The following is a 56,042-nucleotide window of genomic DNA, read 5'->3' as shown; positions in this document are numbered from 1 at the left end:
GCTGGTGACCCACGAGCCGCGGGTCGCGGGCTACTCCCACCGGGAGGTCGTGGTCCGCGACGGCCGCACCCGCGACCTGGAGAGGGCACTGTGAGCGTGCGCGTCGATCACATGGGCGCGGCCGATGACGGTGCGGCTCCGAGCAGGTTCGCGGGCATGAAGGACATGTTGCTCGGCGCCCGGCTGGCGTTCGCCGGCGGCCGTGACGGCTGGACGCGCGCGGTGCTCACCGCCGTCGGCGTGGGCATCGGCGTGGCGCTGCTCCTGCTGGCCGCCGCGGTGCCCGGCGCGCTGCAGGCCCGGCACGTACGCACCGACGCCCGTGACGAACTCCGGCTCGGCAAGCCGATCCCCGCGGCGGCCGACACCATCCTGGTCGCGAGCATGGACATGCCCTTCCGCGGCGAGCCGGTGCGCGGACGGCTCCTCCGCCCCGAGGGTCCGCGGGCGCCGGCCCCGCCGGGCGTCGCGGTGCTTCCCCGGCCCGGCGAGGTGATCGTCTCACCGGCGTTGAAGGAGCTGCTCGACTCGCCCGACGGTCGCCTGTTCGCCCCCCGGCTGGGCGGCGCGCGCGTCATCGGGACGATCGCGGACGAGGGTCTCGCCGGTCCCGGTGAGCTCGCGTTCTATCTGGGCAGCGACCGCGACGTGCTTCCCGCCGACCGGGTGAGCCGGATCAACGCGTTCGGCGGCAACGGCTCGCCTGGCGAAGCGCTGGGGCCGACCCTCACTCTCTTGGTAGTGATCGCTTTCGTCGTGCTCCTGCTGCCCATCGCGGTCTTCCTCGGCGCCGCGGTGCGCTTCGGCGGTGAGCGCCGCGACCGCCGGCTGGCCGCCCTCCGGCTGATCGGCGCCGACCGGCGGATGACCCGGCGAATCGCCGCCGGCGAGGCGATGGTCGGCGCGCTGCTCGGCCTCGCCGCCGGTGGCGCGCTGTTCCTCGCCGGTCGCCAGGTGGTGCCACTGGTCACCCTCTGGGACATCAGCGTGTACGCCGGGGACGTGCGTCCCGCTCTCCCGCTCGTCATGGCGATCGTGCTGGCGGTGCCCGCGGTCGCGGTCGTGGTGAGCATGATGGCGTTGCGGGGCGTCGCCATCGAACCTCTCGGCGTGGCGCGGCGGGCGACCCCGGCCCGCCGCCGGCTCTGGTGGCGGCTGCTTCTGCCCGGAGCCGGCCTTGCCATGCTCTATCCGATGGCGGACGGGTTCAGCGCGGCGAGCGGCAGCGCCACCGACTACCAGGTCGCCGCCGGGGCCGTACTGTTGCTGGTCGGCGCGATCACGCTGCTCCCCTGGCTGATCGACCTTGCCGTACGGCGGCTGCGCGGCGGCCCGGTGGGCTGGCAACTCGCCATCCGCCGGCTGCAACTCGACAGCGCGACGTCGGCCCGCCTGGTCAACGGAATCGCGGTCGCGGTCGCGGGCACCATCGGCCTGCAGATGCTGTTCACCCCGGTGCGGGATCAATTCGTCCAGCAGACCGGGCAGGACGTCACCCGGGCACAGGCGCTGGTATGGATTTCCAGCACGCCCGATCCCGAGCGGTCAGCGGCCCGCCTGCGCGCCACCACAGGGGTGACCGGCACCACCTGGACGCTCGTGGCGCCTGTCACGACCGAATCCCCCGTCGACTCGGGCGCCGAACGGCAGCCCTCCTTCGACGAGGTGCTCATCGGCGACTGCACCTCGCTGGCCGAGTTCGCCGGCCTTGGCAAGTGCTCCGACGGCGACGTGTTCCTCGCCCGGACGAGACCGGGCGACGCGACGCCGGATGACGCCTTCCGCCCCGGCACCCGAGTGACCGTAGGGGCCGAGACTTCACCGTGGACGCTGCCATCCGGCACCCGGACCGTCGCGGCACGCACAGACCCCTCCGGTAGCCTCCGCGACACCATCTTGGCCACCCCGCGCGCCATCGACTGGGCCGCCCTGTCCGGGATCACCAGCACCGCGTTCGTCGGCCTCGACCCCGATGACCCCGACGCGCTGGAGCGGCTGCGCAACACGGTGGCGGAGATCGATCCGCTCGGGTCGGTCAGCACCTTGTCGGCCACCGAGGAGGCGAAAAGGTTCACCAACATCCGGCGTGGCCTCTACATCGGGATCGTGGTGACCCTCCTTCTGATCGCCGCGAGCATGCTGGTCGGAACCCTGGAGCAGTTGCGTGAACGACGCCGGCTGCTGGCGATGCTGGTCGCGGTCGGCACCCCGCGCAGCTCCCTGACATGGTCGGTGCTCTGGCAGACCCTCATACCGGTCGCGATAGGGCTGATCCTCGCGGCGGTCTTCGGGCTGGGCCTCGGGATGGTGCTGCAGCGCATGGTCGGCATGCCGGCCTCCATCAACTGGTCGGTGGTCGGCCTGTCGACCGGGCTCGGCGCCGCCGTGGTGCTGCTGGTCACCGGGCTGAGCCTGCCGACTCTGTGGCGGCTGACCCGGCCGGAGGGCCTGCGCACCGAGTAGGCACACCAGGCGCGACGATCAAGGCCGCGCCACCGGCTGCCCGACGCCGATCCGGCCAGGCAGGCGAATCGCAAGGACACCGGCCTGCTCTCAGCCTCGTCCCGCCCTCATACGGGCGCGCCGCGCGGAGAAGAACGCGACCGCGCCGTCACGGTCGACGCTGATCTCGTCAAGCCCGGCCGCGGCGAGCCAGGACGCCAGCTCCACGGCCGTGCCCACCGTCCCGAAGGTCCCGCTCCGCTGGAACAGCGAGATCGCCACGTCCTGCCGCAGGCCGCCCCCGCGCACGACCGCGGTTCCCTCCAGCCGCCCGCCCGGCCGCAGGACGCGAGCCATCTCGGCGAGAGCCGCCGGCGGATCGGGAAAGCAGTGCAGGCCGAAGTAGCTGAGGCACAGATCGAAGCAGCCCTCCCGATGCGGCAGCGCGATCACGTTCGCCTGCGCGAATCCGATCGTCCGCAGCCGGTGTCGCCGCGCGTTGGCCCGGGCCCGCCGCAGCATCACCGGGGACAGGTCGAGCGCCACATAGCGGTAGGAACCGTCCTTCGGCAGGCCGCGCAGGGCGATGCCTCCCCCGCAGGGGACATCGAGCACCAGACCACCGTCCACCAGAGTTCGCAGGCCGCCGACCTTACGGTAGAAGCGCCCCAGGTCCGCTCCCCACAGCAGTCTGCCGCCGATCCGGCCGAGCCGCTCACGCTCGACGCCGAAGTCGTAAACCCGAGCGGTCAGCCGGGCATGCCGCCAGTCACCCATAAGCCAACCTTCCCCCCTCCCCCGGCCGCCGCCAAGCGCTCTCCTCGAAAGGCGGTGAGGACGTGCCGCCCCTTGACCCCTTCGATGGGAGGGAAGTGGGCGGAGAGTGGAAGCTCAGATGCGGCAGGCGAAGATGGCGGTGGCCAGGACCGCCTTGGCGCCGATCTCCCAGAGTTGGTCCATCACCTGCTGGTGGCCCTTGCGGGGCACCATGGCGCGGACGGCGACCCAGCCCTCGCGGTGCAGCGGGGAGACCGTGGGCCCCTCCATGCCCGGCGTGATCGCGATGGCCTCGTCGATGCGCTCGGCGCGGATGTCGTAGTCGATCATGACGTAGTCGCGGGCGACCAGCACGCCCTGCAACCGCCTGATCAGCTGCTGGACCCCGTTGGTCTCCACGGCGCCCACCTGCTTGATCAGAGCGGCCTGGGAGTGGGCGATCGGCTCGCCGAAGACCTCCAGGCCGACGTTGCGCAGGGTGGTGCCGGTCTCGACGACGTCGGCCACGGCGTCGGCGACGCCGAGGCGGATCGCGGTCTCCACCGCGCCGTCGAGCTTGATCACCCTGGCCTCGACGCCCATCTCGGCGAGGTACTTGCCGAGCAGGCCCGCGTAGGAGGTGGCGATGCGCATGCCCTCAAGGTCCTTGACCGTGGAGAACCTGCCGGCGCCGGCGGCGAATCGGAAGGTGGAGACGCCGAACCCCAGCGGCATGATCTCCTCGGCGGGGGCACCGGAGTCGAAGAGCATGTCGAGCCCGGTGATGCCGACGTCCAGCGTGCCCTCGCCGACGTAGACGGCGATGTCGCGGGGACGCAGGAAGAACAGCTCGCAGGAGTTGTCGGGGTCGACGACCACGAGCTCCTTGGAGTCCTTGCGCGGGCGGTAGCCCGCTTCCTTGAGGATGGTCTGGGCGGCCTCTGTGAGGGCGCCCTTGTTGGGTACGGCGAGGCGGAGCATGGCTTGTAGGTATTCCTTCGGATCGGAGAGGACGAGGTCGGTCGCGCAGGCCGGAAGGACCGGCCTACAGATGCTTGTAGACCTCGTCGAGCCCGATGCCTCGGGCGATCATGAGAACCTGCACGTGGTAGAGGAGCTGGGAGATCTCCTCCGCCGCCCGGTCGGTGGACTCGTGCTCGGCCGCCATCCAGCTCTCGGCGGCCTCCTCCACGACCTTCTTGCCGATGGCATGGACGCCGGCGTCCAGGGCCGCGACGGTGCCCGACCCCGCGGGGCGGGTGCGCGCCTTGTCCGAAAGCTCGGCGAACAGCTCTTCGAAGGTCTTCATGATCTCTCTCACGTAGGTGTGCCTGCCCCGTCAAGAGTAGTCGTCCACGGGTGGAAGGCGTGCTAACCACCCGCTTCGCCCGATCAGGCCGGGCCCCTCCGGCGTGGCTCCGCCGGGCGGCGGGGCATCCAGGAGGTGCTTAATCGGTTCAGCCCTGGGAATGAGGGGCCTCGTTGACGCAGCGCAGCACCGGATAGGAGGTCAGCGCGGCGAGGTCCAGCCCCCCCGGGGCCCGTACGAGGAAGGTGGCGGAGGAGCCCGGGAGCAGGGTGATCAGCATGTCGTCCACCTCGGCGGCGGGGTCGAGCCGGTCGGGGAACAACGCCAGCTCGCGCACCAGCGTCCGCGCGGTCACGGTCACCCGCACCCCGCCGGGCATGGGCTCGGCCGCCACGTCGAACTCCGCCTCGGGAAAGGCCACCTCCGGGTCCTCGGCGAAGAACCTCAGGGCGCTCTGGTCGCCGAGCCGAGCCGTCAGCACCTCCTTGGCGGGGTCGGCGGCCGTCGTGAGCGCGCCGGGGAGGGGTACGGGCAGGGTGCCGCGCGCGGGGACGGTGACCGGGAACGTCCCCTCGGCCAGCGGCTCCCCGGTCAGGTCGCGGCGGACCACCGACAGCTCGCCCGCCCACGCCTCGGCGCCGTCGTTGACCACGACCACCGAGGAGTCCTGGATGGTCAGCAACCGGTCGGCGTAGACCCGGCGCAGCGCGTACCACAGGGGTTTGCGGCGGGCGTCGCCGTCGACCGCCGCCCACGAGACCACCGGCCAGCAGTCGTTGAGCTGCCAGACGATCGTGCCCATGCAGTACGGCGCGAGCGAGCGGAAGCGCTCGATGCCGAAGGCCATGGCGCGGGCCTGGTTGAGCTGGGTCAGGTAGTGCCAGTCGTCGAACGTCACCGGCGCCGGCAGGTGGTCGCCGAGGCCGCGCAGCAGCTTGGCGTTGCCGTCGAGGGCCTTCTGGTGGTGCAGCACGCCGGGAGAGTCCGGGGTCAGCGGGTCGTCGCCGAGGGCGCGGCGCAGCGTGGCGTAGGCGGGCGGGCCCTGGAAGCCGAACTCCGCGACGAACCGGGGACGGTACGCCCCGTAGCGCAGGTAGTCCTCACGGTTCCACACGTCCCAGATGTGGACGGTGCCACGGGCGGGGTCGTTGGGCGGCGCGTCAGGCTCGCCGGAGTACGGGCTGCCCGCCCAGTACGGCCGGGCCGGGTCCAGCTCGGCGACCAGCCGGGGCAGCAGGTCGTAGTAGAACCCGGCGCCCCACGTCCGCCCGTCGAGCCTGTCGCGCCAGCCCCAGTCGGCGAAGCCCTCGATGTTCTCGTTGTTGCCGTTCCACAGCACCAGGCTCGGGTGGGGCGAAAGGCGCACGATCGCGTCACGCGCCTCGGCCTCCACCTCCGAGGCGAAGGGCTCCTCCTCGGGGTAGGCCGCGCAGGCGAAGGGGAAGTCCTGCCAGACCAGCAGCCCGAGCCGGTCGCAGAGGTGGTAGAAGTCCGTGCTCTCGTAGAGGCCGCCGCCCCAGACCCGCAGCAGGTTCAGGTTGGCCTCGCACGCCTGCCCGAGCCGCTGGGCGAGCCTCTCGGGGGTGATCCGCGTGGGGAAGCAGTCGTCGGGGATCCAGTTGGCCCCCCTGACGAAGACCGGCGCGTCGTTGACGACGATCGTGAAGGCGTCGTCCTCCCGGTCGAGCCGGACCGACCGGAACCCGACGTCCCTGGTCCACTCGTCCAGGACCCCGCCGCCCTCGGTGGCCTCGCTCAGGCGCACGGTCAGCGGGTAGAGCGGCTGCCCGCCGTACCCCCGGGGCCACCACAGGTCCGGCTCCGGCACGGCCAGCTCCAGTACTGCCTCATGCTCCCCCGGCGCGAGCCGCGCCTCGGCGCGGGCGCCCGCCACGGACGCGGTCACGACCAGGGGGACCTCGGCCGGGCGCTCCACCGTGACGTGCGCCTCCACGCGGCCGTCGCGCCCGTCGAGCGTCACCACCGGGCGTACGGCGGACAGGCGGGCGCCGCTCCAGGCGTGCAGGCCGATCGGCCGCCAGATGCCGGAGGTGACCAGGGTCGGCCCCCAGTCCCAGCCGAAGTTGCACGCCATCTTGCGGATGAACTGGTAGGGCTCGTCGTAGGCGCCGGGCAGGTCGCCGAGCTCCGCCCGCCGCCGCGCGGCGTAGGCGTACGGCGAGCCGAACCGCACCTGGAGCGTGTTCTCGCCCTCGCGCAGCAGGTCGCGCACGGGGAAGCGGTAGAACCGGTGCATGTTGGCCGTGGCCGCCACCTCGGCGCCGTTGAGGATCACGGTCGCCACGGTGTCCAGGCCGTCGCAGACCAGGTCGACGCGGTCCGCGCCCGCCCCCGCGTGCCAGGTGAAGGACGTCTCGTAGGCCCAGGTGGTGCGGCCGATCCAGGTGAGCCGGTGCTCGTTGTCGGAAAGGTAGGGATCGTCGATGAGACCGGCCGCGAGCAGGTCGGTGTGCACGCAGCCGGGGACGGTGGCCGGGATGCCGGCGATGTCCACCTCGTCCGATACGGCGGTCAAGGTCCAGCCGTCGTGCAGCGGACGGTACATGCTCACGTGGTTCTCCTTCGAAGGTCAGCCCTTGAGGCCGGACGGCGCGATGCCGAGGTGCGTTCCTGAAATGGTGGCCGCCGCGACCGCCGGACCGTCGTTCACACTCGACCCTCCTTCGGGAAGGCGCTGAACCGGATAAGTAACGTGAAACTACGACCGGTATGTCAAGGGTGTCAACGGGGCGCTGACGTCCAGTCCGATCCTTGACGCGTTCCCATGCGTCGGTTCAGCTCCGTACGCCACCCTGCCCGGCAGCCGGCCACCGTGAGCGATTACTCCGGCGCGGCGGCATAGTAAGGTACGGACAGTCGCGCTTGGTCTAGACCGGTTCAGCGAGGGGGCCCTGTGAAGCGACCGACGATCGCTGACATCGCCAGGCGGGCGGGCGTCTCCAAGGGCGCGGTGTCGTACGCCCTGAACGGCCAGCCCGGGGTCTCCGCGTCCACGCGGGCCCGCATCCTGGCCATCGCGGACGAGATCGGCTGGCGGCCCAACAGCGCCGCCCGGGCGCTGAACGGCGCGAGGGCCAACACCGTGGGGCTCGCCCTGTGCCGCCCGGCCCGCTTCCTCGGCGTCGAGCCGTTCTTCATGGAGCTGATCAGCGGCATCGAGGGCGAGCTCTCCGCCCGCTCGTACGCCCTGATGCTCCAGGTGGTCACCGACCACGACGAGGAGATGGCGGTCTACCGCCGCTGGTGGGGCGAGGGCCGCGTCGACGGCGCGATCCTGGTCGACCTGCACTTCGCCGACCCGCGCGTGAGCGAGATGGAGTCCCTCGGCATGCCGGTGGTGGTGCTCGGCCACCCCTCGGAGTCGGGGTCGCTGGTGCCCGTCTGGTCCGACGACGGCGCGGCCGTCCGCGAGACCGTGCAGTACCTCACGGCGCTGGGCCACCGCCGCATCGCCCGGGTGGCCGGCCTGCCGAAGCTCGTGCACACCGTGCTCCGCGACCAGGCCTTCGGCGCGGTCTGCGCGGAGCTCGGCCTGTCCGAGGCGCTCACCGTGCACACCGACTACACCGGCGAGGAGGGGGCCCGCGCGACCAGGCGGCTGCTCAGCTCGGCCTCCCGGCCCACCGCCGTGGTCTACGACAACGACATCATGGCGGTGGCGGGGCTGTCGGTGGCCCAGGAGATGCGTCTGGACGTCCCGGGCGACCTGTCGATCGTCGCCTGGGACGACTCGCCGCTGTCGCAGGTGGTCAGGCCGCCGCTGACCGCGCTGACCCGCGACATCCCGGCGTACGGGGCGCACGCCGCCCAGCGGCTGCTGTCGCTGATCGAGGGCGGCCTGGTGGCGGGGTTCGAGGACAGCGCCGCCCGCCTGACCCCGCGCGGCAGCACCGCTCCCCCACCCGCCCTGCCCTGACCTATGGCCGCATGACGAAGGCCCAGGCCGGCGGGGTGCCGTCCTGGGCCTTCTCAACGATCAGCCGGTCTCAGCCGGGCAGGCCTTCCAGAAGGAAGGTCAGCGGCCGTAGCCGCGACCGCCGGAGCGGTCGGACGAGCCCGTGCCCGAGCGGCCGCCGCGGTAGCCCGAGCCGCGCGTGCCGGGCGAGCCGCGGAACTCGCCGCGGTTCTCCGGGCGACGCTCGGGACGGCCGTCACCGCGGGACTCCGTGCCGCGCGTTCCCGAGCGGTAGCCCTCGGCCGGACGCTGGCCCTGGAGGCCGCCGTCACGGCGCTCGCCGTCCTCGCGGGAACGGTCGTGGAACCGGCGCGGACGGCGGTCGCCGCCGCCGTGCCCGCCGCCCTCGCGGCGGGGGCGCTTCGCGGCCGGGGCGGCGGGCTCCCACACGGGGATCTCCACGCCGCTCGGCTGCTGGGCGCCCGCCACCTCGGCCAGGCGCGGGTGGCCCGGCGTGGCCTTCAGGCGGAACGGCTCGACGCCGGCCCTGCGGGTCATCGACTCGGTGGAGCGGCGCTCGTTCGGCAGCACGAGGGTCATGACCGTGCCGCGCTCCCCGGCGCGGGCCGTACGGCCGCCCCGGTGCAGGTAGCTCTTGTGGTCCATGGGCGGGTCCACGTGCAGGACCAGGCTGACGTCATCCACGTGGATGCCGCGGGCGGCGACGTCGGTGCAGACGAGCACGCCGATGGTGCCCTCGCGGAACTCGGCCAGGATGCGGGTGCGCTGGTTCTGCCGCTTGCCGCCGTGCAGGCCTCCGGCGCGGACGCCGACCCGGGCGAGCTGCTTCACCAGGCGGTCGACGCCGTGCTGGGTGCGCACGAACATGATCGTGCGGCCCTCGCGGTTGGCGATCTCGGCGGTGATCGCGAACTTGTCGTCGCGGGTCACCTGGAGCACGTGGTGCTCCATCGTGACGACCGACGAGGTGGCCGGCTCCAGCGAGTGCGTCACCGGGTCCTTGAGGAAGCGGCGGACGAGCTTGTCGACGTCGCCGTCCAGGGTCGCGGAGAAAAGCAGGCGCTGGCTGTCGGAAGGAGTCTGCTCCAGCAGGGCGCTGACCACGGGGAAGAAGCCGAGGTCGCACATGTGGTCGGCCTCGTCGATCACGGTCACCCGCACGTCCTCCAGCGAGCACTCGCCCTGCTGGATGAGGTCGGTGAGCCGCCCGGGAGTGGCGACGACGATCTCGACGCCGCGGCGCAGGGCCTCGATCTGCCTGCCCATGGACATGCCGCCCACGACGGTCTTCATGCGCAGGTACAGGCCCCGGCCGAGGGGCTCCAGGGCGTCGGTCACCTGCATGGCCAGCTCGCGGGTGGGGACCAGGACGACGGCGAGCGGGCGGCGCGGGGCCGCCTTGGTGCCGGCGACGAGGGCCATGGTCGGCAGGCCGAACGCCAGGGTCTTGCCCGAGCCGGTCTGGCCCCGGCCGAGCACGTGGCGGCCCGAGAGGATGTCGGGGATGGTGGCCCGCTGGATGGGGAACGGGCTGGCGATGCCCTGGCGGGCGAGGCCCGTCACCAGGGGCTTGGGGAGGCCGAGAAGGGTGAACTCCGACGGGCCGGCGGGGGTCTCACCCGTCGTCGCCTCGGCGGAGCCGGCGGGAGCCGCGGTCACGGGGCCCGTGTTGCCGGACACCGCCTGGTCCGGCAGCGCGGTCGGCGCCGCCTCATCGTGCCCGGCGCCGGTCAGGGCGTTAGCGGGCATGGCGGCGTTAATGCTGGTCACGATATGTCGTGCCTTTCGATCGAAGAGACATGGCACGTCACTTCTGCGAAAGGACGAGCCGGGGCGTACGGCGTGCGCCGTACTGGAACACATGGGCGTCCGGGGGGACGCCGAGTGGTGCGTTCATCGCGACACGCGAGCACCACTCATCATGGGCGACACGGAGTCTAACCCAACCTGGTCGGGCCGCGATCAAGCGGGTACGGCCACCGTCCGGCGGTCAAGCGCCGGACACGGCCGTACCACAGTCGAGCAAGGGCCGGGAGAGACGCCCGTTGAACGTCACGCGCAGAACCCGGCGGATGGAACGCCGTCCCGGCGGTGACCGGGACGTTAGATGATCAGACGTTGAAGCCGAGCATGCGAAGCTGCTCGCGCCCGTCATCAGTGATCTTGTCAGGCCCCCACGGGGGAAGCCAGACCCAATTGATCTTCACGTCGGAGACCATGCCCTCCAGAGCGGAATGTGCCTGCTCCTCGATGACATCGGTAAGCGGGCAGGCCGCGCTGGTCAGCGTCATGTCGAGGGTCGCGACCGGCGCCGCGCCAGAATCTCCGGCGTCAAGATTCACACCATACACCAAGCCGAGGTCAACGACGTTGATTCCCAGCTCCGGGTCGACGACGTCCTTGAGGGCTTCGAAGACCTCTTCCAGCGTCGTATCACCGTCGAACCCGGTGGGGGTCTCCACGGGCTTGCTCACGCCGCCTCCTCGCCTATCGCCACTCCGGCCGCCCGCCGGCCGCTGCTATCGACACGCTCTTCACGTGCGTTCACGCTGAGCTCCTCACCACCGCGTCCTTGTAGGCCATCCAGGCCAGCAGGGCGCACTTGACCCTGGCCGGATACTTGGCCACGCCGGCGAACGCCACGGCGTCCCCCAGCACGTCCTCATCGGCCTCCACCTGGCCCCTGCCCTGCATGAGCCGGGTGAACTCGTCGACGACCACGAGGGAGTCCTCGACGGTCGATCCCGTGGTCAGCTCGTGAAGCACCGACGCGGCGGCCTGGCTGATCGAACAACCCTGACCATCGTAGGAGACGTCCTCGACCTTACCGCCATCGCCCAGCTTGACCCGCATCGTGACCTCGTCGCCGCACGTGGGGTTCACGTGGTGGACCTCGGCGTCGTACGGCTCACGCAGGCCTCGGCCCTGCGGGTGCTTGTAGTGCTCCAGGATCAGCTCCTGGTACAGCGACTCGGCGATCATGTCTTACCCGAACACCTTCTGGACGTGGTGGAGGCCTCGGACCAGCGCGTCGATCTCGTCCGTGGTGTTGTACAAGTAGAAAGACGCCCGCGTGGTCGCCGGTATTCCGAAGCGCAGGTGCAGCGGGCGCGCGCAATGGTGCCCGACCCGCACGGCGACGCCGAACTGGTCGTCGAGGATCTGCCCCACATCATGGGGGTGTATGCCGGGGATCGTGAACGAAAGAGTGCCACCGCGCTCCTCGGCCGTCGTGGGACCGATGATGCGCAGCCCCGGGAACTCGCCCAGGGCCGACAGGCCGTAGACCGTGAGCTCGTGCTCGTGGCGCTGGATCTCGTCCATGCCGATGGCCGAGAGGTAGTCGACGGCGGCGCCGAGCCCTATCGCCTCGACGATCGGCGGCGTGCCGGCCTCGAACTTGTGCGGCACCGGGGCGAACGTCGAGTGGTCCATCCAGACCGCCTCGATCATCTCGCCCCCGCCGAGGAACGGCGGCATGGCGTCGAGCAGCTCGTGCCGCCCCCACAGGACCCCGATGCCGGACGGGCCGACCATCTTGTGCCCGGTGAACGCCACGAAGTCGACCCCGAGCGCCGCGACGTCGACGGCCCGGTGGGGCACCGACTGGGAGGCGTCCAGCATCATCAGCGCGCCGACCTCGCGGACCCGCGCCAGGACCTCGGCGACCGGGTTGACCGTGCCCAGCACGTTCGACTGGTGGACGATCGACACGATCTTCGTGCGCTCGCCGACCAGGTCGTTCAGGCCCGAGAGGTCGAGACGGCCCTCGTCGGTGACGGGGAACCAGCGCAACGTCGCGCCGGTGCGCTGCGCCAGCAGCTGCCACGGCACGATGTTGGAGTGGTGCTCCATCTCGGAGATGACGATCTCGTCGCCGGGGCCGAGCTTGAACCGCTCGTCGGTGTTGGTGGGGTTGCCGAAGGCGTACGCCACGAGGTTGAGCGCCTCGGAGGCGTTCTTGGTGAAGACGACCTCGTCGCGGGCCGGAGCGCCGATGAAGGCGGCGACCTTGTCGCGCGCGCCCTCGTAGGCCTCGGTCGACTCGCTTCCCAGCACGTGCAGGGCCCTGCCGACGTTGCTGTAGTGCTGCTCCAGATGGTCACGCATGGTGTTGATGACCAGTGCGGGCTTCTGCGAGGAGTTGCCCGAGTCAAGATAGACCAGCGGCCTTCCGCCGGGCAGCTCGCGGGAGAGGATCGGGAAGTCCTTCCTGATCCTCTCCACATCGAACATGCTGTCTGTCATGCACTCGCCTTCGTGTAGTGCTCGTAGCCCTCGGCCTCGAGCTTGTCGGCGAGCTCGGGCCCGCCCTCTTCGACGATGCGGCCGGCCGAGAAGACGTGGACGAAGTCCGGCTTCACGTAGCGCAGGATGCGGGTGTAGTGCGTGATCAGCAGCACGCCGGTGTCGCCGGCCGCGCCGAAGCGGTTGACGCCCTCGGAGACGACGCGCAGTGCGTCGACGTCGAGGCCGGAGTCGGTCTCGTCGAGAATGGCGATCTTCGGCTTGAGCAGCTCGAGCTGGAGGATCTCGTGGCGCTTCTTCTCGCCGCCGGAGAAGCCCTCGTTGAGGTTGCGCTGGGCGAAGGCGCTGTCGATGGACAGGGCGTCCATGCCGGCCTTCAGCTCCTTGGTGAACACGCGCAGCTTCGGCGCCTCACCGCGCACGGCCGTGACGGCGCTGCGCAGGAAGTTGGACACCGAGACGCCGGGCACCTCGACGGGGTACTGCATGGCGAGGAACAGGCCCGAGCGGGCGCGCTCGTCGACCTTCATGGACAGCACGTCCTCGCCGTCGAGGGTCACCGTGCCGGAGGTGATGGTGTACTTCGGGTGACCGGCGATCGCGTAGGCGAGCGTCGACTTGCCGGAGCCGTTAGGGCCCATGAGGGCATGGGTCTCCCCTGAGCGGACGGTCAGATTGACTCCGCGCAGGATCTCCTTGTCCTCCACGGCGACATGCAGGTCACGAATTTCCAGGGTGGACACTTAAGACTCCCCATTTTCGTCATTGTCAGCGCTGTCGAGCGAGACGAGCACGTCATCGCCTTCAAGCTTCACTCGGTAGACAGGGACCGGCCGCGTCGCGGGCGGGCCGGTGGGCTTGCCGGAGCGGATGTCGAAGCACGAGCCGTGCAGCCAGCACTCCAGCGTGTCGTCGTACACCTCGCCCTCGCTCAGCCTCACCTCGGCGTGCGAGCACACGTCGTGCAGGGCGAACACCTCGCCGTCCTTGCGGACGAGCGCGACGGGCTTGCCCTCCACCTCGACGCCCACGACGCCCTCATCGGGGATGTCGGTGAGGGAGCAGACCTTCACGAACGTCATCGCGCGAGCTCCGCCTCCACCGCCGCGAGCACGCGGTCGCGGATCTCCTCGACCTCGATCTTCTCGATCAGCTGGGCGAAGTACCCGCGGATGACAAGGCGGCGCGCCTCGTCGTACGGGATGCCCCGCGCCTGGAGGTAGAAGATGTGCTCGTCGTCCATGCGGCCCGACGCCGAGGCGTGGCCGGCCCCCGCGACCTCACCTGTGAGGATCTCGAGGTTGGGCACCGAGTCGGCGCGGGCGCCGTCGGTGAGGATGAGGTTGCGGTTGAGCTCGTAGGTGTCGGTGCCGGTGGCCTCGACGCGGATGATCACGTCGCCGATCCACACGGCGTGCGCCTCGTCGCCCTGGAGCGCGCCGCGGTAGTCGACGTTGCTCCGGCAGTCGGGCACGCTGTGGTCGACCAGCAGGCGGTGCTCGAGGTGCTGGCCGGCGTCCACGAAGTAGAGGCCGTTCAGCTCAGCGTCGCCGCCGCGCCCGGTGTAGGACACCGACGGCGACATGCGTACGAGGTCGCCGCCCATGGTGACGACGAAGCTCCTGAACGTCGCGTCCCTGCCGAGGTGGGCGTGGTGCTGCGAGACGTGCACGGCGTCCGGCGCCCAGTCCTGCAGGCTGACGATCTTGAGCGTCGCGCCGTCGCCGACGACGAACTCGACGTTGTCGGCGTAGACCGCGCTGCCCTGGTGGTCGAGCACGACCACGGCCTCGGCGAGCGGCTCGACGACGACCACGATGTGGCCGTACGCGGCGCCGCCGCCCTCGCCGCGAAGGCTGATCACGGTTGCCTTGGAGGTCACGGCCTCCTTCGGCACCGTGATCACGGTGGCCTTCTCGAACGAGGTGTACGCCTGGACGCTCACACGGTCGGTGGGCACGTACGCCTTGCCGATGCGGGCGTCGTCACGTCCGACGGTCTCGACCGAGACCTCCGGCGCGGCCTCCACGTGGACCACGACGTTGCCGGTGACCGGCGCCGTGCCGTCGTGCAGGCCACGCAGGCGGGAGAGCGGCGTGAACCGCCACATCTCCTCGCGGCCGGTGGGGACGGGGAAGTCCGCGAGGTCGTAGGAGGACTTCCCGTGCAGCTTGGAGAGAGGCTTGGTGTCGAGGCCCATGGTCAGCCCACCGCTCCTTCCATCTGCAGCTCGATCAGGCGGTTGAGCTCCAGGGCGTACTCCATCGGAAGCTCGCGCGCGATCGGCTCGACGAAGCCGCGGACGATCATCGCCATGGCCTCGTCCTCGTTGAGCCCGCGGCTCATGAGGTAGAACAGCTGGTCGTCGGAGACCTTCGAGACCGTGGCCTCGTGCCCCATGGAGACGTCGTCCTCGCGGACGTCGACGTAGGGGTAGGTGTCCGAGCGGCTGATCTGGTCGATGAGCAGCGCGTCGCACTTGACGGTGGACGCCGAGCCCGCCGCGCCCTCCTCGATCTGCACGAGACCGCGGTAGGAGGTGCGGCCGCCGCCCCGCGCGACCGACTTGGAGATGATCGTCGAGGAGGTCTTGGGCGCGAGGTGCACCATCTTGGCGCCCGCGTCCTGGTGCTGGCCCTCGCCGGCGAACGCGACGCTCAGCGTCTCGCCCTTGGCGTGCTCGCCCATGAGGTAGACGGCGGGGTACTTCATCGTGACCTTGGAGCCGATGTTGCCGTCGATCCACTCCATGGTCGCGCCCTCGTACGCCACGGCGCGCTTGGTGACCAGGTTGTAGACGTTGTTCGACCAGTTCTGGATGGTCGTGTAACGACAGCGGGCGTTCTTCTTCACGATGATCTCCACGACCGCGCTGTGCAGCGAGTCGGAGGAGTAGATCGGCGCCGTGCAGCCCTCGACGTAGTGGACGTAGGAGCCCTCGTCGACGATGATCAGCGTGCGCTCGAACTGGCCCATGTTCTCGGTGTTGATCCGGAAGTAGGCCTGGAGCGGGATCTCGACCTGGATGTTCGGCGGCACGTAGATGAACGAACCGCCCGACCACACCGCGCTGTTCAGCGAGGCGAACTTGTTGTCGCCCACCGGGATGACCGAGCCGAAGTACTCCTTGAAGAGCTCGGGGTGCTCCTTGAGACCGGTGTCGGTGTCGAGGAAGATCACGCCCTTCTCCTCGAGGTCCTCACGGATCTTGTGGTAGACGACCTCGGACTCGTACTGCGCGGCGACGCCGGCGATCAGGCGCTGCTTCTCCGCCTCGGGGATGCCGAGCTTGTCGTAGGTGTTCTTGATGTCCGCCGGGAGCTCGTCCCAGGTGGCCGCCTGCTTCTCGGTCGAGCGGACGAAGTACTTGATCTTGTCGAAGTCGATGCCCGAGAGGTCGGAGCCCCAGCTCGGCATGGGCTTCTTGCCGAAGAGCCGCAGGCCCTTCAGGCGGAGGTCGAGCATCCACTCCGGCTCGCTCTTCAGCGCGGAGATATTGCGGACGACGTCCTCGGACAGGCCTCGGCGCGCCGTGGCACCCGCCACGTCGGAGTCGGCCCAGCCGAACTTGTAATTCCCGAGGCCTTCAAGCTCCGGGCGGTCGGTGACAGTCACCTTCCGGTCTCCTTGCTCTCAATCGCGTTCCGCGAAGTGCTTATGGTCACGTCGGAGCCGTCTGACGTGTCTACGGTCGCGCTCCGCCGAGGGTTCATCGGTACGTTCCTCTGTGAGGCGAGGGCGCGCGGGCTCACGTGTGTCGTGCACACCCCGTCGCCGTGGGCGATCGTCGCCAGGCGCTGCACGGGTGTGCCGAGCAGTTGCCCGAACGCCTCGGTCTCGGCCTCGCACAGCTGCGGGAACTCCGCCGCCACGTGCGCGACCGGGCAGTGGTGCTGGCAGAGCTGCTCGCCGCCGGACTTGGCCTGGGTGGCCGAGGCGGCGTAGCCGTCCGCCGTCAGGGCCTCGGCCAGCATGCGCACCCGCTGGTCGGCGGGCACCTCGCGCATCACAGGCTCAAGGCGCCCGACCAGACCGCTCATCTGGGATCTGGCGAACTCGGCCACGGCCTCCTCGCCCACGCGCTCCGCCAGGAAGCGCAGCGCGCTGCCCGCCAGGCCATCGTAGGCGTGCTCGAAGGCGCTGCGCCCGGCGTCGGTGATCACGAACAGCTTGGCGGGACGCCCGCGCCCCCGCTGCCCGCGAGGCCGCGCCGTGCGAGGCTCTATCATGCCTTCGGCGAGCAGAGCGTCGAGATGACGACGCACGGCCGCCGGTGTCAGCCCGAGCCGCTCGCCCAGCGCGGCGGCGTTGATCGGGCCGTGCTCCAGGATCAGCCGAGCGACGCGTGCGCGCGTGCCGCGCTCCGCGCCTTTTTCGGCGTGCGTCATCCCAGTCACGTTTTTCACAACATCAGTGTGCCGTAATTCCTTCCCGGCACACAACTGGATGTCCGGGTTGCCCGCATGCGGTTAGTCACGCAGGTAAGGCTTACCTAACCTGCGGAAACGTCCCTGGACGGCCTCCCGGCCGCGTCCCCCTCGGAGTCCAGGGGCAGCCCGTCCCCCACCACGGCGGGAACGACCGGAGCGGCCCGGACATTCCGCGGAGCGGGGGCTGTCCTGCCGCCGAGCACCAGGAAGGCCACCAGGGCCGCCGCGGTCAGCCCGGCCATGAGCAGGGCCATGGGAAGCGCCGAACCGGATCCGCCGAGACCCACGAGCGGAGCGGCCACGGCCCCCAGCGCGAACTGCAGTACCCCGAGGAGGGCGGAGGCGCTGCCCGCGACCTGCGGAGCCTGGCCCGCCAGCGCCAGCGCGCCCGAGCCGGGCAGCGACAGGCCCACGCCGCACATCAGCACGAACAGCGACACGACCACCGCGGCCAGCCCGAGGCCGGCGGCGACTCCCGCCACCAGGCCGGCGGCGCCCGCGAGGCTCACCAGCAGGCCGGCGAGCACCAGGGCCGCCGGGGACACCCGTCCGGCGAGCCGCCCGCCCACCTGCGCCATCAGGGTGAGGCCCAGCGCGTTGAGGCCGAAGATCAGCGAGAAGCCGGTGGGCGACACCCCGTAGATCTCCTGGAGCACGAACGGCGACCCGGAGATGTAGGCGAACATGCCGGCGAAGCCGAGCCCGCCGGACAGGGCGCCCGCCATGAAGGAGCGGTCGCGGACCAGGAGGCCGAACGTCGAGACGGTGTGCCGCAGGCCGCCGCCGCTCCGCTCCCGCGCGGGGAGGGTCTCCCGCACGCCCAGCAGCACGGCGAGCAGGAGGAGCAGCCCGGCCACGCTGAGGGTGACGAACACACCCCGCCAGGAGGTCACCACCAGCAGCTGGGCGCCCGCGACCGGGGCCACGATGGGGGCGAGGCCGCTGACCAGCATCAGCGTGGCGAAGATCCGGGTGATGGCGGGACCGTCGTACAGGTCGCGGACGACCGCGCGCACGATCACCAGCGCCGCGCCGCCCGCGATGCCCTGGAGCAGGCGTAGCCCGATCAGCGCGTTCACCGAGGGCGCGAAGGCGCACAGCAGCGAGGTCAGCGCGTAGGCGGCGACGCCGGCGAGCAGCGGAACGCGCCGCCCGCGCACGTCGCTCAGCGGTCCGGCGATCACCTGCCCCACGGAGACCCCGATGAGGCACGCGGTCAGCGTGAGCTGGACCTGGGCGGCCCCGGTGAGCATCTCCCCCCGGATGGCGGGCAGCGCGGGCAGGTACATGTCGATGGACAGGGGACCGATCGCCGACAGCGCCCCGAGGATCAGCAGGAGCAGGCCCCTTCGCCGCCCCTTACCCGCCTTACCGTCACCTGAGGCCTCGACGGCCTCGTCCTGCTGGATGGTCACGGTCATGCGGTCCCCTTCAGGCGTGTGAGTGCTCGAACAGCCCACAGGGGCCAAGGGGACATGAACCAAATTAAAGACTACTTAATTCCCATATAAAGATTATTTTTCGGCATCGACGCACGCGGCGGCATGGATCAAACCGGTCGGCTAGTGGGTGGGCTTGAGGGTGATGGCGGCGAAGACGGCGCCGAGGGGGTCGGCGATGATGGCGTACCGTCCCGCCGGGAGGTCCTCGGGACGCTGGAGGATCCTGCCGCCACGGTCCTCGGCGAGGGCCGCCACGACGTCGCAGTCGGAGACGGCGAAGAACACCAGCCACCGCGCCTGGACCTCGGCGGGGAACCTGTCGCCAATCGCCGTCATGCCGGCGACCGGCCTGCCGTCCGCCAGCCATTCGGTGTACTCCACGCCCGTGGCGCCGGTGGCGCTACGGGACCCCCAGCCGAAGACCGCCGGGTAGAACGCCTTGGCCTCCACGACGTCACGGCAGTCCAGCTCGTTCCAGCAGTACGCGACCGGTTCGTCGACGAGCTGGGCGCCGTAGTGCCTGCCGGGCTGCCAGACCATGAACGTCGCCCCCGCCGGGTCCTGGAAGACCGCCATGGTGCCCTCGTCGAAGACCTGGACGGGCCCGACGGCGACGCGCCCTCCCGCCTCCTTGACCCTCTCGGCGACGGACTCGGCGTCGCCGGTGGCGATGTAGGTGTTCCACGCCGAGGGGACGTCCTCGCCGAACGTCGGCCCGATGCCCGCCACGAGCTTGCCGCCCTGCCGGAACCGGCCGTACCCGCCCGAGTCGGGGTGGGGGTCGAACTCCGCCCGCCACCCGAACAGCCCCTCGTAGAAGGCCACCGACGTGCCGAGGTCGGTGCTCGAAAGGTCCACCCAGCAGGGCACGCCGGGCTTGTAACCGGTACGCGTCGGCATGCCGGGCCTCCTTGTCGGCGGATGTCGCGTCGCTCGCCCATGCCGTCGGCGCCCGCTCGCGTCTCGCTCGGATGCCCGCCGGAGACCGCGCCCGCCGGGGCGGACGTGGTCGCGCGGCACGGGACACGGCCAGGGTCACACGGGAAGGGAGGCGCGGGAGGGGCCGGCGACGCGCCTTGGCGGGAGGCGCTCCCAACCTTTACCGCCACGCGGCACGGGGGCCGTGGTCCGCCGAAGGAACCACGCGGCGCGGTCCCTAAACTCGTCACCATGGACTCCCCAGCCGTCGCGCTCACCGACCTGGTCAAGCGATACGGCCGCACTGTCGCGATCGACGGTCTGACCATGAACGCCGAGCGTGGCGCGGTCACCGCGATCCTCGGGCCCAACGGCGCCGGGAAGACCTCCACGGTCGAGATCTGCGAGGGGTTCAGGAGGGCCGACGGCGGCACGGTGCGGGTCCTCGGCCTCGACCCGATACGCCAGGCGGCCGAGCTCAAGCCGCGCATCGGCGTGATGCTCCAGTCCGGCGGCGTGCCTCCGGCGATCCGCGCGGGCGAGTGGCTGCGGCTGGTATCCCGGTTCCACGCCCACCCCCTCGACCCCGGCGCCCTTCTCGAACGGCTCGGCCTCACCGAGCACGCCCGCACGCCGTACCGCCGCCTGTCCGGAGGGCAGCAGCAGCGGCTGTCGCTCGCCGCCGCCGTCATCGGCCGCCCTGAGCTGGTCTTCCTCGACGAGCCCACCGCCGGGCTCGACCCGCAGGCCAGGCACGCCTGCTGGGACGTCGTCGCCGAGCTGCGCGCCCGCGGGGTGTCGACGGTGCTGACCACCCACCACATGGACGAGGCCGAGAAGCTCGCCGACAAGGTCGTCATCATCGACCGCGGCACGGTGGTCTCCGAGGGAAGCCCGCAGTCGCTCACCGGCGCCGAGAGGCAGCTGCGCTTCCGCGCGCGCCCCGGGCTCGATCTCGACGAGCTGCTCACCGCGCTGCCCACGGGAAGCGCCGCCAAGGAGTCGCCGAGCGGCCACTACGTCATCGAGGGCCACGTCGGCCCCGAGCTCCTCGGCACCGTCACCGCCTGGTGCGCGGCCGAGGGCGTCACCGCCGACGACCTCAGCGTGGAGCGCCGCACCCTGGAGGACGTCTTCCTGGAACTCACCGGAAGGGAACTCCGATGACCGCCGTCCCCAGTCCTTCATGGAAGACCGCCGTCCCCGGCCGTACGGGGATGGGGAACGGAGAACCGCGGTGACCGCCGCCCTCGACTTCACGCCCTCGCCCGGGGCGGCGCCCCTGCCGCGCATGGTGCTCGCCCAGGCCGGCGCCGAGGTGCGGGCCGTGCTGCGCAACGGGGAGCAGCTCCTGCTCACGCTGATCATCCCGATCCTGGTGCTGGTCGGGTTCTCGGCCGCGCCGCTGCTTGAGGTGCCGGGCAGGCGCATCGACTTCGTGGCGCCCGGCGTGCTCGCGCTCGCGATCATGTCCACGGCCTTCACGGGGCAGGCGATCGGCACGGGGTTCGAGCGGCGGTACGGGGTGCTCAAACGCCTCGGGGCCACTCCCCTGTCGCGTTCCGGGCTGATGCTCGCCAAGACCCTCGCGGTGATCACCGTGGAGGTGCTCCAGATCGTCGTCATCGCCGCCGTGGCGCTCGCGATGGGCTGGCACCCTCAGGGCGACCCGCTGTGGGCGCTGATCCTGATCCTCGCCGGCACGGCCGCCTTCAGCGGGCTGGCGCTGCTCATGGCGGGAACGCTGCGCGCCGAGGCCACCCTGGCCGCCGCCAACCTGGTCTACCTGGTGCTGCTCGGCCTCGGCGGCGTGGTCGTCCCGGTCACCGCGTTCCCGCACGCCCTACGTGCCGTCGTGGAGCTGCTGCCGATCACCGCGCTGACCGATGGGCTGCGCTCAGTGCTCGCCCACGGCGGCGGGCTCCCGATCAGGGACCTGCTCGTGCTGCTGGTCTGGGCGGCCGTTACCCTCGGTCTGGCCTCCCGCACCTTCCGCTGGGAGTGACGTAGACCCCCGGCATCCCCCCGACCGCACCAGCGCGTGCGAGGAACGCGAGAAGAACCCCCGATGACGCTGCCGTCGATCTCCGCGTCCGCCGGGCCGTACCGCCCGGACCGCGTCCGGCCAGGAGCCTTCGTGCGGACGGCCGCCGGCGCCGTGCCCCCGTCCGGGCTGGTGGTGCTGGCGATCCTGTCGGTCCAGATCGGCGCGGGCCTGGCCAAGAACCTCTTCACGCAGCTTCCGCCGAGCGCCGTGGTGTTCCTGCGCATCGCGGCGGGGGCGGTGATCCTCGGGGTCGTGGCCCGGCCCCGGCTGCGCGGCCTGACCCGGCGTGACCTCGCCGTCGGCGTCGCGTTCGGCGTGACGCTCGGCGTGATGAACCTCGCGTTCTACGAGGGGCTCGCCCGGCTGCCGATGGGCATCTGCGTGACCATCGAGTTCCTCGGCCCGCTCGGGGTGGCGGTCGCGGCCTCGCGCCGCCGGCTGGACCTGCTGTGGGTGGTGCTGGCCGCCGCCGGCATCCTGCTGCTGGCGCCCTGGGGCGACAGCGGCGGCCTGAGCTGGGTCGGCATCGGCTTCGCGGCGCTGGCGGGCGCCTGCTGGGCCGGGTACATCCTGCTGTCGTCCGCCGCAGGCGGGCGCTTCCCCGGGACGACCGGGCTGTCCTTCGCCATGATCGTCGCGGTCGTCGTCATCGCGCCGGTCGGCGTGGTGACCGGCGGCTCCGGGCTGCTCAGCCCGGAGCTGATCCTGCTGGGCGCGGGCGTCGGCCTGCTCTCCTCGGTGATCCCCTACAGCCTGGAGCTGGAGGCCCTGCGCAAGATGCCCAAGCGCGTCTTCAGCATCCTGATGAGCCTGGAGCCGGCGGCGGCCGCCCTGGTCGGCCTCATCGTCCTCGGGGAGATCCTGAACGTCCGCGAGTGGGCGGCCATCGGCTGCGTGGTCATCGCCTCCGTGGGCGCCACCCGTATGTCCTGACCTCCCGCCGTGGGCGTCAGGCCTTGACCTCGCGGAGGCGGCCGGTCTCCACCTCGTAGACGAAGCCCCGCACGGACTCCCTGTGCGGGATGAAGGGATCGGCCTTGATGCGGCCGATCGACTGGACGACGTCCTCGTCGGGGTCGGTGAACGCCTCGGCCGACCAGTCGGGCTTGATCCCCGTCTCGGCCTCGATCGCGCTCTTGAAGCCGTCGTCGGTGAAGGTGATCATGCCGCAGTCGGTGTGGTGGATGAGGATGATCTCCCGGGTGTCGAGCAGCCGCTGGCTGATGGCGAGGCTGCGACGCTCGTCGGCGGTGACCACCCCTCCCGCGTTGCGGATCACGTGCGCGTCGCCCTCGGACAGGCCGAGGAGCCCGTACACGTTGAGGCGCGCGTCCATGCACGCCAGGACGGCCACTCCCTTGGCCGGAGGAAGCGGGAGATGACCCTTGTCGAAGGTCGCCGCGTAGCGCTCGGCGTTGGCGAGGAGTTCATCGGTGACGCTCATGTGAGCCTCCGAAGTCGTTGGACGGTTCACCCTCTGACGTACTCGACCAGGTTTCCCCTCATTACCTACCGAGTCAATGGGATTACGGGAAGTAAACCCGGTGGGCGGCCTGAGTTCGCTGAATGGACTGTGGTCGAATGGGCGCATGAAGGTTCGGATCGGGATCGCTCCCCCACCGGGCGACGGCGCCGGCCGGTTCGCGGAGACGGTCGACCGCGCCGAGGCCGCCGGCGTGGATTCACTGTGGCTGGCGGAGATCGTCTTCGGCTCGTCGGTCGAGCCCTTCGTCGGGATGGGCTACGCGCTCGCCCGCACCCGGCGGCTGAAGGTCGGCACCGGCGTCGCCATCCTGCCCGGGCGCAATCCCGTGCTCGTCGCCAAGCAACTCGCGTCGCTGGCCGCGCTCGCCCCCAAGCGGGTCCTGCCCGCCTTCGGCCTCCAGCCCGCCCGGCCGGAGGAGAAGGAGCTCTTCCCGGTGCCCGGCGGTTCCCGTGGCGCGGTGTTCGACGAGTCGATGGAGCTGCTCAGGCTCCTGCTGCGCGAGGAGGGCCCGGTCACCTTCAAGGGCCGCTTCCACAGCGTCCAGGACGCCGAGATCGGCCCGCGACCGGCCAAGCCGCTGGACATCTGGCTCGGCGGCAGCGGCCCCGTCGCCCTGCGCCGCGTCGGGCGGCTCGCGGACGGGTGGCTCGCCAGCTTCCTCACCCCCGAGGAGGCCGGAGCCGGCCGGGAGACCATCGAGGCCCACGCCGCCGAGGCCGGACGCGAGATCGAACCCGACCACTTCGGCATCAGCCTGCCCGTAGCCGCCACGGCCATCCCGGACGAGCTGACCGCCGCGCTGCTGCGCCGCCGTCCCGGCGCCGACCCCGCCACCCTCGTCCCCGTGGGTGGCGGGGTCGGCGCCCGCGACCTCATCCAGCGGTACGTCGCCGAAGGCATCACCAAGTTCGTCGTACGCCCCGCCCAGGGCCCCGTGGACATCGGCCCCTGGCTGGACGACTTCACCCGCGAGCTGATGCCGCTGCAGAACTGAGCCGCGTTCCCGCCGGCGGGTCACTCGGGGCGGTCGGCCCAGATGCCGCGGATGTGTTGGATGTGGTGGTCCATGATGGTCCTGGCGGCGTCGGCGTCGCCGCGTACCAGGGCGTCCAGGATGGCGACGTGCTCGCGGGCGGAGTCGGCGAGGGTGCCCCGTTCCGACATCTTCTTCAGGCCGTACAGCCGGGCGCGGTATCTCAGGTCGCGGGCGATCTCGACCAGGTGCGCGTTCCCGGCGAGCGCCAGCAGCTCCACGTGGAAGCGCAGGTCGGCGTTGACGTAGGCGAGCAGGTCACCGCGTTCCACCGCTGCCCGCAGGGCCTGGACTTCTTGGCCGTGCTGCTTCTTCTCTAGGTGAGTGATCTGGCTGGTCAGGGCGGCTCACCCCCACGGACATGGGGAGGACTTGTCCAGGGATGCGAACTGCTCCGGGAACACCGGCTCACCCCCACGGGCGTGGGGAGGACCCGGACCTGTGGGTGCAGGTCAGCGCGTGGGACGGCTCACCCCCACGTGGGGGTGAGCCGGTGTGGCAGCTCTTCACGGGTGACCAGGACGAGTCCTCCCCAGGCCCAGGGGGGGGAGCCGTCCACGGAACGGGAGACGTCCTCGTTGGCGCGGACTTCGGTGAGCGTGGACTCCAGATCGCCGATCACCGCGTCGTATCCGGCGCTCCCGAGCACCAGGCGGTGGGGCGGGTCGTCCCGGTTGATCGCGGCCACCACGGCCCGCGCTCCCTTGAGGGGGTCACCGGGCTGGTTGCCGTCCTGCTCGATCATGGACGCGCGGACGCTCTCCAGCATGGGCCGATAGTCCTCGTCGCTCTCCCGCACCGGCTCGCCGGCGAACCCGGCGTAGGCGCGGGTGCGGAACGCGCCCGGCTGGACGGCCAGCACCTTCACGCCCAGCGGTGCCACCTCCTGGCGCAGGACGTGGGTCATGCCCTCGACGGCGTGCTTGGCCGCGGTGTAGTGACCGAAGCCGAGGACTCCTGTCAGCCCGGCGACAGAGGAGATGTTGATGATCCAGCCGCGGCGCCGCGCGCGCTTGCCGGGCAGGACGGCACGGGTGACCGAGAGGACGGCGAAGAAGTTGAGCTCGAACAGGTGCCTGACGGCCGCGTCGTCCATGCCCTCCACTGAGCCGTACCAGCCGCGTCCCGCATTGTTGACCAGAACGTCTATGCCGCCGAAGTGCGCCTCGGCGGCGGCGACGGCCTGGTGGACCTGCTGGGTGTCGGTGACGTCGAGCCGGAGCACCAGCACTCGGTCGCCGTGAGGCTCGACCCAGTCGCGCAGTTCCTCGGGCCTGCGGGGGGTCAGGGCGACGCGGTCACCAGACTCCAGGGCCGCGTCGGCGAAGGCCACGCCGAACCCGCCGGGCGTGCCTCCGGTGATGAACCAGGTCCTGTTCATGGCTCGATGACCAGGTGCTGGATGAGGCCGCCACGCAGGGTGATTCGGAAGCGCAGGTCCACGATGCCCCCGGGAAAGTCGCCCGCCAGCTGCTGCGTGACGGTGTAGTCGCCCTCGCCGGACTGCTCGGCGGCGAGCGGCGTGATCGTGTAGGTATAGGCGCCGGCGGAACGGTTCATCCACGCGGCGATGGCGCTGTGCCCGGTATGGGTGTGCCCGTCGTCGTCCACCGTGGCGTCGGCGGCGAACAGATCGAGTTGGGCCGCGATGTCGTGGTCGCGGTGGGCGGTGAGATAGGCGGTGATGGGGCCGGGCAGCGCGTCAAAGGCGATCGCACGGTTTGCAGGCATGGCATGCCCCTCTCATATCGATGGTGGACTCGCGCGGGAACACCCGTGACTGCTAAAATGCAAGCAACTAACTTCGATATTAGCAGTAACAAGAGGAGGGTTGTCCATGCCGGTCCGGACCAGGCAAGAAGACCGCGAGTGCCCGCTGTCCGCCACCATCGAGCACATCGGCGAGTGGTGGACCCTGTTGCTCCTGCATGACGCCTTCGACGGCTACACCCGCTTCGACCAGTTCCAGGAGAACCTGCGCATCTCCTCCAGCATGCTCACCAGCCGCCTCAAGTCTCTGGTCTCCGACGGCATCCTGGAGCGCCGCCCATACCAGACGAACCCGGTGCGCCACGAGTACGTGCTGACCGAGCTGGGCCTTTCGCTGCGCCCGGTCATCGTCGCGATGGCCGCCTGGGCGAACGCCCGCTTGGCGCCCGAGGAACGAAGCATGATCCTTGTCGACGCCGCCACTGGACAGGAGGTCGAGCCCGTCGTGATCGATGCCAAGACCGGCCGCCGCCTGGACGACAGCCGCGCCTACGTCTTCACCGCCGGCCCGGCCGCGGGTCCCGCCATGCGCGCGCGCTACAGCCCGGGCGCAAACTGGATCACGGCGCCCGCCGGATGAGACGGCACTGCCGGGTCACTCGGGGCGGTTGGCCCAGATGCCGCGGATGTGGTGGATGTGGTAGTCCAGGATGGGTCCTGGCGGCTTCTTTAGGTGAGTGATCTGACAACGCCGTTCCTCGGCTCACCCCCACGGGCGTGGGGAGGACACTCGCCCAGCACCGAGAAAGCGTGCCGCACCCACCCCCACGTGGGGGTGAGCCGCACCTAATTGGAGGTTGGTGGGACCCGGTCAAGTCCTCCCACGCCCGTGGGGGTGAGCCGGTGCCGCACCATGGTCCGCAGCGCCGATCGTCGTCCTCCCCCACCCGCGGAGGGACCCGGCCAGCAGACCATGGCGGGCACCGGTGGGGGCGCGCCGCACGTAAGGGGGCGATCACACACTTGTTTTGGATCAGGGCCACAACCGGCCCCTGACGTACCGCGTCAGGTTGGAATGAGGTTGGTGAAGTCGAATTCGCCAGCACGCACTCCCGAGATGAAGGCCCCCCACTCGGTGCGGGTGTAGATGATCGCGGGTCCCTCAGGGTGCTGACTGTGCCGTACGGCGATGCGACCGGTGCCGTCCAATACAGGGCCGGCCTCGACGCAGTCTCCTCCACCGCCATCGGCGCTGAAGGTGCTGACGTGCCAGGCGACATGGAGAGGGCGAGCGTCGGAAGTAGGCATGAGGGCGGCTCCGTCCCCGGACGTCAGCCAAGCTCCTCGGCGACCGACGCGATCAGCTCGACCGACTTATCCGTTTCAAGTGCATCACGGTGGATTCCGTCGAACTTGAGCATAAGCCTCGCGGCCTTTTCCGCCTCTACGTAGATCGCGCCCGCAGGACTTGAGATGTAGGCGACCGCTGGGTACGGTTCCGGCAACTCGTAGATCTTGAACGATCCATCCGGGCTGGCATGGGCGCCACTCGATTGCGGAAGCACCCTGACCTCGATGTTCGCCTGCCGGCCGGCGTCGACAAGGCGGCCGAGTTGGCGGCGCATGACTTCCGGTCCGCCCACCGAGCGGCGCAGCACCGCTTCATCCAGTACGACGACCAGGTGCGACCGGCCAGATGGCCAGCGGTTCCGTAACCTGCCGATCCCACCCTTCGTACACACCGATCAGATCCTCGAATCAGACGAAGACCGCTGGCTGCCTGGACCCAGGTCCCTCACGCAGAGGTCCACGAAGCTCTATGCCAAGGATGGGCACCAGCGAGATCAGTCGCGATTTGCTCTAGACCAAGGCCGAGTCGGGGTCACTCGGGGCGGTCGTCGGCCCAGATGCCGCGGATGTGTTGGATGTGGTGCTCCATGATGGTTCTCGCGGCGTCGGATTCGCCGCGTACCTCAGGGCGGCGGAGGATGGCGACGTGCTCGCGGGCGGAGTCGGCGAGGGTGCCACGTTCGGACATCGTCTTCAGGCCGTACAGCCGGGCGCGGTATCTCAGGTCGCGCGCGATCTCGACCAGATGCGCGTTGCCGGCGAGCCCCAGCAGCTCCACGTGGAAGCGGAGGTCGGCGTTGACATAGGCCAGCAGGTCGCCGCGCTCCGCCGCCGAGACGATCTCCTCGGCGACCGCCGGAGCACCTCGAAGTCGTCCGCGGGGGCGTCGTCCGGCAGCGGGCCCACGCCGTAGGCCGTCGTCGATCAGAATCGTGACGAGCTAAGGGCCTTACGGGCACGGGTCGCTGTATGGGACGCCCGGAAGGTACTTCTGCCACTCGGCCTCCGTCAGCGTACGGCCGGCCCGCGCGCACACAGCCGCCGCGATACGCGACGGGTCGACGGGGATGTCCCGCAGGACGCCCTCGGCGTCGATGGTGTGGAGCACCGAGCCGCCGGAGTCGAAGGCCGCCGACCTGAGGTCGGCGTCGCCACCGCGGAACGGCGAGCCGAGCTTGCGGGGGGTGGCGACGTCCCACAGTTGCACGTTCGAGCCGGTGTCGACGGACGCCGTCACGTCGCCCTTCGGGGAGAAGAAGATGTGGCTCACCCCGTCGGAGCGCACGTTCGGCCCGCGTCTCCGCCCGGTGCGCACGTCCCAGAACGAGAGCCCTGCGACGGAATCGATGGCCACGGTGTTCCCGTCCGGGCTGAAGGCGAGCGTCACCAGCGGGTCCCGGAGGCGTTCCGGGCCGAGGGCCGGACCCGACTCCCGTCCCGTGGAAAGATCCAGCAGCCGGTTGGAGGGGCCTTCGACCTCGGCGGCCATCGTGGTGCCGGGGCGGAACACGACCGCGACATCGTTGTGAAGGTCGATCGACCCGCTCCAGCGGCCACGCCGCAGGTCCCACAGGAGGAGCCGGCCGCGCCCCTCCTGATCGTCACCGGTGGCCGTGGACGCGCCCACGGCCAGCAGAGAGCCGTCGGCGTTCATGGCGAGGGAGTGCGGATACCAGTCTCCGGTCAGCTTGATGCTCGCGACACGCGTGCCCTTCTGGGTGTCCCACACGCTCACGGCTCCCTCGTTCGAGCCGTCGACGGATGCCAGGAGCCGTCCGTCGCCGCTGAACGTGGGCTGAGGGTCCAGGCTGTCCCCGCTGCTGAGCCGTATCGGCGAGCCGAAGGTCCGGTGCCGCGCGACGTCCCAGAGCACCAGTGACCGGGAGCTTTCGCCGTGTGTCACGAGAAGGCGGCCGTCCGGGCTGAACACCGCGGTATCGGGTGCCGGGCCGGGAAGCCTTACCGGATTGACGATGTCGGAGATGTCGACGTCCACCACCATGTTGTCGGTGAGGAAGCGCAGCGTCGTGCCGTCGAAGCCGGCGTCTTCCGGCGCATCAGGGTAGGTCAGCAAGGTGTCGCCGTCCGCGACCCGGATGAGCCGCACGTTGGTCGCCCCTTCGGCCAGCATGAAGCGTCCGTCCGAGCTGAACCGGATACGACCGCCATTCGAGTCCCATCCCACGCCGGGCTGATTCGGGAGGGATCGTCCGGTACGTACGTCGACAAGGGAGATACCCGAGGTGGTGCCGCAGGCCAGGGTATGTCCGTCGGGACTGAACGCCACCGCCACCGCGTTCCTGGCGCAGGTCTCGGAGTCGTGCCACCGCCGCGCCACCGGCTCGCCCCCGGGAAGCCGCAGGAGGCGGAAATGGTTCCGCGCGTCGATGAGGGTGACGGCGACCAGGTCGCCGGCCGGGCTGAAGGCGGTGTCCGCGATCGGAGCGCCGCCGCCACTGACGATCGCGCCGGTCCGGGTGTCCCACAGCGAGGCGCCCTGCCCCTCGTGGATCGTCAGCCACCGGTCGCTCAACCCGTAGGTGACGTCGTGGAAGTTCTGCTGCGCCACCAACGTGTGTCGCGCCATGGGACGTCCGGTCGTCGTGTCCCACACCTCGACCGTGCGGCCCGCCACGATGGCGAGGTAGCGGCCGCCGGCACTCAGGGCGATCCCTCGGAACGTCTGCTCGCCGATCTTCGGGTCGTCCCATCCGCCGATCCGCCTGCCGCCCGGCAGAGCGTAGACACGCACGCCTCGGCGGGACACGCTGACGAGCCTGCGTCCGTCGAGTGTGATCTGCCGTATCGTCCCGCCGAGCGAGTCGGGGTCGGTGAACGTGGTGCGTTCACGTTGCGTCCAGGCGTTCTGCAAGGCCGCCCGGGTCTCCGGGAGGGGGGCGAGGCGCCACGCGGCGACGCTGAGGAGCATGGCGTGTGCCGGATCGGTGGCGCGCATGGTCTCGGCGTCGGCCGCGACCTTGCCGGCCATGGCGGCGTCGCGCTGGGCGGCGACCACGGTCCTCTGCTGCAGGGTCATACCGGCGAGGACGAGAGCGAGGACGAGCAGGGTGGCGAGGGCGACGGTGACCATGCGGCGCCGCCTGGTGCGATGGCGGGTTGCCGCGTTGCAGGCGTCGAGGAAGTCGCGCTCGCGTTTGCTCAGGGTGAGGTGGCGGCGCCCCGCGGCGGCCCAGTTGAGTGAGCTTTCCAGGCGGCTGCCCTGGAAGACGTCTCCTTCGCGGCGTCCGTGGTCGTGCCAGTGCCGGGCGGCCGCGTGGATCATGTCGTGGACGGGCAGGCCGTCGTACTCGTCGCGCACCCATGCCCGCAGCCGTGGCCAGGCCTGTACGACGGCCGGCCGGGCGAGGACGATGTCGTCGCCGCGGATGGTGAGCACATGGGAGAACACGTCCAGGATGCGCTGCAGCCCGGCTTCGGTCTCCGGTGTTCGCCCCTCGAAAAGCTCCTCCCGGGACAGCGCGCGCGTGGTGACCTCACCGGCGTCGCCGATCCTCAGGAGCCTGAGGAACAGGTCGGGGACGAGGTTGCGCTCGGTGGGGCCGAGGAACCCGTAGGCGTCTTCGGCCAGGGTACCGAGGGCCGGATCGGCCAGTGTGTCCCGTCCGAGGAGTCCGGCTTCCGCGCTGCCCATGCTGAGCAGCTCGGTGTGGGTGCCCTGGAACCCGGTGATCAGCCCGAGAAGAAGCTCCCGTGCCGTCGGCCGGGCGAGCGGGTCCTTGGCCAGGGCCACGGAGACCAGGGGGCGTAGTGATCGCGGGAGGGTGCTGAGGTCGGGGTCGGTGGCCAGAACGCGGTGCATGACGGCGCCGAGGCTTTCGGCTTTGAACGGGTCGTCGCCGTCGGCGGCGTAGAGGACGATGGCCCCCCAGGAGAACACGTCCGCGGGTGCGCCCGCCCGCTGGCCGGTGAAGACTTCGGGTGCCATGTAGGTGGGGGTGCCGGTGACGAGGCCGGTGGTGGTGAGCGACATCTCGAGGGTGCGCGCGACGCCGAAGTCGATCACCCGGGGCCCGTCGGGGCCCAGGAGCACGTTGTCGGGTTTCAGGTCGCGGTGGATGACGCCGGCGTCGTGAATGGCGGTCAGGGCCGTGGCGACGGCGGTGGCCAGGCGGTGCAGGTCGTCGCCCATGAAGGGGCGTCCGTCCATGACGGCGCGGCGCAGGCTGGGTCCTTCGACGTATTCGCTGACGATGTAGGGCTTGGGCGCGTCCAGATCGACCGCGAGCACGCGGGCGGTGCAGAAGGAGGCGACCCGTTGCGCGGCGGAGGCCTCCCTGCCGAACCGGGAGCGCAGATCAGGGTCGCTGGCGGCGTCGCCGTGCAGCACCTTGATGGCCACCCGGGTGCCTTCGGCGTCGTAGGCCTCATAGACCACTCCCTGGCCTCCGGCTCCCAGCCGTCCGGCCAGCCAGAAATCCCCCAACCGGGAAGGATCCCCATCAAGCAGGGCTGAAGCCAACGCCATGCGCCAACCCCCATATCTGATCACTTACGTCCTTAGACGCCGGCTACGCCCGCGAAGTTCTGCCGAACCGCATACGGCACGAAGCCGACGCGCGGCTGCGGTCGCTGGTGCAGCGGTTGGGCGAGGTCGGGCTGACCGGCGCCGAGCGCAGCCGGGTGAAGTCGATGCCGCGTCCAGAGTGAGCACCGGCCGGCGCACGGTTGGTCCGCGCCGGCGATCTGGTGCCCGCCCGTGAGGATCCCGAGGCGTCTCACACATGAAGGGCAGCGCGTGAGACGCCTCGTCACCGCCGGCGGGGATCAGTGGTGCTGTTCACCGGTTCATCCATCCGAAGCTGGACCGGTTACCCGGCCAAGGCTGCCTAAAGGGCAACTAGCAGCGGGTCCGCCAGGTGGAGGAGGTCTTGAGCCCGACGCGGGAGTAGTTTCTCCCGTTCCAGCCGTAGACGCTCGCCACGGTTCGCCAGGTGTACCACCCGAAGCTCTTGCACTTGGCCCTCGGATGAGCTGTCCCGGCCCCCCAGAGAGTTTTCGTCTGCCGGCCGTCCCAGCCCCACGCGCGCTTCTGCTGCAGTTCGATCTCGATGAAGCCCCTACCGGCGCCCAGGCCGTTGCTGCAGGTGGCACCTCCCTGGCCCACCACGTGCCACTTTCCGCCGATCTTCTGACCGTAGGGCTTGCCGATCCACATGCAGGTGCCGAGCTGCCGCACTGACTGCGATTGAGACGCCGGGCCCTGCACGCTCGTGCGGGTCTCGGGGGTCGCAGCGTTCGCCGGAGCGGTCGCCGTCGCGAGCATGCCGACGGAGGCGGTCGTGACGAGGGCCAACGCGGCCAGCGAGTAACGCGGGCGGATGGTCATGATCGTCTTCCTCTCTTGTCGTGCCTTGTGGTGCTCAGTGAGAGGAAGGTAGGTCGGCTCGTGTTGAGGAATTGTTGAGGCAGTGCTTAGACCTGTCCGTCAGACCGGCGCGCTGAGAAGGACATCGGAATCAGTTCGCGTGCCCCAGGCCCTGTACAGGGACAGGAGTCGCCGAAAGACAGCGCCCCGAACCTCCGGACACGCGGCCGCACAGGCGACCCAGGCGCCGGCGGAAGACCGACCTGGCACCAAGCGCCAGGTCGGGGTCACTCGGGGCGGTCGGCCCAGATGCCGCGGATGTGTTGGATGTGGTGGTCCATTACGGTCCTGGCGGCGTCCGCGTCGCCGCTGACCAGGGCGTCCAGGATGGCCAGGTGCTCGCGGGCGGAGTCGGCGAGGGTGCCCCGCTCGAACATCGTCTTCAGGCCGTACAGCCGGGCGCGGTATCTCAGGTCGCGCGCGATCTCGACCAGATGCGCGTTGCCGGCGAGCCCCAGCAGCTCCACGTGGAAGCGGAGGTCGGCGTTGACATAGGCCAGCAGGTCGCCGCGCTCCGCCGCCGAGACGATCTCCTCGGCGACCGGCCGGAGCACCTCGAAGTCGTCCGCGCGGGAGGCGTCGGCCAGGCGCGCCACGGTGGGCACCTCAAGGAGCCTGCGGATCTCGGTGAGCTCGTCCAGGTCGCGCTCGGACAGCTCGGTGACCCGGAACCCCTTGTTGGGCACCGCCTCGACCAGGCCCTCCTTGGCCAGGTCGAGCATCGCCTCGCGCACGGGGGTGGCGGACACGCCGAACTGCGCGGCGAGCACCGGGGCGGAGTAGACGACGCCGGGGCGCATCTCGGCGGCGACCAGGGCGTCACGCAGGGCCTGCGCCACCTGCTCACGAAGGCTCTGGCGCCCGGCCATGACCGGCAGGTCGAGCCTGCCCTCCTCGCTCACGCCGCACCCCGCGCGGACCCGCTCGCCATGCCGGCATCTCCTCCCGGGCTCATCGGCCCGCCCACGCGTCGTGGGCGGCGGCCGCCACGACCAAATCCTCCCAGGCCATGCCCACGCTCTTGAACACGCGAGGCCCCGGGCCGGGCTGGACGGCGCCGTTCACCAGGTCCGCGAGGCCGCCCGCCAGATGGTCCTCGCCGATCAGCCCCGACCGGATCGGCATGATGACATCCCCGGCCTCCGCCAGCGCTGCCGTACGGGACTCGACCACCACGGTGGCACGGGCGACGAGCTCGCCGTCGATCTCGCGGGCGTCCGGCTCGTGCGAGCCGACCGCGACGACGAGGGCGCCGTCGGCCACCAGCGCGCCGGGGAACAGCGGCTCCCGCGCACTCGTGCAGCACGCGATCACATCCGCCCCCGCCACGGCATCGGCCACCCCCACCGCCGGGACCACCTTCGCCGTCAGGCCGAGGGCGGAGCAGTGGGTGACCAGGTCATGGGCCCTGGCCGGATTCCGGGCGACGACGGTGACGTGCTCGATGGGCCGTACGGTGCGGAGCGCCTCGACGTGGGCCCATGCCTGCGGCCCGGTGCCGAAGACGGTGAGCGACCGCGCGTCCGGCCGGGCCAGGTGCCGTACGGCGAGCGCCGAGACGGCCGGAGTGCGCAGCGAGGTGAGCGCGACGCCGTCCATGGCGGCCAGCGGGGTCAGGGTTGCGCCGTCGAGCAGCAGGTAGGTGCCCTGGATCCGGGGAAGCCCCCTGCCGGGGTTCGCCGGGGCGACGCTCGCCACCTTTATCCCCGCATGGCGGCCGTACGCGGCGGGCATCAGCAGCAACTGCCCGGCGGGCACGTCCACGACCGGGCGGCGCGGGCCCTCCTCAGGGTCGAGGCCGCCGAGGAGCGCCTCGGAAAGCGCCCTCACGGCATGCTCCATCGGCACCAGGCGCCGCAGGGTGTCCCCGTCGATGTACGGCAGCACGCTCATCGCAGCGTGAACCCCGGGCCCACGGGATCGCGGGGGTCGAGGACGAACCGGTGCGAGCCGGTGCGGTACGCCATCCCGGTGATCTCCGGGATCACCGCGTCGCCGCGCACCTCGGCGACCCTTCCGGTGAACGTGGTGCCGACGATGCTGTCGTGCGTCAGCTCGCCGGTGAACCCGTCCGCGTGCAGCAGGGCGAGCCGCGCGGCCGTCCCCGAGCCGCACGGGGAACGGTCCACCTCGCCGTCCGCGAACACGGTGACGTTGCGCTGGTGGCCGGGGCCGAGCTCGTCGTAGAAGATCACTCCATAGATGCCGGAGAGCCGGTCGTCGGTGGGATGCCGGGCGGCCGGGTGGTCCCTGAGCGCCGCCTTGACGGCGCGTCCGAGGGCGATGAGGTCGGTCAGGTGACGCGGCTCCACACTCAGCCCGAAGGCCCCCGCCGGAAGTGATGCGTACATCGCCCCGCCGTAGGCGATATCGACCGCGACCTCGGCCGCTCCTCGGGTGGCTCCCGAGACGTGGATGGCTTCCGCGGCTCCGGTTCCAGCGGCTCCTGGTGCTCCGGTACGGGCGGCGGTGGGGATGATTATCGGGACGTTCCGGGCGGTGACGTGGGAGGGGACGTTCCGGAAGGTCACCGACTCGATCACCCCGCCCGAGCAGTGGACCCGTGCCGTGACCCGGCCGGACGGAACGTCCACGACCACGTCGGTGTCCCCGTCGGAATCGGCTTGGACGAGGCCGGACTCCACCGCGTGGACGCCCAGCGCGATCGTGCCGTGCCCGCAGGCCGTGGAGTAGCCGTCCTTGTGCCAGAACAGCACCCCCAGGTGGGCGCCCGCGTCGTCCGGCGGTACGAGGAAGCACCCGTACATGTCGGCGTGGCCGCGCGGCTCGTGGCAGAGCAGCCTGCGTACGCGGTCGATCTCGGGCGCGGAGGCGTTCGTCCGGCGTTCCAGCACCGTGGCGCCGGGAATCTCCGGAACCCCTGCCGTGACGATACGGAACGGCTCGCCACCGGTGTGGTAGTCGATCGTCCGGACCTCGGTCTCCCCGCCCATGCCCCAAACCCCGCCGCTCCGTGGTGCCGTACCGGTTCCCCGCGTCGTGCCTGTCCCGGCAGTCGTACCGGTTCCTCGCGTCGTACCGGTTCCTCGCGTCGTGCCGGTCCATGTCCTGCTATCCATCAGACGCCGCCCAGGTAGGCCTCGACGACGCGGGAGTCTCCGCGCAGCTCGGCCGAGGAGCCGCCGAGCACGCACTCGCCGTTCTCGATCACGTACCCCCGGTGGGCGATCTTGAGCGCCGCCTTGGCGTTCTGCTCGACGAGCAGCACCGAGACGCCCTCGGCGTTCACCTCGCGGACCAGCTCCATGACGGACGCGACCACCAGCGGCGCGAGGCCCATCGAGGGCTCGTCCAGCAGGAGCAGCCGTGGCCCGGAGACCAGGGCGCGGCCGATCGCGAGCATCTGCTGCTCGCCGCCGGACAGCGTGCCGCCCTGCTGCGAACGCCGCTCGGCCAGGCGCGGCAGCAGGGAGTACACCCGGTCGACGCGCTTGCGGATCTCGCCCTTGTCGCGGACCAGGTAGCCGCCGATCTGGAGGTTCTCGTGCACCGTCAGCGTGCTGAAGACCCGGCGCCCCTCGGGGACGTGCACCAGCCCGGCGCGGACGATGGCCTCGGGCCTGGCCCGGGTCACGTCCGCGCCGTCGAAGACGATCTTGCCGGAGGTCGGGCGTACGAGCCCGGACACGGCGGAGAGCGTGGTCGTCTTGCCGGCGCCGTTGTTGCCGAGCAGCGCGACGATCTCGCCTTCCCTGACGGTGAGCGACATCCCCCGCAGGGCGTGCACGCCGCCGTAGTGGACGTCGAGCGCCTCGACCTCAAGCGCCGCCATCGCGGCCTCCCCCCGCCTTGGTCCCCGTCTCCGTGCCCGCGTCCGTCTCCGTGCCCGGGTCCACCTCCGTCTCCGTGACGGTCTCCGCTTCCGTGCCCGTCCCGGTGCCCGCTTCGGCGCCCGGGTCCGTCTCCGCTCCCGCGCCCGTCTCGGTTTCCGTGTCCGTGCGCGTCTCTGTGTACGCGTCCGCGTCGGCGTCGGGGTGCTCGTCGTCCTTGCCCAGATAGGCCTCGATGACGGCGGGGTCGCGGCGGACGTTCTCGGGGCGGCCGTCGGCGATCTCGCGGCCGAAGTTGAGCACGATCACGCGCTCGGACACCTCCATGACCAGCCCCATGTCATGCTCGATCAGCACGGTGGCGATGCCCAGCTCGCGGATCCGGCGGATCAGGTCGAGCATCTCGGCCTTCTCACCGTGGTTGAGCCCGGCCGCCGGCTCGTCGAGCAGCAGCAGCCCCGGCCTGCGGGCCAGGGCGCGGGCGATCTCCACCCGGCGCTGCTCGCCGTACGGCAGGAAGCGCGCCTCGCCGAACCGGTCCCCGCGCAGGCCGACGAAGTCCAGCCAGTGGTGGGCCTGCTCGGTGCACTCGCGCTCGGTACGGCGGTAGCGCGGGGTGTGCAGCAGCGCGTCGATGAAGTTCTGCCTGAGCCACAGGTGGGCCCCCGCGCGGACGTTGTCGAGCACGGACATCTCACCGAACAGCCGCAGGTTCTGGAACGTCCGCGCCACGCCGAGCCCGGCGATCCTGGACGGCCGCAGGCCGGTGATCTCACGGCCCGACAGGACGACGCGCCCTGCGGTGGGCCGGTAGAACCCGGTCACGCAGTTGAAGGCGGACGTCTTCCCCGCGCCGTTCGGCCCGATCACCGAGACGATCTCGGCCTCCCCGACCGTGAAGGACAGGCCGTCGATGGCGAGCAGGCCGCCGAAGGAGAGCCTCAGGTCCTCGACCGACAGCAGGGTCACGAGCCGGCCCCTCTCGAAAGCTCCTCGACCGACAGCAGGGTCATGAGCTCGCCTCCCGGGAACGGTGCGGCCACAGTCCCTGCGGGCGGACCAGCATGACGACGATCAGCAGCACGCCGAAGGCGAAGAACCGGTAGCCGGCGAAGTCGCGCAGCAGCTCGGGGAGCAGGCTGATCACGATGGCCCCGACCACGACCCCCGGGGTCGACCCCATGCCGCCCAGCACCACGGCCATGAGCACGAGGGCGGACTGCAGGAACGTGAAGCTGCCCGGGGAGATCGCGGAGAGCTGCCCGGCGAACAGCACTCCGGCCAGCCCGCCCCAGACCGCGCCGGCGATGTAGGCCGCCAGCTTGACCTTGTAGGTGTGCACGCCCATGGCCTCGGCGGCGTCCTCGTCCTCGCGGACGAACCGCCAGGCCCGCCCGAGCCGTGATCTGCCGAGCCGGGAGGCGCCGATGACGGCGATCGAGACGATCACCACGGTCAGGTAGAAGAAGACGACCGGGCTGCCGGTGAGGCCGGGAATGCCGTAGATGCCCGACGGCCCGCCGGTGACGTCCAGGTTGTTGGCCGTGATGCGGATGATCTCGCCGAAGCCCAGCGTGACGATGGCCAGATAGTCGCTGCGCAGCCGCAGGGTGGGCGCGCCGATCACGATGCCCGCGATGACGGTGACCACGATGACGGCGGGCACGGTGGCCAGCAGCGGAAGGTCGAACCGGGTGCTCAGCACTCCGCTGGTGTACGCGCCGACGGCGAAGAAGGCGACGTACCCGAGGTCGAGCAGCCCGCAGAACCCGACCACGATGTTCAGCCCCGAGGCCAGCATCACGAAGATCGCCGCGCTGGTCATGACCGACAGCGCGTACGGCGTGGCGATCACGAACGGGGCGAGCACGGCGCCGGCCAGCCCGGCGAGCCCGGCCCACCTGCTGTCGAGGAGCCGTGAGGTCGCGCGGCCGAGCGCGGTGCCCTTCCCGGCGCGCGTCCCGCTCCGGGCCGTCACACGCGCTCCGTCACGCGCTCGCCGAGCAGGCCGGTCGGCCGTACGGACAGGAACAGGATGAGCACCCCGAAGGCGAACACGTCACGCCACTCGCCGCCGAGCCAGTAGGTGCCGAAGGACTCCAGCAGCCCGAGCAGCAGCCCGCCCAGCATGGTGCCGGGGATGTTGCCGATGCCGCCGATGACCGCCGAGGTGAACGCCTTCAGCCCGATGAGGAAGCCCATCAGGAAGTCGATCTTCCCGTAGTAGGCCCCGGCCATCACGCCGGCCGCGCCCGCGAGGGCGGAGCCGAGGAAGAAAGTGCGCGAGATCACCGCGTTCACGTTGATGCCCATGAGCGCGCTGGTGCGCGGGTCGAGGGCGATGGCCCGCATGGCCCGGCCCTCGCGGGTGCGGGTGACCAGCAGGTTCAGCCCGGCCATGAGGACGACGGCCACGACGATGAGCGCGATCTGCTGCAGCGTGATCCGCGCGCCCAGCACCTCGACGGACGTGCCGCCGAGCCGCAGCGGGTAGACCTGCGGGTCCGCCCCGGCGGCGGCGCGCATGCCGTACTCCAGCGCGAACGAGGCGCCGACGGCGGTGATGAGCAGCGAGAGCCGGGGGGCGTTTCGCAGCGGGCGGTAGGCGACGCGTTCGAGCACGACGCCGGAGAGGCCGGTGACGGCCATCGTGACGACGAGCACGCCGAGCAGCGCCGGCAGCGCCATGCCCGGCGAGACGCCTCCCACCGCGCCGAGGATCGCGAACCCGGTGAAGGCGCCGAGCATGTAGATGTCGCCGTGGGCGAAGTTGAGCAGCTTCATGATCCCGTAGACCATGCTGTAGCCCAGCGCCACCAGCGCGTAGAACGAGCCGACGAACAGCCCGTTCCAGATCAGCTGTGACATGTCAGGTTTCCTTGGGACCCCGCGCGCGGGGTCACTTGAGCGCGTCCTGGAGGGCGAACTTCCCGGACTTCACGACCAGGATCTGGAAGCCTCCGGTGGACAGGGTGTGGTCGGGGGTGAACCTCAGCGGGCCGGAGAACATCTGGAACCCGTCGATCCCTTCGAGCGCGGTGATGACCTTCGCGCCGTCGGTCGACCCTGCCTTCTTGACGGCCTCGGCGGCCAGTCGCACGGCGTCGTAGGCCTGGTTGCTGTACGGGCCGGGGGCGGAGCCGAACTTCTTCTTGTAGTCGGCGATCCAGGTCTCCGCGCCCTGGAGGGTCTCGGGCGTCTGGGTCATCGTGGCGTACACGCCCTCGCCCGCCTCGGCCCCGGCGATCTGCGCGAGCTTCTCCGACACCGAGCCGTCGCCGACCATGATGCCGCCCTTGTACCCGGCCTGGCGCAGCTGCCGGGTGATCAGGCCGCCCTCCTGGAAGTAGCCGGTCCAGTAGACGAAGTCGGGCTTCTTGGCCAGGATGTTGTTGACGTTCGCGCTGTAGTCGCTCTCCTTGGGCGTCACCGCCGAAAGGATGGCGGTGTCGGGGCCGCCGGCCTGGTCGAGCAGCGCCTGCGTGCGGACGGCGATGTCCTTGGAGTAACTGGTGTTGTCGTGCACCAGCGCCACGCGCTGGGCCCCCTGCTTGGTGATCCAGGCCATGGCGGCGGCGGCCTGCTGCGTGCCGGTGCCGTTGATCAGGAAGACGTGCTTGAGGTGCTGATCGACCAGTTCCTGCGAGTTGGCCGCCGGGATGATCATCGGGATGTTCGCCTTGCCAAAGACCGGCAAGGTGGGCAGCGTGGCGCCCGAGCAGTAGCCGCCCACCGAGATCTTCACGCCCTCGGTGACGAGCTTGTTGGCCCCGGCGACCGCCGTCTGGGCGTCGCAGGCGTCGTCGGCGACCTTGAGGTCGAGCTTGCGCCCGAGCACGCCGCCCTTGCCGTTGATCTCGTCCACCGCGAGCTGCGCGGCGTTCTTCATGTACGGGCCGATGGCCGCCTCGCTGCCGGACTGCGGGATCAGCATCCCGAGGGTGATCGGGCCCTCGTCCCCGCCGGTGTCCGAGCCGCCGCCGAGGAGTCCCTGGCCGCAGCCGGCCGTCAGCATGCCCACGGCCGTCGCCAGCGACCAGATCACGGCTACACGCGATTTGCCCATCGTGCATCTCCTAGCGAAACAGCGTCGTCTCAGCATGGTGTGTGACATTGCACATGCACGGAAAGTCAGCGTCAAGGTCCGAGATCAGACCGTTAGAAGGCCGGTACAGCTCTGACGAAACCCCGTGCCGCGCTGTGAGAACGAGGCACGGGGACGCCTCAGAGCCGGCCGCCGGCCGGTCCGAGGGCGACCGTGTGGGTGGAGGTGTAGAAGTCCTGGGCGGCCTTGCCCTGCTCGCGCGGGCCGTAGCTGGAGTCCTTCTCGCCGCCGAACGGCAGGTAGAAGTCCACGCCGCTCGTCGGGTTGTTGACCTTGACGAGCCCGGTCTCCAGCCGCGCGGAGACGTCGAGCGCCCGGTCGAGGTCGCGCGTGTACACCGCGGAGGCCAGGCCGTAGCGCACGCCGTTGGCCAGGGCGACCGCCTCGTCCACCGAGCCCGCGTCCTGCACCAGGCAGATGGGCCCGAAGACCTCGTCGCGGGCGAGCACGTGATCGGCGGGGACGCCGTCCACCAGCGTCGGGGCGGCGAACCAGCCGTCGCGGTCGAGCGCCTCACCCCCGGTGAGCACCCGTCCCCCGGCCGCCGCCGACACCACGCGGTCGCGGGCGGCCTCCTCGATCAGCGGCCCCACGGCGGTGCCGGGGTCGGCGGGGTCGCCCACGCCGAGCTTGGCGACGGCGGCGACCAGCGCCTCGCGCACTTCACCGGCGTTGCCCACGGTGATGACGCGCTTGGTCGCGGTGCACTTCTGCCCGGCGTACCCGAACGCGGCGGCGGCGATCTGCGCGGCGGCGGCTTCCAGGTTGGCGTCGTCCAGCACGATGCTGGCGTTCTGCCCGCCCATCTCCGCCTGGACCTGCACGCCCCTTCCGGCCGCCGCCACGCTGACCTTGCGGCCCACGGCGGCCGACCCGGTGAAGGAGACCACGTCAGCGGCCTCGATCAGCGCCGCGCCCTCCTCGGCGTCGCCGGGGACGACCTGGAACAGATCGTCGGGCACGCCGAGCAGCTCGGCCAGGCGCAGCGCGCAGCCGAGCGCCTGCGGGGCGGGCTTGAGCACGACGGCGTTGCCGAAGGCGAGAGCGGGCGCGGCCTTCCACAAGGGGATGGCGAGCGGGAAGTTCCACGGGGTGATCAGCCCGGCCACGCCGCGCGGGCGCCTGCGGGTGTAGGCGAGCCCGACGCCCGATGGCTCGTGCATCGCGCCGATGGGGTCGAAGACCTGCTGGGAGTAGTAGCGCAGGATCGCCACCGACCGCGCCACCTCGCCCGCCGCCTCGGTGACCGGCTTGCCGACCTCGCGGACGATCAGCGAGCCGAGCTCGTCCGCCGCCGCGGCCACGGCCTCGGCGGCCTCGGCCAGGACGGTCGCGCGCCGCGCGGCGTTCGCCCCGGCCCACCGCCCCTGCGCGGCCCTCGCCCGGCGTACCGCCTCGGCGACGCCTTGTCCTCCGGCGGCCGTGACGCTCGCGACCACGTCGGCCGGGTTCTGGGGGGACCGGCTCTCGACAACGCTCATCGTGAATCCCTCTCGAACTTCGGGGTGGAACAGTCAAGTATCCCGCTACATGGAACCCTAGTCCACGTCATGGACCTAGCGGCTCACAGGAGGAACCCCTCCGGGAACGGGTCGTCAGGATCGAGGAAGTGCTGTGCCGTACCCGTCAGCCACGCCCTGCCCGTGATCGTCGGGACGACCGCCTCGTGCCCGGCCACCTCGGCCCGCTCGACCAGCCGCCCGGTGAACCGGGTGCCGATGAAGGACTCGTTGACGAAGTCCTCCCCGAGCCCCAGCTCGCCCCTCGCGTGGAGCTGCGCCATGCGGGCGCTGGTCCCCGTGCCGCACGGCGAGCGGTCGAACCACCCGGGATGGATGGCCATGGCGTGCCGCGACAGCCGGGCGTCGGAGCCGGGGGCGACGAACTGGACGTGGTGGCAGCCCCGGATCCCGGGGTCCAGCGGGTGGACCGGCTCGCCGGCCTCGTTGATCGCCGCCGAGATCGCGAGGCCCGCGTCGAGGATCCGCTGGCCCTGCGAGCGGTCGAACGCCAGCCCCACCGACTCGATCGGCAGGATCGCGTAGAAGTTGCCGCCGTACGCCAGGTCGTAGGTCACCTCGCCCAGGCCGGGCACCTTGACCGTGCGGTCGAGCCCGGCGCTGAAGGAGGGCACGTTCTGGATCGTCACCGACCGGGCCGCGCCGTCCTCCACCCGCACCGAGGCGACGACGAGCCCGGCGGGCGTGTCGAGCCGGACGGTCGTGACGGGCTCGACGACCTCCACCATCCCGGTCTCCACCAGCACCGTCGCCACCCCGATGGTGCCGTGGCCGCACATCGGCAGGCAGCCGGACACCTCGATGTAGAGCACGCCGAAGTCGGCGTCCGGGCGGGTCGGGGGTTGCAGGATCGCGCCGCTCATCGCCGAGTGGCCGTGCGGCTCGTACATCAGCAGCTTGCGGATGTGGTCCAGGTGCGCCAGGAAGTACTCCCTGCGCTCGGCCATGCTCGCGCCGGGGATGACGCCGACTCCCCCGGTGACGACCCGGGTGGGCATCCCCTCGGTGTGCGAGTCGACCACGTGGAAGATCTTCTTGGTCCTCACGGACGGCTCACCGCAACCCTTCGGCCAGCGCCTTCTCGGCGGCCGCGCGGACCGCGGCCTCGTGCTCGGGGGACAGCGGCCCCCTCGGCTGCCGGCACGGCCCGCCGTACCGTCCGGCGAGGTTCATCGACAGCTTGATGGCCTGCACGAACTCGACCTTGGCGTCCCAGCGCAGCAGCGGGTGCAGCGTACGGTACAGCGGCAGCGCCCCGGCGACGTCCCCCTCGGCGGCCGCGCGGAACAGGGCCGCGCAGGAGGCGGGAAGCGCGTTCGGGAACCCGGCGACCCAGCCCACGGCCCCGGCGACGGCCAGCTCCAGCAGCACGTCGTCCGACCCCACCAGCAGGTCCAGGCCGGGGGCCAGCTCAGCGATCTCGTACGCCCTCCGCACGTCGCCGGTGAACTCCTTGACCCCGACGATCAGCCCCTCGTCGTACAGCTTCGCCAGCAGCGGGGGAACGAGGTCCACCCTGGTGTCGTACGGGTTGTTGTACGCCACGATGGGCAGGCCCGCCTTGGCGACCTCGCGGTAGTGCGCGACCACCGCGCGCTCGTCGGCGCGGTAGGCGTTGGGCGGGAGCAGCATCACCACCTGGCAGCCCGCCTCCCCCGCCTGCTCGGCCCAGCGGCGGGACTCCGCCGCGCCGTAAGCCGCCACGCCCGGCATCACGCGGTCGCCGCCGACCGCCGCGACGGCCGTCTCCACGACGCGGGCGCGCTCCTCGGGGGTGAGCGTCTGGTACTCCCCGAGCGAGCCGTTGGGCACCACGCCGTCGCATCCCTGCTCGACCAGCCAGCGGCAGTGCGCGGCGTAGCCCTCCTCGTCGACGCTCAGGTCCGCGCGCAGCGGCAGCGCCGTCGCCACCATCACTCCGTGCCAGGGCTTCTCACGGGTCGTCATCAGGGGTCCTCTCCTCCTGGGTCTTCTGCTGGGTCTCCTGCTCCTGCGAGATCGCCGAGCCGTACGGGCTGGGCGATCGGCCGGCGTGGCGGCAGGGGATCCTCCCCCGCCAGGCACGACACGGCGTAGCCGCACACGCGGCCCTGGCACCAGCCCATCCCCGGCCGGGCCAGCAGTTTCAGCGACCGGGCGTCGACCGCGCCGAGCTCCCGCGCCTCCTTGATCCGCGCGTACGGGACCTCCTCGCAGCGGCAGATCAGCGTGTCGTCGCGCAGCCAGCCCATCCAGCCGTCGCGGACGGGGTAGGCGTCCTGCAGGGCCCTGCCGAACGCGGCGAGCCGGGCTCGTCTCCTCGCCAGGCCGGGCGCCGGGCTCACCGGGCGGCCGAGGTCCGCTGCGGCCGCGCGCCCGGCGATCAGGCCCTCGACCTCCGCCAGCCGGGCCCCGCCGACGCCGGTCGGCTCGCCCGCCGCGTAGACGCCGGGCACGCTGGTGCGCATCCCCTCGTCCACGGCGACGACGGGGCCGCCGTCCCTGTCGGTCGCGGTGGCGCAGCCGAGCTGCGTGGCGAGCTCGATCTGCGGGACGAAGCCGTAGCCGACGGCCAGCGCGTCGCACTCGATCGTCCGCCGGGGCCCTGGAACCCAGTTCGCGCCGAGTCTCGCCACGGTGACGTGTGTGAGCTCGTCCTGCCCGTGCGCGGCGACCACGGCGTGGCCGCCGGCGTACGGGATGCGGTGCCTGGCCAGGCGGTAGGCGTATCCGGCGCCCTCCGCGAGCCTGCCGGGGTGGGCGATCAGGGCGGGCGCGAGGCCGAGCCCGCCGTTGGCCTCGAAGACCCCGGCGACGCGCGCGCCCGCGTCGGCCAGCGCGGCGGCGACGGGAAGCAGGAAGGGCCCGGTGCCCGCGACGACGACCCTGCGCCCGGCCACCACGAGGTCGCCCTTGAGCAGCGCCTGCGCGCCGCCCGCCGTGAACACGCCGGGAAGGTCCCAGCCGGGGAACGGCAGCGACCGGTCGTGCGCCCCGGTGGCGATGACCAGCCGCCTGGCGAGGACGGTCTCGCGCCGTTCGTCCCTGGCGCCCGCCAGGCAGTGCACGGCGATCGCGCCTTCCGCGTCGACCGGCGCTTCGGCACCGGTGATCTTCTCGGCGGCCCAGACGCGGTGGCGGAGGCGGACCTCCACGCCGTGCTCGCCGAGGGCGTCGGCGAGGCGGGTGAACCGCGCGAACCCGTGGTGGAGTGCCCCCGGCCGGCGGGCGCGGAACCCCTCGGGCGGGTGCCGGTAGTACTGGCCGCCCAGCCGGGCCCCGGAGTCGATCAGCACGACGCTCAGCCCGGCCTCGGAGGCGGCGACGGCCGCCGCCATCCCGGCGGGACCGGCCCCGACGACCGCGAGATCCTTCATCGCGGACTCCGCCTGCGGGAGGCGCTCACGCGGGTGCCTCATCCGGTCGTCACCTCGTCCCCGGGCCGGGCCTCGGTCTGGCAGGCGCGCAGGGACGCCTCGCCGTTGACGGTGACCAGGCAGTCGAAGCACACCCCGATGCCGCAGAACAGCCCGCGGGGACGCCCGCCGATCCGGGTCGTACGCCACGATCTGATGCCGTTGGCGTGCAGGACGGCGCCGACCGTCTGGCCCGGCACCGCCGGGACGGGGCGCCCGTCCACGCTGATGTCGAAGCCCGGCTCGGGCCGCGCCCCCACGAGATGGCCGGCGTGCGCGGGTCGCTCCGGGGCCTTGGCGTCCGGGGTGGCGGGAGGTCGCTCTGACGAGGGGTTCACGCGGCGAACCTTTCCGGGCGGAAGGGGCTCAGGTCCAGCTCGGGGGCCGCCCCGGTGAGCAGCCCGGCGATCAGGTGGCCGGTGGCGGGGGCGAGGCCGATGCCCGCGCCCTCGTGCCCGCACGCGTGGTACAGGCCGGGCGCGCGGGGGTCCGCCCCGATCACGGGAAGGTGGTCGGGGCAGTACGGGCGGAAGCCGCAGTAGGCCCTGATCACCCTTCGATCGGCCAGCACGGGGAACAGCGCGACGGCCTGGCGGGCGAGCGCCTCGACCACCGGGATCGACATCGTGCGGTCGAAGCCCACCCGCTCGCGGCTCGCGCCGATGAGCACCGTGCCCGCGGGGGTGCCCTCGATGACCGCGCTGGTCGACAGGCCCGCGGAGTCGCTCGCCACGTCGGTGACGTAGGCGGCGGTGTAGACCTTGTGCCTGATCAGCGGCACGCCGAGGCGCCCGGAGATGGGCTCGGTGACCAGGATGAAGCCGCGGCGCGGCAGCACGGGCAGGTCGAGGCCGGCGAGCGCGGCCAGCTCGCCGCTCCAGGTGCCCGCGGCGTTCACCACGGCGCCCGCCGGGATGTCCCCGCCGCTGGTGCGGACGCCGGTCACCCGGTCGCCGTCGCGCAGGAAGCCGGTGACGGTCGTTCTCGTGCGCAGCGTGACGCCCGGGGCGTGCCGGAGGAGCCGGGCGGCGGCGAGCATGGGCTGCACCTGGGCATCCTGCGGGTAGAAGACCGCGCCGGCCAGGTCCCGCGTCAGGTGCGGCTCGTACCCCGGCAGCTCGCCCGGCGCCACGGGCGCCTGCTCCACGCCACGGCGGGCCTGCTCCTCGGCGAGCGCGGTCAGGGCCTCCAGCACCTCGGCGGTCTCGGCGACGACCAGGCCGCCCTTCGGCTCGAACTCGAAGCCGCCGAGGACGGCCAGCTCGCGCCAGAGGCGGTTGGACAGCAGGGCCAGCTCCAGCTCGGGACCCGGCTCCTTGTCGGAGACCAGGATGTTGCCCTCGCCCGCTCCGGTGGTGCCCGCCGCGACCCCGCCGCGGTCGACCACGGTGACGGCCAGGCCCGCCCTCGCGGCGAAGTACGCGCACGCCGCCCCGACGACGCCGGCTCCGATCACCACGACGTCGGCCATTCTCACCCCCCGCGCCCGATCCCTTGACCCGTCAGTAATATGTCACATATTCAGAGGGGCAATCAATCCCGCTTTCCGGTGTTTCGAGTGCCGTACCCCTCTCAGGCGTCACAACCGCACCGCGGCGGAGGGCTACGGACAGGGGCGGCGGTACGGCCGCCTACGATGTGTGCCGTGACCGCAGCAGACCAGCCCCAGAACCGCGCCGGGGAAACGCGGCCGCGCGCCCTCCTCGACCAGCTCAGGAGCCGCGCGCTCGACCTGTTCCACTCCGCGTGGTCCCCGACGCCCCTCACCGTCAGGCGGTGGGCGCTGGCCAGTGTGGTCGTCAACGTGGGCATCACTCTGACCGGCGCGGCCGTGCGGCTCACGGGTTCGGGGCTCGGCTGCCCCACCTGGCCCCGGTGCACCCCCGGCAGCTTCGTTCCCGCTCCGCATGACGCGCACGCGCCGGTGAACATGGCGATCGAGTTCGGCAACCGGCTGCTGGCCTTCCTGGTCCTCGCCGTCGCCGCGGCCTGCGTGGTGGCCGTGCTCCGCGTCGCGCCCCGCCGCTCCAGCCTGGTGCGCCTGGCCTGGATCCAGCCGATCGGCGTCGCCGTCCAGGCGCTGTGGGGTGGGCTGGTCGTGCGAAGCGCACTGAACCCCGTCACGGTCAGCGTCCACTTCGTGCTGTCCATCGGCATGATCTTCGCGGCGTTCGCGCTCTACGCCCGCTCGGGTGAGGGCGACGCCCCGCCGAGGCGGCTGGTCCACCGCGACATCCGCACGCTGGGCTTCGTCCTGACCGCCGCCGTCCTGGTGCTGGTCCTCGCGGGCGTGGTGGTCACGGGGACCGGGCCGCACTCGGGCGACGAGGCCGCCTCGCGGTTCACTTTCGACGTCCAGACCGTGGTGCAGGTGCACGCCGACGCCGTCTGGATCGTCCTCGGGCTGACGTTCGCGCTGCTGTTCGCCCTGCACGTCACCGACTCCCCCGGCCGGGCACGGCGCGGGGCGCTGGTCCTGCTGGGCGTCGAACTGGCCCAGGGCGTCATCGGCTACGTGCAGTACTTCCTGGCCGTGCCCGCGATCCTCGTCGGCCTGCACGTGCTCGGGGCCACGCTCGTCTGGATCGCGGCCCTGCGGGTGGTCTTCCTCATGCGCTCACGGGGCCCGGGGGAAACGCTCTCCTCCGGCCACAACGAACTGGACTCGGTCGGCGTCTAACCCTTCGTGATCCGTCTCCCATCCCGGTCCCGCCTCTGGGCCGGGGCCGCGCGCCTCGTCCCCTCCTCTCCCGCGGCGCGGCGCCGCGCCTTTCTCGGTGCCGTCACGCTGAGCCTGCTCGCCCTCGCGCCGATGACCTGGGCCCGGCTGTCCACCGACGGCCACCGGGTGACGGCCGGCACCGCGCCGGGGTGGACGCGCGGGGTTCCCTCGGCGCCGGTGGGCCTGGTGCTCGGCGCCGGCCTCTACCACGGGTCCCCCAGCCCGATGCTGGCCACGCGCCTCGACGTCGCCGCCGAGCTGTACCGAGGGGGCAGGGTGCGGGCGCTGCTGCTGTCCGGCGACAACGGCCGCGTGGGATACGACGAGCCGTCGGTCATGCGCGACTACCTCGTCGCCCGCGGGGTGCCCCGGGACGCGCTGGTGCTCGACTACGCGGGGTTCGACACCTGGGACTCCTGCGTCCGGGCCCGTGACGTGTTCGGCGTGCGGCGCCTCACGGTCGTGACGCAGAGCTTCCATCTGCCGCGCGCGGTCGCGCTGTGCCGTACGGCGGGGCTGGACGCCTTCGGGGTCGGCGACGACTCCGCCGCCAGGTGGCCGGCCAGGACCTACGTCTACGCGGCGCGGGAGTTGGCCGCGACGGCCAAGGGGTTCCTTGACTCCGTCGTGCTCAGGTCCTCGCCGGTCTTCCCCGGCCCCCGGGAGACCTCACTCGACCGATTCCTCGCCGCGCACCCCTGACCGGACGTCCCCCTTGACCGAGTTTCGGCGCCGTCGCGAAAGTTTCATCCTGCGCGCCGGGGCCAGGGGTCGTGAGCTGGGCATTTCCTGCGCCCTTCCGCCGGGGGACCGGCGCGCTCTTCGGTTCGCACGGCTGCCGGGGTAGTGTCCGGATCGCGCGTGGGAGCGCTCCCATCAGATCTTGGCCGGCCTAGGAGGAGGTGACGCCTCTCGAACGGTGCCACGGCAACCGCGTATCTCGTCCGGGCTCGGACGCCGCACGCCGTGAGGGGGAAGTGCCTCTCCGCCTCACGGCCGGCGTTCGGGTCTTTCGCGTGCCCGGCCGACTTCCGGTAGCCCTTTCCCGTACCGGCCCAGACCTTTCGCGGAGCCCTTTCGCCTGCCCCGGGGGCTTGCGCGCCCGTACCGGGCGTGCCGGTCGCCCTGGAGGCGGCGACCGGCACGCCCGTTCACTTCGCCGGGGCTACCCGCAGCTCACCTGCGTGAAGGTCGGCGTCGCGGCTCCCGTCGTGCTCGCGAGGAACCCGGCGGTCGCCGAGGCCCCCGGTGCGAGCGTGGCGTTCCAGGTGGCCGCGTGGATCATGCCGGAGGGGCCGCTCTGCATGGACGTCCCGTTCCACGCCTGGGTGATCGTGGTCCCGATCGGCATCGTCCACTGGATGTACCAGTTGTTGATCGGGGCGCTACCGGTGTTCTTGATCGTCGCCGAGGCCTGGAACCCGCCCGACCAGGAGTTCTCCAGCGTCACCGTAGCCGTGCACGAGGTCGGCGGAGGGGTCGCGGGCGGCGGCGAGCTCGGAGGCGGCGAGCCGGGCGGCGGCGAGCTCGGCGGGGGTGTCGAGGTGCCGCCGAAGATCACGTCGGAGCAGCCGTAGAAGGTCTCCTGGCTGTCCGACCGGTACCACACCGAGTAGATGATGTGGCGGCCCGACTTGTTCGGCAGCCTTCCCGAGAAGCGGTAGGCGCCGTTGGTCACCGCGGGCTCGGGATCGGCCGTCAGGAACGGCTGCTCCTCCATGTCGGCCCAGGTCAGCGGCTTCGTGGGGTTGTAGGAGTCCTTGGTGATGTAGAGCTTGAACCCGCCGGGGTGGGGCACCCAGGCGCCGTAGACGAAGTCGTACATGGCGCCCGCCTGCATCACGGTCGCCGGCCAGTCGGCCCTCGCCGCGTCGTAGGCCGCGTACTTCGCGAAGCCGCCGCTGCAGAGCTGACCGTCGGGGATGAAGCCCCGGGTACGGCCGCCGCCGTCCGAGCGCAGCACTCCGTACCAGTCGTAGAGCGGCTGGGTCCCGCCGATGGCGACGGCCTCCGCGCAGGCGGGGTTCTTGGGCTTGATCTCGTTGCTGGAGGTGAGCCCGTCGGTGTAGCAGGCGTACGTCCTGCTGGCGGGCGCCTGCATGGTTCCGTGCGCGTCGGCCGAGCGCTGTAACGACAGCGCCGTCAGCCCGGCGACCACGACCGCGAGCGCGGTCATGATCGCCACCTTTGCCTTGGTTCTCACAGTGCTTCCTCTTCACGTTGCGGATGCCGCCGCGAGGGACGGCGATCGATGCGAGCGCGATCACGCCATGCCCCTTCCGGGCGTCGAGGAGGCGTGCGAACAGCGAGGACAAGTCGTGAGATGTCGCTGCCGGCTGTTGCGGGGGACGGCGAACGGCGCTTGGGCGCGCTCGTACGCCTCCTGATGGGCCACCCCGGAAAAGGGCATCGGAAGTGGCCACGGACATCCGCGTACCGCGATTGAAACACGCGATCGCCCCACCGGCAAGGTCCTGCGGCCGCGGGCCGGGCCTCCCTGCGACCGGCGAGGTCCTACCGGTTGCCTCGGTTACCCGAAGGCGGGCCGTAGGGGTTGCCACCCCGGTCGCCCGGAGGTGGCCCGTAGGAGTTGCCGCCCGGGCCGCGCGGCGGCGGGCCGTACGGGTCGGCGCCCGGGTTTCCCTGAGGCGGGGGCGGCGGCGAGCCTGGCGGGGGCTCGCCCGGCCGGCCCTGGCCGTCCTGCGCGTAGGGATCGCGCGGCAGGCCGTCCTGCGGAGGGTACGGCGAGGCTGAGTGCCGCGTGTCGTGCCCCGGCGCGTACCCCGGAGGGGCCATCCCCCTGGCGATCGTGGCCTGGTGCCTCTCGGGGACGGGGAACGCCGCCTTGGCCGCGCTCATGCAGGCCAGAAGGGCTTCCCTGTGGTTCTCGAAGGTGTCCCTGTCGATCACGCCGCGGACCCCGCGCTCGTGGAGCAGCCCCAGCTCGGTGGCGGTGACCTGGTAGTCGCGCATGGCGTGCAGGCCCGCGGGGCCGCCGTAGGCCTTCGCCCACTGGCGCGCCTGCCGCCGCCCCTGGAGCGAGGACAGCATGAAGATGTCGACGTCGGTGACCAGCCCGAGCCCGCCGTACGGCGGCAGGTAGCGCTGGATGAGACCGACGATGCGCTGACGGTCCTTGACGATCACGCCCAGCTCGACGAAGAACAGGATCATCAGCAGCAGGTACGCCAGCGCCAGGCCCTGGAACCCGCCGTAGGAGGTGAAGCCGTTCCAGATGCCGTGCAGGATGATCGCGCCGATCCAGCCGAGGAACACCACCCAGCCGCGCACCGGGCCCCGGCTCTGCGCGGCGTACGCGACGGCGATGCCGATCATGGAGGTGAACAGCGGATGGGCGAACGGCGACAGGATGCCGCGCAGCACCACCGTCACGGCCAGGCCCTGAACGCCGTGCTGGTCCTGCGCCATGACGTAGTAGCTGACGTTCTCGCTCATGGCGAAGCCCAGGCCCACCATGCTGGCGTAGATGATGCCGTCGGTCAGGCCGTCGAGCTCCTGGCGCCGCCAGCGCAGCAGGCCGAGCAGCACCAGGCCCTTCATGGTCTCCTCGACCACGGGCGCCACGAACGTCGCCACGAGGTTGCGGGCGGTGGCGGCGTCCTGCGTCGCGATGGTGACGTACCGGAGGTTGAGGCTGTTGAGGATGCCCGCCACCAATACCGCGATGCCGGCGCCCCACATGAACGCGAAGGCGAGGTCCTTGCGCGGCTCGGGCTCCATGCGGTCGAGCGCCAGCACCCCGGCGAGCAGCAGCGGCACCGGGGCGAGCGCCAGCGTGAGCGCGATGAAGAACTGAACGGGGTCTCCGTTGAAGATGTCGAAGGAGAACGACACCAGCGCGCAGAGCCCGGCCACGACGAGCCCGATGATCAGTCCGACGGATGGGCGCTCCTTGAGCACCCAGCGGGGATCAAGGTTCGTCATGTTCGCGAGCGTAATCGACCGGGCACGAGGTGTTCTCCCCGCCCCCACCGCACCCGTACGGCTTGCGCCCCGTGATCACCGCACCACCCCACCGGCCGCCTATCGGGCATACAGATCTTCCCCCGGAACAACACTGCCACACCTCTCAACCCGCTGGAACCCGCGACTTCCGACCCGGCGGGCGCGGGCCGGCCAGATAGGATGGCCTGCCGATACGCACGTGGGAGAAGGGGCCGCGCCTCATGCACGAGGTCCGTGAGATGCGCGAGCAGGACATCGAGACCGTGTCCTCGGTGCGCGTCGCCGGGTGGAGATCCGCCTACGCGGGCATCCTGCCGCAGGCCTACCTCGACGGGCTGTCGGCCGAGCAGGACGCCCGGGGCCGCAGGAAGAGGTTCGCCCGTGCGGGCGGTGACACGCTCGACCTCGTCGCCGAGGACTCCGGCACCGTGGTGGGCTGGCTGGCCATGGGCCCGTGCCGCGACGACGACGCCGGCCCGGGCGACGGCGAGGTCTACGCCTTCTACGTGCGCCCCGACCGCATCGGCACGGGCGCCGGGCGGGCCCTCGCCGCCGCGGCGCTGCGGGCGGCCGGTGAACGCTCGTACGAGCGGCTCCTGCTGTGGGTCCTGGAGGACAACCTGCGGGCACGTCGCTTCTACGGCTCCGCCGGTTACGTGCCCGAGGGCTCCCGATCGCTGTGGGAGGTCGCCGGGGTCGCCGTCCCCGAGCTCCGCTACCACCGCGACGTCCCCCGGGCCGCCGTGCAGGGGTGAGGGCCACCGGCGCCTGACCGTGACGGCCGGCGCCACGCCGAGCGTGCGGCCGGCCTCCTGGGTGCGCGATCGCCGAGGGGTCGCCCCATTTCTTGGCCGTGCGGCATTCTTGGCGAGTTTCGGAACGCTTTCACGCATTATGGCGAGTTAATAATGATATTTCCGGAATTGTCGACCAACTGGCAGCCGTGCGCCGGCGCCTGGTGAACTCGGCGGCGAGGGTCCACACGGTGACGGCGGGGATGAGCGGCCCTTACCCCACGATGAGGTCGCGCAACGTGCGGTGGGCGATGCCGAGGCCGGCCCGCACCCGGGCGGTGTCCCCGCTCCAGACGGGGTCTTCGTGCTCGACCGATATCACCCCGTCGTAGCCGCCCTCGTAGAGCACGTCGACCAGGCGGGCCCAGTCGACCTGTCCGAGCCCGGGCAGTTCCATTGAATCCCTCCGCGCAGGTCCTGGACTTTAGCGGGTTTTCGTCGTGACTATCCTAGGGAAAGATGTCCTAAGTCTGCGACTTTTGTTTGACTAAAAAGCATAAGTGGGAACATGCGGGTCATCACGATTAAAGAGCCGGGTGTCGTAAGTGTCACCCTGGAGCCGCCTGGCGAGCTCACGCCGGGATGCGTGCGCGTTCGCACGGTCTACTCGGGTGTCTCCGCGGGCACTGAGCTCACCGCCTACCGAGGGACCAACCCGTACCTGGACCGGAGATGGGACGGCGAGCGCCGCCTGTTCACCGAGGGCCGGACCCACTCCTATCCCCTGTCGGGCTGGGGCTACCAGGAGGTCGGCGAGGTGGTCGAGGCCGCGCCCGACGTCGCCGGCCCGCCCATCGGCAGCCTCGTCTGGGGCGCGTGGGGCCATCGCGCCGAGGCGGTGCTGCCCGCCGAGCGGCTCGCCGGGCACGTGCTGCCGCCGGGCGTCCACCCGCTGACCGGCGTGTTCGCCCGGGTCGGCGCCATCGCCCTGAACGCCGTCCACGCCGCCGACGTGCATCTCGGCGACCAGGTGGCCGTCTTCGGCCAGGGCGTGATCGGGCTCCTCGCCACCCGCCTCGCGGTGCTCAGCGGCGCCAGGGTGGTCGCGGCCGACGCCATCCAGGCCCGTCTCCGGCTCGCCAGGCGGTTCGGCGCGGCCGAGGCGTTCGACGTCCTGTCCGGCTCGTGCGCGGAGTTCCTGCGCGAGCGGGTGGAGGGCGCCGACACCGCCATCGAGCTGAGCGGCAGCCGGCAGGCCCTGCGCGAGGCGATCAGGAGCGTGCGCAGGGGCGGCAGGGTGGTCGCCGCGGGCTTCTACGAGGGTGAGGGCGCCGGGCCGCTGCTCGGAGAGGAGTTCCACCACAGCCAGGTACAGATAGTGTCCTCCCAGATCGGCGGGACGGCCTCCTGGCTCTCCCACCGCTGGGACGTCGAGCGGCTCCAGCGCACCTTCATGGAGCTCGCGCTGGCGGGTCAGATCGACACGAGCCTGCTGGTCAGCCACGTGATGAGCGTGGAGAACGCGGCGGAGGCGTTCGAGCTGCTCGACCGGCATCCCGCCGACGTCCTGCAGCTGGTCTTCGAGTTCACGGAGGGAGAGCGGCGGTGAAGCTCGCCGTACAGGAGCAGCTCGTGCCGGGGCGCACGCTTCAGGAGAAGTTCGCCTTCGCGACGGAGGCGGGGTTCGACGCCATCGAGCTGCGCGGCAAGGGCGATCTGCACTTCGCCGGCCGCCTGCCGGAGCTCAGGCGGGCGCTCTCCGACGGCGTGGTCATGCCGACGGTCTGCGTGGAGATGCCGCACTTCATCGGCGACTTCGACGCGGGCAGGCGCGAGGACGCGGTCAGGCAGCTGCGCTCGCAGCTCAGCGTGATCGGCAAGCTCGGCGGTCTCGGCGTGCTGACGCCCGCCTCCTGGGGGCAGTTCTCCCTCAGGCTGCCGCCCTTCGTGCCACCCCGCTCCCCCGAGGACGACAGGGAGGTGCTCGCCGAGGCCCTTGGCGCCCTCGGAGAGCACGCGGCGCGCGAGGGCGTGCTGATCATGCTGAAGCCGCTCAACCGCTACGAGGACCACATGGTCAACACCCTGGCCCAGGCGGTGGAGCTGTGCTCGATGGACTCCGTGCGGGTCGCCGGGGACACCTACCACATGAACATCGAGGAGGACGACCCCTGCCGCTCGCTGATGGACGCCGGGCCGTACCTCGCGCACATGCAGATCAGCGAATCCAACGGCGACCAGCCGGGCACCGGGCACCTCGACTGGGCGGCGCAGCTGGCCACCCTCGACGCGATCGGCTACGACGGATACCTCGCCCTGGAGTGCCGCCTGCGCGGTGAGCCCGAGATCGTCCTGCCGCAGACGGCCGCGTTCGTCCGGAAGTTCCTGTGATCGCGCGCGAGGCCGGCCGGAGCGCCGCCGCGACGCCGCGCGAACCCGGCGGGGACGGTCGCGCGATCATGCGCCGGGCCGTCCGGGTGCTGGTCGCGAACTGGGCCGGCGACCACACCGTCCCGTCCCGCAGGCTCTACCCCCACCAGTGGAGCTGGGACTCCGCCTTCATCACGATCGGCAACGCGCGCTGGTCGCCGCGCCGGGCCAGGTCCGAGCTGCTGACCCTGTTCGGGGCCCAGTGGCGGGACGGACGGGTGCCGCACATCGTGTTCAACCCGGACGTGCCCGAGGGCTCGTACTTCCCCGGCCCCGCCTTCTGGGACGTGCGCGCCCCCTGCGGCGCCGCCACCTCGGGCATCGTGCAGCCGCCGGTGCACGCCCTGGCCGCCTGGCAGGTGCACCTGGCCGACCCCGACCCGGCCTTCCTGCGCAGGATCTACCCGCGCCTGGTCGCCCAGCAGGAGTTCCTGCGCACCGCGCGCCGCTCCCCCGAAGGGCTGATGTCGATCGTGCACCCGTGGGAGTCGGGCATGGACAACAGCCCGGCCTGGGACGCCCCGCTGGCCGCCGTGGTCACCGATCCCGTCGCCGTCGAGCGGCGCGACCTCACGCACGTCAGCGCCGACGAGCGGCCCACCGACCACGACTACGAGCGCTACACCACGCTGGCCCGCGCCTACCGGGACCAGGGCTACCGGGGCCTGGGCGCGTTCGCCGTGGAGGACCCGCTGTTCAACGCCGCGTACGGCTCGGCCGAGGCGGCCCTGGCGAAGATCGCGACGGCCTGCGGCCTGGACCCGGGCCCGCATCGCCGCGAGGCGGCGAGGATCACCGCCGCGATGGTCGAGCACCTCTACGACGACGGCCTGTTCCACGCCCGCGACGCGCTCACCGGCCGCCTGCTCCGCTCGGGAAGCGCCG

The 56,042-nt window shown here is 71.3% G+C and carries 55 protein-coding genes (2 of these 55 cut by a window edge); 14 read left to right on the top strand and 41 right to left on the bottom strand.

Going from position 1 to position 56,042, the window contains the following annotated elements; genetic code table 11:
* Together OG589_RS09215 and OG589_RS09210 are read left to right on the top strand one after the other, a co-directional pair.
* Positions 1-94 carry the 3' portion of an ABC transporter ATP-binding protein gene (locus OG589_RS09215; RefSeq protein WP_405147882.1) on the top strand. The gene continues 590 nt to the left of window position 1, outside the view, so the window shows 94 of its 684 coding nt (coding positions 591-684); the start codon falls outside the window, past its left edge; its stop codon occupies positions 92-94.
* Complete coding sequence (locus OG589_RS09210) at positions 91-2,463, top strand: FtsX-like permease family protein (RefSeq protein ID WP_405147881.1); 2,373 nt, start codon at positions 91-93, stop codon at positions 2,461-2,463. The genes OG589_RS09215 and OG589_RS09210 overlap by 4 nt, the downstream gene beginning before the upstream one ends.
* A 90-nt stretch (positions 2,464-2,553) precedes the next feature.
* Here OG589_RS09210 and OG589_RS09205 read toward each other — a convergent pair whose 3' ends face one another.
* The 4 genes from OG589_RS09205 to OG589_RS09190 form a co-directional block, all read right to left on the bottom strand.
* Positions 2,554-3,219, bottom strand: a complete 666-nt coding sequence (locus OG589_RS09205) for a class I SAM-dependent methyltransferase (protein ID WP_405147880.1) — start codon at positions 3,217-3,219, stop codon at positions 2,554-2,556.
* 114 nt (positions 3,220-3,333) lie between these two features.
* Complete coding sequence (gene hisG / locus OG589_RS09200) at positions 3,334-4,179, bottom strand: ATP phosphoribosyltransferase (RefSeq protein ID WP_405147878.1); 846 nt, start codon at positions 4,177-4,179, stop codon at positions 3,334-3,336.
* Between the two features lie 64 nt (positions 4,180-4,243).
* Positions 4,244-4,507 (bottom strand): phosphoribosyl-ATP diphosphatase, encoded by a 264-nt coding sequence (locus OG589_RS09195; RefSeq protein ID WP_248961442.1) that lies wholly within the window; start codon positions 4,505-4,507, stop codon positions 4,244-4,246.
* Positions 4,508-4,655: 148 nt separating this feature from the next.
* Complete coding sequence (locus OG589_RS09190) at positions 4,656-7,073, bottom strand: glycosyl hydrolase 2 galactose-binding domain-containing protein (protein ID WP_405151996.1); 2,418 nt, start codon at positions 7,071-7,073, stop codon at positions 4,656-4,658.
* Positions 7,074-7,421: 348 nt separating this feature from the next.
* Between OG589_RS09190 and OG589_RS09185 the strand changes: the two genes are divergently transcribed.
* Complete coding sequence (locus OG589_RS09185) at positions 7,422-8,444, top strand: LacI family DNA-binding transcriptional regulator (RefSeq protein WP_405147877.1); 1,023 nt, start codon at positions 7,422-7,424, stop codon at positions 8,442-8,444.
* Between the two features lie 99 nt (positions 8,445-8,543).
* Here OG589_RS09185 and OG589_RS09180 read toward each other — a convergent pair whose 3' ends face one another.
* From OG589_RS09180 to OG589_RS09130, 11 genes are all read right to left on the bottom strand, one after another.
* The gene (locus tag OG589_RS09180) at positions 8,544-10,193 is read right to left on the bottom strand and encodes a DEAD/DEAH box helicase (protein WP_405147875.1); all 1,650 of its coding nucleotides are present in this window, start codon (positions 10,191-10,193) and stop codon (positions 8,544-8,546) included.
* Positions 10,194-10,555: 362 nt separating this feature from the next.
* A complete protein-coding gene (locus tag OG589_RS09175; protein ID WP_405147873.1) occupies positions 10,556-10,918 on the bottom strand; it encodes a metal-sulfur cluster assembly factor in 363 nt (120 codons plus the stop codon).
* 70 nt (positions 10,919-10,988) lie between these two features.
* Positions 10,989-11,426, bottom strand: coding sequence for a Fe-S cluster assembly sulfur transfer protein SufU (gene sufU / locus OG589_RS09170; protein ID WP_405147872.1), 438 nt, complete (start codon positions 11,424-11,426; stop codon positions 10,989-10,991).
* Between the two features lie 3 nt (positions 11,427-11,429).
* Positions 11,430-12,692 (bottom strand): cysteine desulfurase, encoded by a 1,263-nt coding sequence (locus OG589_RS09165; protein ID WP_405147870.1) that lies wholly within the window; start codon positions 12,690-12,692, stop codon positions 11,430-11,432.
* On the bottom strand, positions 12,689-13,435 hold the full coding sequence (gene sufC / locus OG589_RS09160; protein ID WP_405147868.1) for a Fe-S cluster assembly ATPase SufC: 747 nt from the start codon (positions 13,433-13,435) through the stop codon (positions 12,689-12,691). Before sufC ends, OG589_RS09165 begins: the two co-directional genes overlap by 4 nt.
* Entirely contained in the window at positions 13,436-13,774 is a 339-nt protein-coding gene (locus tag OG589_RS09155; RefSeq protein ID WP_405147867.1) for a non-heme iron oxygenase ferredoxin subunit, read from the bottom strand.
* On the bottom strand, positions 13,771-14,892 hold the full coding sequence (gene sufD, locus OG589_RS09150; RefSeq protein WP_405147865.1) for a Fe-S cluster assembly protein SufD: 1,122 nt from the start codon (positions 14,890-14,892) through the stop codon (positions 13,771-13,773). The genes OG589_RS09155 and sufD overlap by 4 nt, the downstream gene beginning before the upstream one ends.
* Positions 14,893-14,894: 2 nt before the next feature.
* The gene (sufB, locus tag OG589_RS09145) at positions 14,895-16,307 is read right to left on the bottom strand and encodes a Fe-S cluster assembly protein SufB (protein WP_405147863.1); all 1,413 of its coding nucleotides are present in this window, start codon (positions 16,305-16,307) and stop codon (positions 14,895-14,897) included.
* Positions 16,304-17,080 carry a helix-turn-helix transcriptional regulator gene (locus tag OG589_RS09140; protein ID WP_405147861.1) on the bottom strand — a complete coding sequence of 259 codons (777 nt, stop codon included), beginning with the start codon at positions 17,078-17,080 and terminating at the stop codon, positions 16,304-16,306. The genes sufB and OG589_RS09140 overlap by 4 nt, the downstream gene beginning before the upstream one ends.
* 104 nt (positions 17,081-17,184) lie before the next feature.
* The gene (locus tag OG589_RS09135) at positions 17,185-18,543 is read right to left on the bottom strand and encodes a multidrug effflux MFS transporter (RefSeq protein WP_405147859.1); all 1,359 of its coding nucleotides are present in this window, start codon (positions 18,541-18,543) and stop codon (positions 17,185-17,187) included.
* Between the two features lie 141 nt (positions 18,544-18,684).
* Entirely contained in the window at positions 18,685-19,464 is a 780-nt protein-coding gene (locus OG589_RS09130) for a VOC family protein (RefSeq protein ID WP_405147857.1), read from the bottom strand.
* Positions 19,465-19,734: 270 nt separating this feature from the next.
* Here OG589_RS09130 and OG589_RS09125 point away from each other — a divergent pair, with 270 nt between their 5' ends.
* The 3 genes from OG589_RS09125 (at position 19,735) to OG589_RS09115 (ending at position 22,462) form a co-directional block, all read left to right on the top strand.
* Positions 19,735-20,649, top strand: a complete 915-nt coding sequence (locus OG589_RS09125) for an ABC transporter ATP-binding protein (protein WP_405147855.1) — start codon at positions 19,735-19,737, stop codon at positions 20,647-20,649.
* 124 nt (positions 20,650-20,773) lie between these two features.
* A complete protein-coding gene (locus OG589_RS09120) occupies positions 20,774-21,487 on the top strand; it encodes an ABC transporter permease (protein WP_405151995.1) in 714 nt (237 codons plus the stop codon).
* 63 nt (positions 21,488-21,550) lie between these two features.
* Positions 21,551-22,462, top strand: a complete 912-nt coding sequence (locus tag OG589_RS09115; protein WP_405147853.1) for an EamA family transporter — start codon at positions 21,551-21,553, stop codon at positions 22,460-22,462.
* Positions 22,463-22,478: 16 nt separating this feature from the next.
* Here the strand turns inward: OG589_RS09115 and OG589_RS09110 are convergent, their stop codons facing one another.
* Positions 22,479-22,973 carry a beta-class carbonic anhydrase gene (locus tag OG589_RS09110; protein ID WP_405147851.1) on the bottom strand — a complete coding sequence of 165 codons (495 nt, stop codon included), beginning with the start codon at positions 22,971-22,973 and terminating at the stop codon, positions 22,479-22,481.
* 145 nt (positions 22,974-23,118) lie between these two features.
* Between OG589_RS09110 and OG589_RS09105 the strand changes: the two genes are divergently transcribed.
* The gene (locus tag OG589_RS09105; RefSeq protein ID WP_405147849.1) at positions 23,119-24,009 is read left to right on the top strand and encodes a TIGR03854 family LLM class F420-dependent oxidoreductase; all 891 of its coding nucleotides are present in this window, start codon (positions 23,119-23,121) and stop codon (positions 24,007-24,009) included.
* 20 nt (positions 24,010-24,029) lie between these two features.
* On the opposite strand, the gene OG589_RS09100 is transcribed toward OG589_RS09105, so the two are convergent.
* The 3 genes from OG589_RS09100 to OG589_RS09090 all read right to left on the bottom strand — a co-directional run bounded on the left by OG589_RS09100 (position 24,030) and on the right by OG589_RS09090 (position 25,779).
* Positions 24,030-24,377, bottom strand: coding sequence for a GntR family transcriptional regulator (locus tag OG589_RS09100; protein WP_405151994.1), 348 nt, complete (start codon positions 24,375-24,377; stop codon positions 24,030-24,032).
* A 140-nt stretch (positions 24,378-24,517) separates the two neighbouring features.
* Positions 24,518-25,429 carry an SDR family NAD(P)-dependent oxidoreductase gene (locus OG589_RS09095; protein WP_405147847.1) on the bottom strand — a complete coding sequence of 304 codons (912 nt, stop codon included), beginning with the start codon at positions 25,427-25,429 and terminating at the stop codon, positions 24,518-24,520.
* Positions 25,426-25,779 carry a nuclear transport factor 2 family protein gene (locus tag OG589_RS09090; protein WP_405147846.1) on the bottom strand — a complete coding sequence of 118 codons (354 nt, stop codon included), beginning with the start codon at positions 25,777-25,779 and terminating at the stop codon, positions 25,426-25,428. Before OG589_RS09090 ends, OG589_RS09095 begins: the two co-directional genes overlap by 4 nt.
* Before the next feature lie 106 nt (positions 25,780-25,885).
* On the opposite strand from OG589_RS09090, the gene OG589_RS09085 reads away from it, so the two are divergent.
* Positions 25,886-26,398, top strand: a complete 513-nt coding sequence (locus OG589_RS09085; protein WP_405147844.1) for a winged helix-turn-helix transcriptional regulator — start codon at positions 25,886-25,888, stop codon at positions 26,396-26,398.
* Between the two features lie 425 nt (positions 26,399-26,823).
* Here the strand turns inward: OG589_RS09085 and OG589_RS09080 are convergent, their stop codons facing one another.
* From OG589_RS09080 to OG589_RS08990, 19 genes are all read right to left on the bottom strand, one after another.
* A complete protein-coding gene (locus tag OG589_RS09080; RefSeq protein WP_405147842.1) occupies positions 26,824-27,066 on the bottom strand; it encodes a DUF397 domain-containing protein in 243 nt (80 codons plus the stop codon).
* 23 nt (positions 27,067-27,089) lie between these two features.
* A complete protein-coding gene (locus tag OG589_RS09075) occupies positions 27,090-27,416 on the bottom strand; it encodes a Scr1 family TA system antitoxin-like transcriptional regulator (protein WP_405147841.1) in 327 nt (108 codons plus the stop codon).
* A gap of 224 nt (positions 27,417-27,640) precedes the next feature.
* A complete protein-coding gene (locus tag OG589_RS09070; RefSeq protein ID WP_405151993.1) occupies positions 27,641-27,949 on the bottom strand; it encodes an FCD domain-containing protein in 309 nt (102 codons plus the stop codon).
* A 108-nt stretch (positions 27,950-28,057) separates the two neighbouring features.
* Entirely contained in the window at positions 28,058-31,552 is a 3,495-nt protein-coding gene (locus tag OG589_RS09065) for a WD40 repeat domain-containing serine/threonine protein kinase (protein WP_405147839.1), read from the bottom strand.
* Between the two features lie 414 nt (positions 31,553-31,966).
* Positions 31,967-32,455 (bottom strand): hypothetical protein, encoded by a 489-nt coding sequence (locus tag OG589_RS09060; RefSeq protein WP_405147837.1) that lies wholly within the window; start codon positions 32,453-32,455, stop codon positions 31,967-31,969.
* Between the two features lie 266 nt (positions 32,456-32,721).
* Positions 32,722-33,396, bottom strand: a complete 675-nt coding sequence (locus tag OG589_RS09055) for a GntR family transcriptional regulator (protein ID WP_405147835.1) — start codon at positions 33,394-33,396, stop codon at positions 32,722-32,724.
* A gap of 49 nt (positions 33,397-33,445) precedes the next feature.
* Positions 33,446-34,387: an ornithine cyclodeaminase family protein gene (locus OG589_RS09050; RefSeq protein WP_405147833.1), complete on the bottom strand. Its 942-nt coding sequence runs from the start codon at positions 34,385-34,387 to the stop codon at positions 33,446-33,448.
* On the bottom strand, positions 34,384-35,448 hold the full coding sequence (locus OG589_RS09045; RefSeq protein WP_405147831.1) for a proline racemase family protein: 1,065 nt from the start codon (positions 35,446-35,448) through the stop codon (positions 34,384-34,386). The genes OG589_RS09050 and OG589_RS09045 overlap by 4 nt, the downstream gene beginning before the upstream one ends.
* A 125-nt stretch (positions 35,449-35,573) precedes the next feature.
* Positions 35,574-36,287 carry an ABC transporter ATP-binding protein gene (locus OG589_RS09040; RefSeq protein WP_405147829.1) on the bottom strand — a complete coding sequence of 238 codons (714 nt, stop codon included), beginning with the start codon at positions 36,285-36,287 and terminating at the stop codon, positions 35,574-35,576.
* Entirely contained in the window at positions 36,274-37,254 is a 981-nt protein-coding gene (locus tag OG589_RS09035) for an ABC transporter ATP-binding protein (RefSeq protein WP_405147827.1), read from the bottom strand. The genes OG589_RS09040 and OG589_RS09035 overlap by 14 nt, the downstream gene beginning before the upstream one ends.
* Before the next feature lie 40 nt (positions 37,255-37,294).
* Positions 37,295-38,263 (bottom strand): branched-chain amino acid ABC transporter permease, encoded by a 969-nt coding sequence (locus OG589_RS09030; RefSeq protein ID WP_405147825.1) that lies wholly within the window; start codon positions 38,261-38,263, stop codon positions 37,295-37,297.
* Positions 38,260-39,153 (bottom strand): branched-chain amino acid ABC transporter permease, encoded by an 894-nt coding sequence (locus tag OG589_RS09025; RefSeq protein WP_405147823.1) that lies wholly within the window; start codon positions 39,151-39,153, stop codon positions 38,260-38,262. The genes OG589_RS09030 and OG589_RS09025 overlap by 4 nt, the downstream gene beginning before the upstream one ends.
* A gap of 31 nt (positions 39,154-39,184) precedes the next feature.
* Complete coding sequence (locus tag OG589_RS09020; RefSeq protein WP_405147821.1) at positions 39,185-40,351, bottom strand: branched-chain amino acid ABC transporter substrate-binding protein; 1,167 nt, start codon at positions 40,349-40,351, stop codon at positions 39,185-39,187.
* Positions 40,352-40,509: 158 nt separating this feature from the next.
* A complete protein-coding gene (locus OG589_RS09015) occupies positions 40,510-41,871 on the bottom strand; it encodes an aldehyde dehydrogenase family protein (protein WP_405147819.1) in 1,362 nt (453 codons plus the stop codon).
* An 83-nt stretch (positions 41,872-41,954) separates the two neighbouring features.
* Entirely contained in the window at positions 41,955-42,956 is a 1,002-nt protein-coding gene (locus tag OG589_RS09010; RefSeq protein WP_405147817.1) for a proline racemase family protein, read from the bottom strand.
* 7 nt (positions 42,957-42,963) lie between these two features.
* Positions 42,964-43,857, bottom strand: a complete 894-nt coding sequence (locus OG589_RS09005) for a dihydrodipicolinate synthase family protein (RefSeq protein ID WP_405147815.1) — start codon at positions 43,855-43,857, stop codon at positions 42,964-42,966.
* Positions 43,857-45,308, bottom strand: coding sequence for an FAD-dependent oxidoreductase (locus OG589_RS09000; protein ID WP_405147813.1), 1,452 nt, complete (start codon positions 45,306-45,308; stop codon positions 43,857-43,859). Before OG589_RS09000 ends, OG589_RS09005 begins: the two co-directional genes overlap by 1 nt.
* Entirely contained in the window at positions 45,305-45,643 is a 339-nt protein-coding gene (locus OG589_RS08995) for a (2Fe-2S)-binding protein (RefSeq protein WP_405147811.1), read from the bottom strand. The genes OG589_RS09000 and OG589_RS08995 overlap by 4 nt, the downstream gene beginning before the upstream one ends.
* A complete protein-coding gene (locus tag OG589_RS08990) occupies positions 45,640-46,776 on the bottom strand; it encodes an NAD(P)/FAD-dependent oxidoreductase (protein ID WP_405147809.1) in 1,137 nt (378 codons plus the stop codon). Before OG589_RS08990 ends, OG589_RS08995 begins: the two co-directional genes overlap by 4 nt.
* A 174-nt stretch (positions 46,777-46,950) precedes the next feature.
* Here OG589_RS08990 and OG589_RS08985 point away from each other — a divergent pair, with 174 nt between their 5' ends.
* Positions 46,951-47,985, top strand: a complete 1,035-nt coding sequence (locus OG589_RS08985) for a COX15/CtaA family protein (protein ID WP_405147808.1) — start codon at positions 46,951-46,953, stop codon at positions 47,983-47,985.
* A gap of 6 nt (positions 47,986-47,991) precedes the next feature.
* Complete coding sequence (locus tag OG589_RS08980; protein WP_405147806.1) at positions 47,992-48,729, top strand: vancomycin high temperature exclusion protein; 738 nt, start codon at positions 47,992-47,994, stop codon at positions 48,727-48,729.
* A 463-nt stretch (positions 48,730-49,192) separates the two neighbouring features.
* On the opposite strand, the gene OG589_RS08975 is transcribed toward OG589_RS08980, so the two are convergent.
* Together OG589_RS08975 and OG589_RS08970 are read right to left on the bottom strand one after the other, a co-directional pair.
* On the bottom strand, positions 49,193-50,230 hold the full coding sequence (locus OG589_RS08975; protein WP_405147805.1) for a lytic polysaccharide monooxygenase: 1,038 nt from the start codon (positions 50,228-50,230) through the stop codon (positions 49,193-49,195).
* 311 nt (positions 50,231-50,541) lie between these two features.
* Complete coding sequence (locus OG589_RS08970) at positions 50,542-51,972, bottom strand: PrsW family intramembrane metalloprotease (RefSeq protein WP_405147804.1); 1,431 nt, start codon at positions 51,970-51,972, stop codon at positions 50,542-50,544.
* Positions 51,973-52,214: 242 nt separating this feature from the next.
* Between OG589_RS08970 and OG589_RS08965 the strand changes: the two genes are divergently transcribed.
* Complete coding sequence (locus OG589_RS08965; RefSeq protein ID WP_405147803.1) at positions 52,215-52,748, top strand: GNAT family N-acetyltransferase; 534 nt, start codon at positions 52,215-52,217, stop codon at positions 52,746-52,748.
* 253 nt (positions 52,749-53,001) lie between these two features.
* On the opposite strand, the gene OG589_RS08960 is transcribed toward OG589_RS08965, so the two are convergent.
* Complete coding sequence (locus OG589_RS08960) at positions 53,002-53,184, bottom strand: hypothetical protein (protein ID WP_405147801.1); 183 nt, start codon at positions 53,182-53,184, stop codon at positions 53,002-53,004.
* 189 nt (positions 53,185-53,373) lie between these two features.
* Here OG589_RS08960 and OG589_RS08955 point away from each other — a divergent pair, with 189 nt between their 5' ends.
* The 3 genes in view from OG589_RS08955 to OG589_RS08945 are tightly spaced (each overlapping or abutting the next) and all read left to right on the top strand, a layout consistent with a single transcriptional unit that may run on beyond the window.
* Positions 53,374-54,336 (top strand): zinc-binding alcohol dehydrogenase, encoded by a 963-nt coding sequence (locus OG589_RS08955; protein ID WP_405147800.1) that lies wholly within the window; start codon positions 53,374-53,376, stop codon positions 54,334-54,336.
* Positions 54,333-55,118 carry a sugar phosphate isomerase/epimerase family protein gene (locus OG589_RS08950; RefSeq protein WP_405147798.1) on the top strand — a complete coding sequence of 262 codons (786 nt, stop codon included), beginning with the start codon at positions 54,333-54,335 and terminating at the stop codon, positions 55,116-55,118. Before OG589_RS08955 ends, OG589_RS08950 begins: the two co-directional genes overlap by 4 nt.
* Positions 55,115-56,042 carry the 5' portion of an amylo-alpha-1,6-glucosidase gene (locus tag OG589_RS08945; RefSeq protein WP_405147796.1) on the top strand. It continues 455 nt past the right edge of the window, so 928 of the gene's 1,383 nt are visible here — the first part of the coding sequence; it begins with the start codon at positions 55,115-55,117; its stop codon lies beyond the right edge, outside the window. The genes OG589_RS08950 and OG589_RS08945 overlap by 4 nt, the downstream gene beginning before the upstream one ends.

The sequence above is a fragment of the Sphaerisporangium sp. NBC_01403 genome, assembly GCF_045040145.1.
GTDB lineage: Bacteria > Actinomycetota > Actinomycetes > Streptosporangiales > Streptosporangiaceae > Sphaerisporangium > Sphaerisporangium viridialbum.
Note: the sequence above shows the minus strand (reverse complement) of the source record. Positions and strands in the feature narration are given on the sequence as shown.

What these genes read in the sequence shown, in the direction of transcription:
- OG589_RS09205 (WP_405147880.1), bottom strand. Translation starts at nt 3,219, where the DNA reads ATGGGTGACTGGCGGCATGCCCGGCTGACCGCTCGGGTTTACGACTTC.
- hisG (WP_405147878.1), bottom strand. Translation starts at nt 4,179, where the DNA reads ATGCTCCGCCTCGCCGTACCCAACAAGGGCGCCCTCACAGAGGCCGCC.
- OG589_RS09195 (WP_248961442.1), bottom strand. Translation starts at nt 4,507, where the DNA reads ATGAAGACCTTCGAAGAGCTGTTCGCCGAGCTTTCGGACAAGGCGCGC.
- OG589_RS09190 (WP_405151996.1), bottom strand. Translation starts at nt 7,073, where the DNA reads ATGTACCGTCCGCTGCACGACGGCTGGACCTTGACCGCCGTATCGGAC.
- OG589_RS09180 (WP_405147875.1), bottom strand. Translation starts at nt 10,193, where the DNA reads ATGCCCGCTAACGCCCTGACCGGCGCCGGGCACGATGAGGCGGCGCCG.
- sufU (WP_405147872.1), bottom strand. Translation starts at nt 11,426, where the DNA reads ATGATCGCCGAGTCGCTGTACCAGGAGCTGATCCTGGAGCACTACAAG.
- OG589_RS09165 (WP_405147870.1), bottom strand. Translation starts at nt 12,692, where the DNA reads ATGACAGACAGCATGTTCGATGTGGAGAGGATCAGGAAGGACTTCCCG.
- OG589_RS09155 (WP_405147867.1), bottom strand. Translation starts at nt 13,774, where the DNA reads ATGACGTTCGTGAAGGTCTGCTCCCTCACCGACATCCCCGATGAGGGC.
- sufD (WP_405147865.1), bottom strand. Translation starts at nt 14,892, where the DNA reads ATGGGCCTCGACACCAAGCCTCTCTCCAAGCTGCACGGGAAGTCCTCC.
- OG589_RS09140 (WP_405147861.1), bottom strand. Translation starts at nt 17,080, where the DNA reads ATGACGCACGCCGAAAAAGGCGCGGAGCGCGGCACGCGCGCACGCGTC.
- OG589_RS09135 (WP_405147859.1), bottom strand. Translation starts at nt 18,543, where the DNA reads ATGACCGTGACCATCCAGCAGGACGAGGCCGTCGAGGCCTCAGGTGAC.
- OG589_RS09130 (WP_405147857.1), bottom strand. Translation starts at nt 19,464, where the DNA reads ATGCCGACGCGTACCGGTTACAAGCCCGGCGTGCCCTGCTGGGTGGAC.
- OG589_RS09125 (WP_405147855.1), top strand. Translation starts at nt 19,735, where the DNA reads ATGGACTCCCCAGCCGTCGCGCTCACCGACCTGGTCAAGCGATACGGC.
- OG589_RS09120 (WP_405151995.1), top strand. Translation starts at nt 20,774, where the DNA reads ATGGTGCTCGCCCAGGCCGGCGCCGAGGTGCGGGCCGTGCTGCGCAAC.
- OG589_RS09115 (WP_405147853.1), top strand. Translation starts at nt 21,551, where the DNA reads ATGACGCTGCCGTCGATCTCCGCGTCCGCCGGGCCGTACCGCCCGGAC.
- OG589_RS09110 (WP_405147851.1), bottom strand. Translation starts at nt 22,973, where the DNA reads ATGAGCGTCACCGATGAACTCCTCGCCAACGCCGAGCGCTACGCGGCG.
- OG589_RS09105 (WP_405147849.1), top strand. Translation starts at nt 23,119, where the DNA reads ATGAAGGTTCGGATCGGGATCGCTCCCCCACCGGGCGACGGCGCCGGC.
- OG589_RS09095 (WP_405147847.1), bottom strand. Translation starts at nt 25,429, where the DNA reads ATGAACAGGACCTGGTTCATCACCGGAGGCACGCCCGGCGGGTTCGGC.
- OG589_RS09090 (WP_405147846.1), bottom strand. Translation starts at nt 25,779, where the DNA reads ATGCCTGCAAACCGTGCGATCGCCTTTGACGCGCTGCCCGGCCCCATC.
- OG589_RS09085 (WP_405147844.1), top strand. Translation starts at nt 25,886, where the DNA reads ATGCCGGTCCGGACCAGGCAAGAAGACCGCGAGTGCCCGCTGTCCGCC.
- OG589_RS09080 (WP_405147842.1), bottom strand. Translation starts at nt 27,066, where the DNA reads ATGCCTACTTCCGACGCTCGCCCTCTCCATGTCGCCTGGCACGTCAGC.
- OG589_RS09060 (WP_405147837.1), bottom strand. Translation starts at nt 32,455, where the DNA reads ATGACCATCCGCCCGCGTTACTCGCTGGCCGCGTTGGCCCTCGTCACG.
- OG589_RS09050 (WP_405147833.1), bottom strand. Translation starts at nt 34,387, where the DNA reads ATGAGCGTGCTGCCGTACATCGACGGGGACACCCTGCGGCGCCTGGTG.
- OG589_RS09045 (WP_405147831.1), bottom strand. Translation starts at nt 35,448, where the DNA reads ATGGGCGGGGAGACCGAGGTCCGGACGATCGACTACCACACCGGTGGC.
- OG589_RS09040 (WP_405147829.1), bottom strand. Translation starts at nt 36,287, where the DNA reads ATGGCGGCGCTTGAGGTCGAGGCGCTCGACGTCCACTACGGCGGCGTG.
- OG589_RS09025 (WP_405147823.1), bottom strand. Translation starts at nt 39,153, where the DNA reads ATGTCACAGCTGATCTGGAACGGGCTGTTCGTCGGCTCGTTCTACGCG.
- OG589_RS09020 (WP_405147821.1), bottom strand. Translation starts at nt 40,351, where the DNA reads ATGGGCAAATCGCGTGTAGCCGTGATCTGGTCGCTGGCGACGGCCGTG.
- OG589_RS09015 (WP_405147819.1), bottom strand. Translation starts at nt 41,871, where the DNA reads ATGAGCGTTGTCGAGAGCCGGTCCCCCCAGAACCCGGCCGACGTGGTC.
- OG589_RS09005 (WP_405147815.1), bottom strand. Translation starts at nt 43,857, where the DNA reads ATGACGACCCGTGAGAAGCCCTGGCACGGAGTGATGGTGGCGACGGCG.
- OG589_RS09000 (WP_405147813.1), bottom strand. Translation starts at nt 45,308, where the DNA reads ATGAGGCACCCGCGTGAGCGCCTCCCGCAGGCGGAGTCCGCGATGAAG.
- OG589_RS08990 (WP_405147809.1), bottom strand. Translation starts at nt 46,776, where the DNA reads ATGGCCGACGTCGTGGTGATCGGAGCCGGCGTCGTCGGGGCGGCGTGC.
- OG589_RS08970 (WP_405147804.1), bottom strand. Translation starts at nt 51,972, where the DNA reads ATGACGAACCTTGATCCCCGCTGGGTGCTCAAGGAGCGCCCATCCGTC.
- OG589_RS08965 (WP_405147803.1), top strand. Translation starts at nt 52,215, where the DNA reads ATGCACGAGGTCCGTGAGATGCGCGAGCAGGACATCGAGACCGTGTCC.
- OG589_RS08960 (WP_405147801.1), bottom strand. Translation starts at nt 53,184, where the DNA reads ATGGAACTGCCCGGGCTCGGACAGGTCGACTGGGCCCGCCTGGTCGAC.